Annotated in this window: 47 protein-coding genes (1 of these 47 cut by a window edge); 10 read left to right on the forward strand and 37 right to left on the reverse strand. The window is 72.0% G+C overall.

Translation table 11 applies throughout. The features are described 5' to 3' along the window. Nucleotides 1-575, reverse strand: the beginning of a protein-coding gene (locus ACN6LD_RS04030; RefSeq protein ID WP_319187351.1) for an acyl-CoA carboxylase subunit beta. Its footprint begins 1,030 nt before the window's first position; the window shows 575 of its 1,605 coding nt (coding positions 1-575); its start codon is at nucleotides 573-575; its stop codon lies off the left edge, out of view. A 322-nt stretch (nucleotides 576-897) separates the two neighbouring features. Between ACN6LD_RS04030 and ACN6LD_RS04035 the strand changes: the two genes are divergently transcribed. Beyond that, a complete protein-coding gene (locus ACN6LD_RS04035; protein ID WP_445042528.1) occupies nucleotides 898-1,506 on the forward strand; it encodes a YceI family protein in 609 nt (202 codons plus the stop codon). Nucleotides 1,507-1,599: 93 nt separating this feature from the next. Continuing rightward, nucleotides 1,600-2,238 (forward strand): hypothetical protein, encoded by a 639-nt coding sequence (locus ACN6LD_RS04040; RefSeq protein WP_319187347.1) that lies wholly within the window; start codon nucleotides 1,600-1,602, stop codon nucleotides 2,236-2,238. A 65-nt stretch (nucleotides 2,239-2,303) separates the two neighbouring features. Here the strand turns inward: ACN6LD_RS04040 and ACN6LD_RS04045 are convergent, their stop codons facing one another. The 9 genes from ACN6LD_RS04045 to ACN6LD_RS04085 form a co-directional block, all read right to left on the reverse strand. Continuing rightward, nucleotides 2,304-2,903 (reverse strand): YdeI/OmpD-associated family protein, encoded by a 600-nt coding sequence (locus ACN6LD_RS04045; RefSeq protein ID WP_445042529.1) that lies wholly within the window; start codon nucleotides 2,901-2,903, stop codon nucleotides 2,304-2,306. 314 nt (nucleotides 2,904-3,217) lie between these two features. Beyond that, complete coding sequence (locus ACN6LD_RS04050) at nucleotides 3,218-4,564, reverse strand: hypothetical protein (RefSeq protein WP_445042530.1); 1,347 nt, start codon at nucleotides 4,562-4,564, stop codon at nucleotides 3,218-3,220. 58 nt (nucleotides 4,565-4,622) lie between these two features. Next, complete coding sequence (locus tag ACN6LD_RS04055) at nucleotides 4,623-7,652, reverse strand: glycoside hydrolase family 3 protein (RefSeq protein ID WP_445042531.1); 3,030 nt, start codon at nucleotides 7,650-7,652, stop codon at nucleotides 4,623-4,625. A 172-nt stretch (nucleotides 7,653-7,824) separates the two neighbouring features. Next, entirely contained in the window at nucleotides 7,825-9,429 is a 1,605-nt protein-coding gene (gene cimA, locus ACN6LD_RS04060) for a citramalate synthase (RefSeq protein WP_319187340.1), read from the reverse strand. A gap of 416 nt (nucleotides 9,430-9,845) precedes the next feature. Further along, entirely contained in the window at nucleotides 9,846-10,934 is a 1,089-nt protein-coding gene (locus tag ACN6LD_RS04065) for a branched-chain amino acid aminotransferase (RefSeq protein ID WP_319187338.1), read from the reverse strand. A 250-nt stretch (nucleotides 10,935-11,184) separates the two neighbouring features. Further along, the gene (locus tag ACN6LD_RS04070) at nucleotides 11,185-12,228 is read right to left on the reverse strand and encodes a 3-isopropylmalate dehydrogenase (protein WP_319187336.1); all 1,044 of its coding nucleotides are present in this window, start codon (nucleotides 12,226-12,228) and stop codon (nucleotides 11,185-11,187) included. A gap of 194 nt (nucleotides 12,229-12,422) precedes the next feature. Beyond that, nucleotides 12,423-12,554 carry a hypothetical protein gene (locus tag ACN6LD_RS04075; protein WP_015493350.1) on the reverse strand — a complete coding sequence of 44 codons (132 nt, stop codon included), beginning with the start codon at nucleotides 12,552-12,554 and terminating at the stop codon, nucleotides 12,423-12,425. 483 nt (nucleotides 12,555-13,037) lie between these two features. After that, nucleotides 13,038-14,678, reverse strand: a complete 1,641-nt coding sequence (gene pruA, locus ACN6LD_RS04080; RefSeq protein WP_445042532.1) for an L-glutamate gamma-semialdehyde dehydrogenase — start codon at nucleotides 14,676-14,678, stop codon at nucleotides 13,038-13,040. A gap of 45 nt (nucleotides 14,679-14,723) precedes the next feature. After that, on the reverse strand, nucleotides 14,724-15,650 hold the full coding sequence (locus ACN6LD_RS04085; protein ID WP_445042533.1) for a proline dehydrogenase family protein: 927 nt from the start codon (nucleotides 15,648-15,650) through the stop codon (nucleotides 14,724-14,726). Between the two features lie 107 nt (nucleotides 15,651-15,757). Between ACN6LD_RS04085 and ACN6LD_RS04090 the strand changes: the two genes are divergently transcribed. Next, the gene (locus ACN6LD_RS04090) at nucleotides 15,758-16,972 is read left to right on the forward strand and encodes a PucR family transcriptional regulator (protein ID WP_445042534.1); all 1,215 of its coding nucleotides are present in this window, start codon (nucleotides 15,758-15,760) and stop codon (nucleotides 16,970-16,972) included. 33 nt (nucleotides 16,973-17,005) lie between these two features. On the opposite strand, the gene ACN6LD_RS04095 is transcribed toward ACN6LD_RS04090, so the two are convergent. Beyond that, the gene (locus tag ACN6LD_RS04095) at nucleotides 17,006-17,596 is read right to left on the reverse strand and encodes a TetR/AcrR family transcriptional regulator (protein WP_319187326.1); all 591 of its coding nucleotides are present in this window, start codon (nucleotides 17,594-17,596) and stop codon (nucleotides 17,006-17,008) included. Nucleotides 17,597-17,692: 96 nt separating this feature from the next. Between ACN6LD_RS04095 and ACN6LD_RS04100 the strand changes: the two genes are divergently transcribed. Continuing rightward, a complete protein-coding gene (locus ACN6LD_RS04100) occupies nucleotides 17,693-19,210 on the forward strand; it encodes an MFS transporter (protein ID WP_319187324.1) in 1,518 nt (505 codons plus the stop codon). Between the two features lie 124 nt (nucleotides 19,211-19,334). Here ACN6LD_RS04100 and serA read toward each other — a convergent pair whose 3' ends face one another. From serA to ACN6LD_RS04130, 6 genes are all read right to left on the reverse strand, one after another. Next, nucleotides 19,335-20,924 carry a phosphoglycerate dehydrogenase gene (gene serA / locus ACN6LD_RS04105; RefSeq protein WP_057584952.1) on the reverse strand — a complete coding sequence of 530 codons (1,590 nt, stop codon included), beginning with the start codon at nucleotides 20,922-20,924 and terminating at the stop codon, nucleotides 19,335-19,337. 233 nt (nucleotides 20,925-21,157) lie between these two features. Further along, nucleotides 21,158-22,156 carry a ketol-acid reductoisomerase gene (ilvC, locus tag ACN6LD_RS04110; protein ID WP_319187322.1) on the reverse strand — a complete coding sequence of 333 codons (999 nt, stop codon included), beginning with the start codon at nucleotides 22,154-22,156 and terminating at the stop codon, nucleotides 21,158-21,160. Between the two features lie 117 nt (nucleotides 22,157-22,273). After that, nucleotides 22,274-22,798: an acetolactate synthase small subunit gene (ilvN, locus tag ACN6LD_RS04115; protein WP_057584948.1), complete on the reverse strand. Its 525-nt coding sequence runs from the start codon at nucleotides 22,796-22,798 to the stop codon at nucleotides 22,274-22,276. Nucleotides 22,799-22,819: 21 nt separating this feature from the next. Next, complete coding sequence (locus tag ACN6LD_RS04120; RefSeq protein ID WP_445042535.1) at nucleotides 22,820-24,667, reverse strand: acetolactate synthase large subunit; 1,848 nt, start codon at nucleotides 24,665-24,667, stop codon at nucleotides 22,820-22,822. A gap of 257 nt (nucleotides 24,668-24,924) precedes the next feature. Continuing rightward, nucleotides 24,925-28,080, reverse strand: coding sequence for an EAL domain-containing protein (locus ACN6LD_RS04125; protein ID WP_445042536.1), 3,156 nt, complete (start codon nucleotides 28,078-28,080; stop codon nucleotides 24,925-24,927). A 228-nt stretch (nucleotides 28,081-28,308) separates the two neighbouring features. Beyond that, complete coding sequence (locus ACN6LD_RS04130) at nucleotides 28,309-29,262, reverse strand: 2-hydroxyacid dehydrogenase (RefSeq protein ID WP_445042537.1); 954 nt, start codon at nucleotides 29,260-29,262, stop codon at nucleotides 28,309-28,311. 76 nt (nucleotides 29,263-29,338) lie between these two features. On the opposite strand from ACN6LD_RS04130, the gene ACN6LD_RS04135 reads away from it, so the two are divergent. Together ACN6LD_RS04135 and ACN6LD_RS04140 are read left to right on the forward strand one after the other, a co-directional pair. After that, nucleotides 29,339-30,337 carry an aldo/keto reductase gene (locus ACN6LD_RS04135; protein ID WP_319191357.1) on the forward strand — a complete coding sequence of 333 codons (999 nt, stop codon included), beginning with the start codon at nucleotides 29,339-29,341 and terminating at the stop codon, nucleotides 30,335-30,337. A gap of 136 nt (nucleotides 30,338-30,473) precedes the next feature. Then, a complete protein-coding gene (locus tag ACN6LD_RS04140; RefSeq protein ID WP_319191359.1) occupies nucleotides 30,474-31,634 on the forward strand; it encodes a PQQ-dependent sugar dehydrogenase in 1,161 nt (386 codons plus the stop codon). Nucleotides 31,635-31,643: 9 nt separating this feature from the next. Here the strand turns inward: ACN6LD_RS04140 and ACN6LD_RS04145 are convergent, their stop codons facing one another. The 16 genes from ACN6LD_RS04145 to ACN6LD_RS04220 all read right to left on the reverse strand — a co-directional run bounded on the left by ACN6LD_RS04145 (nucleotide 31,644) and on the right by ACN6LD_RS04220 (nucleotide 50,387). After that, complete coding sequence (locus ACN6LD_RS04145; RefSeq protein ID WP_445042538.1) at nucleotides 31,644-31,934, reverse strand: DUF6191 domain-containing protein; 291 nt, start codon at nucleotides 31,932-31,934, stop codon at nucleotides 31,644-31,646. Nucleotides 31,935-31,970: 36 nt separating this feature from the next. Next, on the reverse strand, nucleotides 31,971-35,072 hold the full coding sequence (locus ACN6LD_RS04150) for a helix-turn-helix transcriptional regulator (RefSeq protein ID WP_445042539.1): 3,102 nt from the start codon (nucleotides 35,070-35,072) through the stop codon (nucleotides 31,971-31,973). A gap of 125 nt (nucleotides 35,073-35,197) precedes the next feature. After that, nucleotides 35,198-35,410, reverse strand: coding sequence for a hypothetical protein (locus ACN6LD_RS04155; protein WP_415924891.1), 213 nt, complete (start codon nucleotides 35,408-35,410; stop codon nucleotides 35,198-35,200). 189 nt (nucleotides 35,411-35,599) lie between these two features. Further along, nucleotides 35,600-36,226 (reverse strand): hypothetical protein, encoded by a 627-nt coding sequence (locus tag ACN6LD_RS04160; protein WP_445042540.1) that lies wholly within the window; start codon nucleotides 36,224-36,226, stop codon nucleotides 35,600-35,602. A gap of 35 nt (nucleotides 36,227-36,261) precedes the next feature. After that, entirely contained in the window at nucleotides 36,262-36,834 is a 573-nt protein-coding gene (locus ACN6LD_RS04165) for a GNAT family N-acetyltransferase (RefSeq protein WP_445042541.1), read from the reverse strand. Beyond that, nucleotides 36,812-39,076 carry an MMPL family transporter gene (locus ACN6LD_RS04170; RefSeq protein ID WP_445042542.1) on the reverse strand — a complete coding sequence of 755 codons (2,265 nt, stop codon included), beginning with the start codon at nucleotides 39,074-39,076 and terminating at the stop codon, nucleotides 36,812-36,814. Before ACN6LD_RS04170 ends, ACN6LD_RS04165 begins: the two co-directional genes overlap by 23 nt. A gap of 238 nt (nucleotides 39,077-39,314) precedes the next feature. Further along, nucleotides 39,315-39,626 (reverse strand): hypothetical protein, encoded by a 312-nt coding sequence (locus ACN6LD_RS04175; protein WP_319191370.1) that lies wholly within the window; start codon nucleotides 39,624-39,626, stop codon nucleotides 39,315-39,317. Between the two features lie 85 nt (nucleotides 39,627-39,711). Beyond that, nucleotides 39,712-41,226 carry an Asp-tRNA(Asn)/Glu-tRNA(Gln) amidotransferase subunit GatB gene (gene gatB / locus ACN6LD_RS04180; RefSeq protein ID WP_319191372.1) on the reverse strand — a complete coding sequence of 505 codons (1,515 nt, stop codon included), beginning with the start codon at nucleotides 41,224-41,226 and terminating at the stop codon, nucleotides 39,712-39,714. 15 nt (nucleotides 41,227-41,241) lie between these two features. After that, a complete protein-coding gene (locus ACN6LD_RS04185; protein WP_020131415.1) occupies nucleotides 41,242-41,481 on the reverse strand; it encodes a hypothetical protein in 240 nt (79 codons plus the stop codon). Further along, nucleotides 41,478-42,980 (reverse strand): Asp-tRNA(Asn)/Glu-tRNA(Gln) amidotransferase subunit GatA, encoded by a 1,503-nt coding sequence (gene gatA, locus ACN6LD_RS04190; protein ID WP_319191375.1) that lies wholly within the window; start codon nucleotides 42,978-42,980, stop codon nucleotides 41,478-41,480. The genes ACN6LD_RS04185 and gatA overlap by 4 nt, the downstream gene beginning before the upstream one ends. A 5-nt stretch (nucleotides 42,981-42,985) precedes the next feature. Beyond that, on the reverse strand, nucleotides 42,986-43,282 hold the full coding sequence (gatC, locus tag ACN6LD_RS04195; protein WP_007384860.1) for an Asp-tRNA(Asn)/Glu-tRNA(Gln) amidotransferase subunit GatC: 297 nt from the start codon (nucleotides 43,280-43,282) through the stop codon (nucleotides 42,986-42,988). A 168-nt stretch (nucleotides 43,283-43,450) separates the two neighbouring features. Further along, complete coding sequence (locus tag ACN6LD_RS04200; RefSeq protein ID WP_445042543.1) at nucleotides 43,451-45,691, reverse strand: putative bifunctional diguanylate cyclase/phosphodiesterase; 2,241 nt, start codon at nucleotides 45,689-45,691, stop codon at nucleotides 43,451-43,453. A gap of 201 nt (nucleotides 45,692-45,892) precedes the next feature. Then, nucleotides 45,893-48,085: an NAD-dependent DNA ligase LigA gene (ligA, locus tag ACN6LD_RS04205; protein ID WP_319191380.1), complete on the reverse strand. Its 2,193-nt coding sequence runs from the start codon at nucleotides 48,083-48,085 to the stop codon at nucleotides 45,893-45,895. Between the two features lie 14 nt (nucleotides 48,086-48,099). Continuing rightward, nucleotides 48,100-49,101 (reverse strand): methionine synthase, encoded by a 1,002-nt coding sequence (locus tag ACN6LD_RS04210; RefSeq protein WP_319191381.1) that lies wholly within the window; start codon nucleotides 49,099-49,101, stop codon nucleotides 48,100-48,102. Nucleotides 49,102-49,130: 29 nt separating this feature from the next. After that, nucleotides 49,131-49,820, reverse strand: a complete 690-nt coding sequence (locus tag ACN6LD_RS04215) for an SDR family oxidoreductase (RefSeq protein ID WP_319191395.1) — start codon at nucleotides 49,818-49,820, stop codon at nucleotides 49,131-49,133. Nucleotides 49,821-49,847: 27 nt separating this feature from the next. Further along, the gene (locus ACN6LD_RS04220; RefSeq protein ID WP_306949159.1) at nucleotides 49,848-50,387 is read right to left on the reverse strand and encodes an LOG family protein; all 540 of its coding nucleotides are present in this window, start codon (nucleotides 50,385-50,387) and stop codon (nucleotides 49,848-49,850) included. A 50-nt stretch (nucleotides 50,388-50,437) separates the two neighbouring features. Between ACN6LD_RS04220 and ACN6LD_RS04225 the strand changes: the two genes are divergently transcribed. Together ACN6LD_RS04225 and ACN6LD_RS04230 are read left to right on the forward strand one after the other, a co-directional pair. Then, nucleotides 50,438-50,761: a DUF427 domain-containing protein gene (locus ACN6LD_RS04225; protein WP_445042544.1), complete on the forward strand. Its 324-nt coding sequence runs from the start codon at nucleotides 50,438-50,440 to the stop codon at nucleotides 50,759-50,761. A 38-nt stretch (nucleotides 50,762-50,799) separates the two neighbouring features. After that, nucleotides 50,800-51,585, forward strand: coding sequence for an alpha/beta fold hydrolase (locus ACN6LD_RS04230; protein ID WP_319191385.1), 786 nt, complete (start codon nucleotides 50,800-50,802; stop codon nucleotides 51,583-51,585). Between the two features lie 23 nt (nucleotides 51,586-51,608). On the opposite strand, the gene mnmA is transcribed toward ACN6LD_RS04230, so the two are convergent. After that, nucleotides 51,609-52,739 carry a tRNA 2-thiouridine(34) synthase MnmA gene (mnmA, locus tag ACN6LD_RS04235; protein WP_445042545.1) on the reverse strand — a complete coding sequence of 377 codons (1,131 nt, stop codon included), beginning with the start codon at nucleotides 52,737-52,739 and terminating at the stop codon, nucleotides 51,609-51,611. Nucleotides 52,740-52,846: 107 nt separating this feature from the next. On the opposite strand from mnmA, the gene ACN6LD_RS04240 reads away from it, so the two are divergent. Further along, a complete protein-coding gene (locus ACN6LD_RS04240; protein ID WP_319191387.1) occupies nucleotides 52,847-53,518 on the forward strand; it encodes an N-acetylmuramoyl-L-alanine amidase in 672 nt (223 codons plus the stop codon). Between the two features lie 203 nt (nucleotides 53,519-53,721). Next, complete coding sequence (locus ACN6LD_RS04245; RefSeq protein WP_445042546.1) at nucleotides 53,722-55,311, forward strand: multicopper oxidase family protein; 1,590 nt, start codon at nucleotides 53,722-53,724, stop codon at nucleotides 55,309-55,311. 59 nt (nucleotides 55,312-55,370) lie between these two features. Here ACN6LD_RS04245 and ACN6LD_RS04250 read toward each other — a convergent pair whose 3' ends face one another. From ACN6LD_RS04250 to ACN6LD_RS04260, 3 genes are all read right to left on the reverse strand, one after another. After that, the gene (locus ACN6LD_RS04250) at nucleotides 55,371-56,534 is read right to left on the reverse strand and encodes a cysteine desulfurase family protein (protein ID WP_445042547.1); all 1,164 of its coding nucleotides are present in this window, start codon (nucleotides 56,532-56,534) and stop codon (nucleotides 55,371-55,373) included. A gap of 60 nt (nucleotides 56,535-56,594) precedes the next feature. After that, a complete protein-coding gene (locus tag ACN6LD_RS04255) occupies nucleotides 56,595-56,861 on the reverse strand; it encodes a DUF4190 domain-containing protein (RefSeq protein ID WP_266725844.1) in 267 nt (88 codons plus the stop codon). 117 nt (nucleotides 56,862-56,978) lie between these two features. Then, nucleotides 56,979-57,143, reverse strand: coding sequence for a hypothetical protein (locus tag ACN6LD_RS04260; RefSeq protein ID WP_445042548.1), 165 nt, complete (start codon nucleotides 57,141-57,143; stop codon nucleotides 56,979-56,981). Between the last annotated feature and the right edge of the window lie 71 nt (nucleotides 57,144-57,214).

The raw sequence follows: 57,214 nt of genomic DNA on the forward strand, positions 1-57,214 counted from the left end.
GCCGCGCCGCCCGCGCACGGGCCGAGCATCACGGAGATCTGCGGGATGACGCCGGAGGCCTTGGTGTTGCGCTGGAAGATGCCGCCGTACCCGGCGAGCGCGGACACGCCCTCCTGGATGCGGGCGCCGGCGCCGTCGTTGAGCGAGACCAGCGGCGCTCCGGCCGCGATGGCCATGTCCATGATCTTGTGGATCTTCGTGGCGTGGGCCTCGCCCAGCGCTCCGCCGAAGATGCGGAAGTCGTGGGCGTAGACGAAGACCGTGCGGCCCTCCACCGTGCCCCAGCCGGTGATCACACCGTCGGTGAACGGCTTCTTCGACTCGAGACCGAATCCGCTCGCCCGGTGCCGGCGCAGCTGCTCGACCTCCTGGAAGGACCCCGGGTCCAGGAGCAGCTCGATCCGCTCCCGGGCGGTCAGCTTGCCCTTGGCGTGCTGCGCCTGGGTCGCCTTCTCGCTCGGACCGGCCAGAGCCTGCGCACGGATCTCGTGCAGCTCGGCCACCCGGCCGCGCGCGTCCGTGGGCTCCGAGGGCTCTGCGGTCTGCTCGCCCGTCGTCTCTTCCAAAACGGTCATGTAGCGACCTTACGAAGCTCGCCAAGGAAAGGGAGACGTCGACTCCGTACAGTCTCCGGAGCGTTTTCCTGGTACCACCGAACAGAACCCGGCGGGTGTGCAGCCGTTCCGACTGCTCAGAGGGCCTGGCGCTTGTAGGGGTCGCACAAAGACCGTGAGTGCGATTCGCCTCACATCCCCGGTCCGCGACGCGCTTCGGCTTCCGCCGGTCGGGTGATGCGGGAAGTCCGGCAGGCTCCGCGGAATAGGTTCGCGACCGCCCGCGTTGGGAGTAATTGAAGGTTAAACAAACAGGATCTTCCCCGTCCCCAAGGAGCATCCCATGAGCATCTTCGGCCGCAAGAACACCGACGACTCCACCGCCACCGCCGTCGCCACGGTGAGCCCGGACCTCGCCGCGCTGACCGGCACGTACACGATCGACCCGGCGCACTCGACGATCGGCTTCGTCGCCCGGCACGCGATGGTCACGAACGTCAAGGGCAAGTTCAACGACTTCAGCGGCTCGCTGCAGCTGGACGGCGCCGAACCGGCCCGGTCCACCGCCTCCATCGACGTCAGCATGGACAGCATCGACACCGGGTCCGCCGACCGCGACGGCCACCTCAAGAGCGCCGACTTCTTCAAGACCGACGAGTTCCCGGCGATGACCTTCCGCTCCACGTCCGTCGAGTCCGCCGGCGGCGACGACTACCGCGTCACCGGCGACCTGAGCATCCTCGGCGTCACCAAGCCGCTCACCATCGACCTGGAGTTCAACGGCGCCGCGAAGGACCCGTTCGGCAACGAGCGCGTCGGCTTCGAGGGCAAGGCCGAGATCCTGCGCTCCGAGTGGGGTCTGACCTGGAACGCGGCGCTGGAGACGGGCGGAGTGCTGGTCTCGGACAAGATCAAGCTGAACTTCGACATCTCGGCGATCAAGAACGCGTAAGCGCTTGACCCGATACGGAGGAAAACGGCAGAAAGGGGCCGGAAGCGAAGAGCTTCCGGCCCCGATTTGTGCCTTGTGTCACAGTCACGAGGTATGAGCACCAGGACCGGACCCCAGCACTACCCCGGCGCGAACCGCGACCACTGGTATCAGGACGACTTCGGCGGCGACCGCATGGAGGTCAACGTCGTCGTCCTGCACACCACCGAGGGCCGCTCGTTGCCCGACTACCAGGGCGGCTCCGTCGCGCCCAACCTGACGGCCGTGCCGGACATCGCCGCCAGGAAGCTGAAGTGGTATCAGCACTTCGAGATCGACATCTCCTCGCGCGCCCTGGCCAACCTGCGCGGCGGGGTGGAGACGAACACCCTGAACGTCTGCCAGGTGGAACTCGTCGGCACCTGCGATCCGAGCCTGCACGCCAAGTGGACGGCCCGCGGTCAGGCGCACGTCTACTGGCCGAAGGCCCCTCAGTGGGCGCTGCGCGCCGTCGCCCAGTACCTGGCGTGGATGAACATCCACCACCATGTGCCGCTGCGCGGCCCGGCACTGTGGCCCGCGTACCCGAAGTCGGCGGGGAACGGCGGTGGCCAGCGGATGAGCGGGGAGCGCTGGAACGCCTTCAACGGGGTGTGCGGACACATGCACGTGCCCGAGAACACGCACGGCGACCCCGGCGCGATCGACTTCGACGGCCTGCTGGACTTCGCGAAGGCCGCGGTCCAGGACTGAGGCCGGCCGTGCGGGACGCAGGCCGGCGGTGCGGGCGGCGAACGGCGGTGCGGGCGGAGAACGGCTCACGGCTTCCCGGCGGCCGCCTCGAGTTTCGCGACGGCGGCCGCCGCCCGTGCCTGTCGGTTCCGCGGGGTGCGGGCCCGCAACAGCGCCAGCATCACGAGATAGCGGTCGGTACGGCCCAGCCCGTCGAACACCGCCGCGGCGCGCGGATGCGTTTCCAGCGCGGCCAGCAGCTCCTGCGGTACGGCCGCCTCCTTCTCCGAGGCGTACGCCGCCGCCCACCGCCCGTCGGCCCGGGCGGCGGCCACCTCGGCGAGACCGGCCGGCCGCATCCGGCCCTGCGCCGTCAGCTCCTCGACGCGCCGCACGTTGACCGCCGACCAGTGGCTGCCCGGCCGCCGCGGCGTGATCCGCTGAAGGTAGTGGACGGCGTCGAGCCCCTTGCGGTGCCCGGTGATCCACCCGTGGCACAGGGCCACGTCGTTGACGTCCCCGGCGCCGGCCGAGACCACGCCGGCGCCCTTCTTGGCGACCTTCACCCACAGGCCCGGGTGCGGAGCCGGGTGCGCGGTGAGCCAGGCGTCGAGGGCGTCGGCCGAGGCGAAGAAGCAGGCTCGGGGGAACGGCGGAGCTGCGGGAGTACCGGCTGCTGCGGGCATGGAGCCACCGTAGGCGCGGAGTAGGTCAGATCCCGACCTCATTCGGCAGGAGAGCGGAGATGCCGGGCGCCCGGCCGTGAGGCGACAGCCGTCGGGGCGCGGACGGCGTAGGCCGTCCGTTGCCGGGCGGACGGCGTAAGGCGACCGTTGCCGGGCGGACGGCGTAAGGCGACCGTTGCCGGGCGGACGGCGTAGGCCGTCCGTTGCCGGGCGGACGGCGTAGGCCGTCCGTTGCCGGGCGGACGGCGTAAGGCGACCGTTCCCGGGCGGACGGCGTAAGGCCGCAAGCGTGGGGCTACAGGGATCAGGAGGGGTCAGAAGCCGCCCCCGAAGTCGCCCCCGCCGCCCCCGCCGAAGTCCCCTCCCCCGCCGTCGCCGAAGCCGCCGAAGTCGCCGGGGTCGAAGTCGGCCCCGGAGACGTCGCCGCCGTCGAAGTCGCCGTAGCCGGCGCCGTAGTCGTAGGCGTAGGACGGGGTGGCCATCATGGAGCCGAGCATGGTGCCGACGAGCAGACCGGGCAGGATGCCGCCGCCGAAGTAGCCGCCCGCCCAGGGGCCGTAGGCAGGGCCCGCCTCCCAGTAGGGGCGGCGGCCGTAGTCGCTGTCGACCTCGCGGATCACCGGGTCGCGTCCGTCGGCCAGCCGCGTCGCGTCCGCCGCGCAGACCGGGACCTCGCGCGTGGCCCCGCCGGGCGGCGTCCAGGTCGCGTCGCCGACCGAGGGACCGTGGCGGGGGTCGAAGAAGCAGGGCGGACGGCGTTCGGGCAGCGGCCGCCCCTCCCGGCGGGCGGCGAGCAGGGCGAGGGAGAAGCGCCCGTCCTCCAGGGCCTCGGTGACACCGCGGACGTCCTCCGGTCGGGCGGCGGACGCCATCGCCGACTTCGCCTGTTCGTAGGCGTCCAGGGAGCGTTCGTAGTCGGCGCGCATGGCGCCGTCGGCGCCCGGCTCGGCCGGGTGGAAGTCCAGGCGGTCGAGTTCCTCGCCGAACGCGGTGATGTCCTCGTCCACGACGACCCGCAGCCGGTCGAGGGCCGCCCGCTGTTCGGCCGCGCGCCGCCGACGGTTGCGGCGCACCAGCGTGTACGCGCCGGCCCCGCCCGCCGCCAGCACCACGCCCGCCGTGATCAGCGCGGTCTGCGAGACCCCGCCGCCGTGGTCCGAGGAGCCCCAGCTCGCGGGGGCCGAACCGCCCATGTTCACCAGGGCGCGGTCGGTGAAGTCGGCCAGCTGGGTCCGGGCGTCGCTCTCCGCGCGGACGCTGGTGACCAGGTTCCGTACGGCCGTGCGGGAGAGCACCGAGGAGTCGGCCCGGGCGTCGAAGCGGTCGCCGAGACGGACCGCGTACGCGCCGGTGACGCCGGTGGCGGTGCGCAGGTCCGTGAAGAGGTCCGCCGTGGGGTAGCCGGCCGGCAGGACGGCGATGAACAGCGGCTTGCCGGCGTGCTCGATCTGCTGCTGGAGGGCGTGCGCGTCGGCCTGGGACAGCTGCCCGCTCGCCTCGGGGTCGACGTAGACCGGGCTCTCGCGGAGGGCCTCGGCGACGGCCGACACACTGGTGGCCGCCTCCGCGCGCGGCGCGGCCGCCGTCGGCAGGGCCAGGACGGCGAGCACGAGCGCGGCCACCAGGAGGAGGAGGCTCCGGGCCGATGACACGACCTTCATATGTCGAAACTACCCGAAGCCCGTCAAACCGGTCGGCAGTGCGCGGCGTCGAGCGGACTCAGGCCGCCCGGTACGCCTCCGTCAGCTTCTCCACCGCCGCCCCGTAGCGGCCGGTCAGCAGCAGATGGTCCGCGTCGGCGAAGGGCTTCGCGACCCGCGCCGTGAGACTGTCGCCGGCCTTCTGCTGGACGATCAGCCGGGCCCTGGTCACCAGGGCCCGGCCGGCCTCGCCTGCGCCCGCGCGCTCGGCGGCGGCGGCCGCGAGACGGAGCGCCTTCAGGGTGGCCGTGCCGCCCTGCGGGACCTTGGTCAGCGTCGTCAGACCCCAGCCGTAGGGGTACTGCGGGTCGTAGGCCGTGTCGCCGACGTTGATCGGCAGCTGGGCCTCGGAGCGCGGCCAGGTGACCGGGAGCTGCCCGGTGAAGGCACGACGGCCGTACAGCACGTCGGCCACTCCGTCGCCCTCGGTGCCCGGCAGCCAGCTCGCGACCAGGGCGTCGATCTCCCCGAGCCGGTCGCCGATCAGCTGCGGACGCCCGGAGACGATGAGCACCGCGCACGTCATCGCGGCGCACACCCTGTCCACAGCCGTCCGGTCGGCGGGGTTCAGCTCCAGGTCGTGGCCGTTGCCGACGTCGCCGACGCCCTCGGCGTACGGCGTCTCGCCCACCACGACCACGCCGACGTCATGGCCGGCCAGGGGAGCGGAGGCGTCCTTGGAGTACGTGATCGCACCGCCCGCCCTGCGCATGCCCTCGAGGATCGTGGTGCCGGAGGTGATGTCGCCGGACGCGCCCTGCCAGGTGATCGTCCAGCCGCCGGTCTGGTTGCCGATGTCGTCGGCGTTGGAGCCGGCCACGTAGACCTTCTGGCCCTTCTTCAGGGGCAGCACGCCGCCGTCGTTCTTCAGCAGCACCTGCGAGGCGGCGGCAGCGGCCCGCGCGACGTCGCGGTGGGCGGCGGACCCGATGCGGGAGGCGCCGCTCGTGTCCGCGTACGGCTGCTCGAAGAGACCGAGGCGGAACTTCTGGGCGAGGATGCGGGAGACGGCGTCGTCGAGCCGCCGTTCACTGACGCGGCCGGCCTTCACCTCGGCGATCAGGGTGGCGCTGTACTCCTTGTAGCCGTAGGGCACCATCATCATGTCGACGCCGGCGTCGACGGCGGTGCGCACGCGTGAGGCGTAGTCGCCCGGCAGCTGGTCGACGGCGTTCCAGTCGCTGATCACGAAGCCGTCGAAGCCCATCCGGCCCTTCAGGACGCCGCCCAGCAGGTCGGCGCGGGCGTGCATCTTCACCGGGCCCCGGCCGTCGCCCGCGATGTCGAGGGAGGAGTACGACGGCATGACCGTGCCGACGCCCCGGTCGACCGCCTCCTGGTAGGGCGCGAGGTGGACGGCCTCCAGCTGCCGCCGGGTGACCTCGGTGACGCCCTGGTCGATGGTGTACGCACCGGTGGTCGAGGAGCCGTACGTGGTGCCGCCGTCGCCGACGAAGTGCTTGGCGGTGGCCAGGACCTTGTCGGCGTTCTTCAGGTCGCGGCCGTCGCGGGCCCCCTGGAGGCCCTGGATCACCGTCTCCATGGACTTCACGAGCGCCGGGTCCTCGCCGAAGGCCTCGTAGGAGCGGCCCCAGCGTTCGTCGCGGGTGACGCAGAGGCAGGGCGCGAAGTCCCAGGGGACTCCGGTGGCCCGGACCTCGGCGGCGGTCACCGCGCCGGTGCGGTAGGCGATGCGGGGGTCCCGGGTCGCGCCGATGCCGATGTTGTGCGGCATGACCGTGGCGCCTGCCAGATTGTTGTGGCCGTGCACCGCGTCGACGCCGTAGACCAGCGGGATCTGGAAGCGGGTCGCCTGCGCCCGGAGCTGGAAGGCGTCGATCATCTTCGCCCAGGCCTGCGCGGTGTTGGGCGTCGGCGTGGAGCCGCCGCCGGAGAGAAGGGAGCCGAGGCCGTAGCCGGCGATGTCGGCGGGGGCGGTCATCGCGCCGCGTTCGGCCTGGGTGGTCTGACCGGCCTTCTCCTCCAGGGACATCCGGGAGAGCAGGTCCTTCACGCGCTGCTGCACCGGCAGCCTGGCGTTCAGGTACGGCAGTCCGTGCGCGTCGACGACGACCTGCGGGGTCTCGGCGGGCGGTTTGGCGCCGGTGACGGCCAGTTCCAGCGGGACGGTCTCGGCGGCCTCGGCGGTGCGGTCCTTGAGGGTCGGGACCTCGATCGTGCGGGAGGCCCCGGAGGCGGTGCCCGCAGGGAAGGTGACCGTGCCGGAGACCGGCGTGTAGTCGGCGCCGGCGGACGCGGTGCCGCCCGCGGTCCGGTAGGCGACGGTCACCGGCTGGTCGACGGGGGCCGCGCCGGTGGTGGCGAGGGTGACGCGGACGGCGGCCGAGGCGCCCTCTTTCACCGGGTAGACGGCGGCGTCGGTGGTCACGGACGCGCGCAGCGCCTGGTCGGCGCGGCCGTACAGCTCCACGCCGTCCATGGCGAACGCGCCGCCCCCGCCGGTGGGCAGGGTGACGGCGTAGCCCCACATCTGCGTGAGGCCGAGGATCTGGTCGATGCCGCCGACGGGCTGGTAGTCGGTGCGGTACACGAAGTCGGAGAAGGGGATCTCGATGCGCTTCCAGCCGGTGAAGTCGTCGGTGAACGAGGTCGTCCACAACTCGGACGCCTCGCCGTGGGCGCCGCCGTCCTTGATCTCGAAGCCGACCTTGGCGCCGGTGCCCCGGCCCTCCCACCAGAACCGGATGCCGCGGTGGGCGGACCAGTCGTGGGCGGGTCCGGTCGCGGCGTAGTCGTGGGTGAAGCCTCCCCAGCCGCTGATCGCGTAGGCGCCGGCGAGGACCTTCTGGCCGTCGGGGGCGTCGGGCCGTTCCGCGAGCCGCAGCGTGGGCGGGTCGTCGGCGTCGCTGCCCCAGGTGAAGATGCCCTCGGCGGGCTGGGCGGCGAACGGCACCTCACCCTCGAAACGGTCGACGGGGGCAGGGGCGGGATCGTCGGCGGCGCGGGAGGCGGCCGGTGTCAGCAGGGCGGCGAACAAGGCGGTGGAGACGAGCAGGGCCGTTCTCGGTACGGACCGATCCCTTGGCATAGGAATTCCCTCGGCTCTCGGGTCTCTGGGGCACGTCGGGCACGCTCAGTTCACTCATGACTTAGATCACGCCGTGAGTTAACTGGGGCCGCGCACCGCCGTCAAGACGTCCCGTCAGGACAGCGGGACGCCCCGGCCTCCCTGCGCCGCCGGGACGTCCCGCCGGCCCCGGTCACTCCGCCGGCGTCACGCTCGCCCTGAGCAGTCCGTAGGTGTACGCGTCCTCCAGTGCCTGCCAGGACGCGGCGATCACGTTCTCCGCGACGCCCACCGTGGACCACTCCCCCGCACCGTCCGTCGTGGAGATCAGGACGCGGGTGGTGGACTGGGTGCCGTGGACGCCCTCGAGGATGCGGACCTTGTAGTCGACCAGCTCCAGCTTGGCCAGCTGCGGGTAGATCTTCTCCAGCGCCACCCGCAGCGCGCGGTCGAGGGCGTTGACCGGGCCGTTGCCCTCCGCCGTGGCGACGATCCGCTCGCCCTTGGCGTAGAGCTTGACGGTGGCCTCGTTGGCGTGGCTGCCGTCGGGGCGGTCCTCGACGATGGCCCGCCAGGACTCCACCTCGAAGTACTTCAGCGGGCGGCCCTCGACCTCCGCGCGCAGCAGCAGCTCGAAGGAGGCGTCCGCCGCCTCGTAGGTGTAGCCCCGGAGCTCGCGCTCCTTGACCCGCTCGACGACCCGGCCGACCAGCTCGCGGTCGCCGCCGAGGTCGACGCCGAGCTCCTTGCCCTTGAGCTCGATCGAGGCGCGGCCGGCCATGTCGGACACCAGCATCCGCATGGTGTTGCCGACCTGCTCGGGGTCGATGTGCTGGTACAGGTCGGGGTCGACCTTGATGGCCGAGGCGTGCAGACCGGCCTTGTGGGCGAAGGCCGAGACGCCGACGTACGGCTGGTGCGTGGACGGGGTGAGGTTGACGACCTCGGCGATCGCGTGCGAGATCCGCGTCATCTCGCGCAGCCTCCCCTCGGGCAGCACCTTCTTGCCGTACTTCAGCTCCAGGGCCGCGACCACCGGGAAGAGGTTCGCGTTGCCGACCCGTTCGCCGTAGCCGTTCGCCGTGCACTGCACATGCGTCGCGCCCGCGTCCACCGCGGCCAGCGTGTTCGCCACCGCGCACCCGGTGTCGTCCTGGGCGTGGATGCCGAGCCGGGCGCCGGTGTCGGCGAGGACGGTGGAGACGACTGCCTGCACCTGGCCCGGGAGCATGCCGCCGTTGGTGTCGCACAGCACGACCACGTCGGCGCCCGCCTCGGCGGCGGCCCGCACGACCGCCTTCGCGTACTCGGGGTTCGCGCGGTAGCCGTCGAAGAAGTGCTCGCAGTCGACGAAGACCCGGCGGCCCTCGCCCTTCAGGAAGGACACGGTGTCGCTCACCATGGCGAGGTTCTCGTCCAGCGTGGTGCGCAGGGCCAGCTCCACGTGCCGGTCGTGGGACTTCGCGACCAGGGTGATCACTCCCGCGCCCGACTCCAGCAGCGCCCTGACCTGCGGGTCCTCCGCCGCCTTCGCGCCGGCCCGGCGGGTCGCGCCGAAGGCGACCAGCTGGGCGTGCCTGAAGTCGATCTCCTCCTGCGCGCGGGCGAAGAACTCGGTGTCGCGCGGGTTGGCGCCGGGCCAGCCGCCCTCGATGAAGCCCACTCCGAAGTCGTCCAGGTGACGGGCGATGGCCAGCTTGTCGGCGACGGTGAGGTTGATGCCCTCACGCTGGGCGCCGTCCCGCAGGGTGGTGTCGAAGACGTGGAACGAATCGTCGAGTTCGCTGGTTGCGGTCATGGTCTGAAGACTCCTGTGTTGGACCTCGGTCGTTACCGGAATGACCGGCTCCACCATCCCCCCATGCTCCCTCGCGCTCTCGCTCCCGGCTGTGGGTGGTGCCAGAAAAGCGAAAAACCCCTCGCGGGTGCGAGAGGTCTGCGCGCGGGTCGAGGACGACGAGGGCCGCCCGTACCTGGTCGTACGTGGCGGTCACTGCGGACCGGCGCGCCTGCTGCCAATAATCGTGGCGAACGAGAGCACGGGGGAAGTCTGGCACAGTCCGTCCGCGTGCTCACCCGGTGTCTCAGGATGCGAGCGGCGTGTGCCCGGACGTCGGCCGGGGGCCGGCGGCCGGGCCCGCGGAAGGCGAGGGGGCCGCGCCGGACGTCATGTCCGGCGCGGCCCCGCCCGGCCCGGTGGGGGCGTGCGGCGGGTCAGCCGAGCCGGTGCATCCAGCCGTGCTTGTCCTCGGCCGTGCCGCGCTGGATGTCCAGCAGGGCCTGCCGCAGCCTGAGGGTGACCTCGCCGGGCTCGCCGCCCGACTGCTGCCACTCGCCGCCGGTGCGCTTGACCGTGCCCACCGGAGTGATCACGGCGGCGGTGCCGCAGGCGAAGACCTCCGTCAGGGTGCCGTCGGCGGAGTCCTGCTGCCACTGGTCGACGGAGATGCGGCCCTCCGCGGCCTCGTAGCCGAGGTCGCGGGCGACGGCGAGGAGGCTGTCACGGGTGACGCCCTCCAGGATGGAACCGGTGAGGGACGGCGTGACGATCTTGTCGCCGTACACGAAGTACAGGTTCATGCCGCCGAGCTCCTCGACCCACGTGCGCTCGACCGCGTCGAGGTAGCAGACCTGGGCGCAGCCCTGCGCGGCGGCCTCGGCCTGGGCGAGCAGCGAGGCGGCGTAGTTGCCGCCCGTCTTGGCGTCGCCCATGCCGCCCGGGACGGCACGCACGTGGTCCTCGGAGACCCAGATGGAGACCGGCTTCACGCCGCCGGGGAAGTAGGCGCCGGCCGGCGAGGCGATGACGAGGAAGAGGTACTCGTTGGCGGGCTTGACTCCCAGGCCGACCTCGGTCGCGATCATGAAGGGCCGCAGGTAGAGGGACTCCTCGCCGCCGTGCGCGGGCACCCAGTCCAGGTCCTGGGCGACGAGCGCGTCGCACGCCTCGATGAACGTCTCGACCGGCAGCTCGGGCATGGCGAGCCGACGGGCGGAGCGCTGGAAGCGCTTGGCGTTCTGGTCCGGCCGGAAGGTGGCGACGGAGCCGTCGGGGCGGCGGTACGCCTTCAGGCCCTCGAAGATCTCCTGCGCGTAGTGCAGGACGTTGGTGGCCGGGTCGAGGGGGATCGGCGCGTACGGAACGAGCTGGCCGTCGTGCCAGCCGCGGCCCTCGGTCCACTTGATCGTCACCATGTGGTCGGTGAAGTGGCGGCCGAAGCCGGGGTTCGCCAGGATCGCCTGCCGCTCGGCGGCGGAGGTGGGGCTGGCGGAGGGCTTGAGCTCGATCGTGGGCGTCGTCATGAGTGGTTGTCCTTCACCGGTTGTGTAGTGACGGGCCGCGCTCACGTCCGTACGGCCGGTGGCCGGTGGTAGGACGTCCGAGCATTCCCTCATACCGCGGCTCCGCGTTCGATTATCGCAAGAGGTGGACGAGGACCGGAAAACGGCGTGAATGCGACCCAGGGTTGATGGTGACACCCGGCGGGGGACATGCGGAAGCCGCCGGGCGCGCTTGCGACCCGGCGGCTTCGAGGCTCTCGAGCGGCGCGGGTCAGCCGGCTACTCGTACGGAGAGCGCGTCGCCGATCTCGGAGGTGCTGCGCGCGGGCAGCGAGCCGCGCTCCCCGAGGTCCGCGGAGACGGCGTCCTCGATACGGACGGCCTCGGCCTCGTAGCCGAGGTGGCGCAGGAGCAGGGCGACGGACAGGACCGTGGCGGTGGGGTCGGCCTTGCCCTGGCCCGCGATGTCCGGGGCCGAGCCGTGCACCGGCTCGAACATGGACGGGAACTCGCCGGACGGGTTGATGTTCCCGCTGGCGGCGACGCCGATGCCGCCGGAGACGGCAGCGGCGAGGTCGGTGATGATGTCGCCGAAGAGGTTGTCGGTGACGACGACGTCGAACCGCGCCGGGTCGGTCACCAGGTAGATGGTGGCCGCGTCGACGTGGATGTAGTCGGTGGTGACCTCGGGGAACTCCTCGGCCACCTGGTTGAAGACGTTCGTCCACAGGTGGCCGGCGAAGGCCAGCACGTTGTTCTTGTGGACGAGCGTGAGCTTCTTGCGGGGTCGGGCCTGCGCGCGGGCGAAGGCGTCGCGGACCACGCGCTCGACGCCGAACGCCGTGTTGACGGAGACCTCGGTGGCGACCTCGTGCGGGGTGCCCTTGCGGATCGTGCCGCCGTTGCCGGTGTACGGGCCCTCGGTGCCCTCGCGGACGACGACGAAGTCGATCTCGGGCTGACCGGCCAGCGGGGTGGCCACGCCGGGCAGGAGCTTCGACGGACGCAGGTTCACGTGGTGGTCGAAGGCGAAGCGCAGCTTGAGCAGGAAGCCCCGCTCCAGGACTCCGGAGGGGACGCTCGGGTCGCCGATCGCGCCGAGCAGGATCGCGTCGTGCTGCTTGAGCGCGTCCACGTCCTCGTCGGTGAGGGTCTCACCGGTGGCGTGGTAGCGCCGGGCGCCGAAGTCGTACTCCTTGGTCTCCAGCTTCACGTCCTGCGGGAGGACGGCGGAGAGGACCTTGAGACCTTCGGCCACGACCTCCTGGCCGATGCCGTCACCGGGGATCACTGCGAGATTGAGGCTGCGAGACATGCGGGAACCCTACTCCTCGTCCCAGGTGATGACACGGACCGTCCGTCATCCGGACAGCGGCGCGGCGGTGCACCCGACGGGACGGGGCGGGAGGCGGTGAGAGGTCGAGGTGCGGCGCGGGGCCCGAAGTCCCGTTCGGACGCCCGCGCCGCACCCCGTGCGGGTGCGGCTCCCGGACTGCGGGGCGGACCGGCTCAGTGGCCGGTCTCGCCTCCGTTGTCGCGGCGGTCGAGGGCGCGCTGCAGGGCGGCGGCGGCGTTCTTGCGGTCGGACTCGCTCGTACGGGAGACGTGACGGACTCGGCGGCGGACGGTCGTCTCGGCCATGGGAAATCGACTCCTTCGAAATCCAGGGAGTGCCTGAGGGGTTGCGAGACGCCGGAAGGGGCGGGGAGCGGACCGCAGGGGTTGCCTGCACGAGGCCCGGCTCACGACCGCCATTCGCTTGATCGAGCGAGACGTTCGGCTCCTACAAAGCTAAGCGAGGAGCGCGCGCCTGTCTCTACAATTACTCGGACTTCCTACTATCTGAGACGGCCGTCGATCGGACGGCCGACGCCAAGACCTCACCGAAGCCCACGGGGTCCTCCGTCCACGGCAGGCGGCCCGCCCCCTCCAGAGTGACCCGGCGCACGTGGGGCAGGGCGCGCCCCGGCGAGTCGACCGCCGAGCGGGGCCGGATGCCGCGGGCCCCGTCGACGATCAGCACGGGCCTCTCGAGCCGTCGGCAGGCCGCGGGCAGTGTGCCGAACGGGCCGGGTCCGGGGAAGACCGGCCCGTTCGGGGTAACGCGTGTGCGCTGTTGCGCCGTCAGCCCATGTGCGGGTAGGCGTAGTCGGTCGGCGGGACCAGCGTCTCCTTGATGGCGCGGGTCAGCGTCCAGCGCATCAGGTTCTGCGGGGCGCCGGCCTTGTCGTCGGTGCCGGAGGCGCGGCCGCCGCCGAAGGGCTGCTGGCCGACGACGGCGCCGGTCGACTTGTCGTTGATGTAGAAGTTGCCCGCCGCGTAGCGCAGCTTCTCCATCGTGTACGCGGCGGCGGCGCGGTCGTTCGCGATGACCGAGCCGGTGAGCGCGTAGTCCGAGACCGACTCCATCTGGGTCAGCATCGCGTCGTACGCCTCCGCCGAACTGTCGTCGTAGACGTGCACGGCGAGGAACGGGCCGAAGTACTCGGTGGTGAAGACCTCGTTCTCCGGGTCGGTGCACTCGACGACGGTCGGGCGCACGAACCAGCCCACCGAGTCGTCGTAGGTACCGCCCGCGACGATCGTGCAGGCCGGGTCCGCCTCGGCGCGGTCGATGGCCGCCTTGTTCTTGGCGAAGGAACGCTCGTCGATGACCGCGCCGATGAAGTGCGACAGGTCGGTGACGTCGCCCATGGTGAGGCTGTCGACCTCGGCCGCGAACTCCTCCTTGAAGCCGGAGTTCCAGATCGACGCCGGGATGTAGGCCCGGGAGGTCGCGCTGCACTTCTGGCCCTGGTACTCGAAGGCGCCCCGGGTGAGGGCCGTCTTCAGCACGGCGCGGTCGGCGCTCGGGTGGGCGACGACGAAGTCCTTGCCGCCGGTCTCGCCGACCAGACGCGGGTAGGTGCGGTACTTCTCGATGTTGGCGCCGACCGTCTTCCACAGGTGCTGGAAGGTCTTCGTGGAGCCGGTGAAGTGGATGCCGGCGAGGTCGCGGTGGTTCAGGGCGACCTCGGAGACCTCCAGGCCGTCGCCGGTGACCAGGTTGATGACGCCCTTCGGCAGCCCGGCCTCCTCCAGCAGGCGCATCAGCAGCACGGCGGCGTGCGTCTGCGTCGGGGACGGCTTCCACACGACCACGTTGCCCATCAGCGCGGGCGCGGTCGGCAGATTGCCCGCGATCGCCGTGAAGTTGAACGGCGTGATCGCGTAGACGAAGCCCTCGAGCGGGCGGTGGTCGAGACGGTTCCAGACGCCCGGGGAGTTGGCCGGGGGCTGCTCGGCCAGGATCTGGCGGGCGTAGGCCACGTTGAAGCGCCAGAAGTCGACGAGTTCGCAGGGGCAGTCGATCTCCGCCTGCTGGGCGGTCTTCGACTGGCCGAGCATGGTGGACGCGGCCAGCGTCTCCCGCCAGGGGCCGGCCAGCAGTTCCGCGGCGCGCAGGATGATCGCGGCACGGTCGTCGAAGGCCATCGCGCGCCAGGCGGGAGCGGCGGCGAGGGCCGCGTCGACGGCGTCCTGGGCGTCCTGGCGCGTGGCGTTGGCGTACGTGCCGAGGCGGGACTTGTGGTGGTGCGGCTGGACGACGTCGAAACGCTCTCCGCCGCCCATCCGCCGCTCGCCGCCGATGGTGCAGGGCAGGTCGATCGGGTTGTCGGCCAGTTCCTTGAGCTTGGCCTCCAGCCGGGCCCGCTCGGGCGAGCCGGGGGCGTAGCCGTGCACCGGCTCGTTGACGGGGGTGGGGACCTGGGTCACAGCGTCCATGAGGTCGGTAACTCCTTACTGAGCGTGTTGCGAGCGGGGGTGGGCTCAGCCCTTGCTGACCATCGAGCGCACGAAGAAGCGCAGGTTCGCCGGCTTCTCCGCGAGCCGGCGCATGAAGTAGCCGTACCAGTCGGTGCCGTAGGCGGTGTAGACGCGCATGCGGTGTCCTTCGGCGGCGAGTCGCAGATGCTCGTCGCTCCTGATCCCGTACAGCATCTGGAACTCGTACTCGTCGGGCTTGCGGCCGGCCTTGCGCGCGAGCTCCTGACCGATGGAGATCAGGCGCGGGTCGTGGGAGCCGATCATCGGGTACCCCTCGCCCTCCATCAGGGTCCGCAGGATCCGCACGTACGCCTTGTCGATCTCGTGCCGGTCCTGGTGGGCGACCTCGGCGGGCTCCTTGTAGGCGCCCTTCACCAGCCGCACCCGGCTGCCGCTCGCGGCGAGCCGGCGGGCGTCGGCCTCGGTGCGGAAGAGGTAGGCCTGGATGACGCAGCCGGTCTGCGGGAAGTCCTTCCGCAGTTCCTCGTGGACGGCGAACATCGAGTCGAGGGTGGTGTGGTCCTCGGCGTCGAGGGTGACGGTGGTGCCGATTGCGGCGGCGGCCTCGACGACCGGACGGACGTTGGCGAGGGCCAGTTCGTGGCCGCCGGGGAGCGCCTGCCCGAACATGGACAGCTTCACGGACGTCTCCACCCGCTCGCCGAGCTCGAGCTCCCCCAGCCGGTCGACCAGCGCCAGGTAGGCGTCCCGGGCGGCGAAGGCCTGCTCGGGGGTGGTGATGTCCTCGCCGACGACGTCCATCGTCAGCTCCAGACCCCGGCCGGTGAGCTCTTCGATGATCGGGACGACGTCGTCGACCGTCTCGCCGGGGATGAAGCGGTCGACGACCTGTTTCGTCACCGGGGCCGCCGAGATCATGCGTCGCATCCGGTCGCTGCGCGACGCGGCGAGAATCACGGGACCCAGCACGGGGCACCTCCACAGACCAGCAGACAGAACCACCGTGAAACCTAAGGATCCCTCCGATCGTGGGCCATCGACAGCTGTCACGCATCCGTGCCGCAGATCTCAGACAGATGTATGAAGCGCGGTCGCGCGTGGGGGAGAATGCCCCGGTGACGTCGGATTACCGGGACCATCGGGGCGACTACCAGGAGCTCGTCGACGAGCTCTCCGAGCTGCTGGGCGCCCCCGCGACCCTGGAGAACCGCGACTTCGAGCTCCTCGCCTTCGGCGCGTACGCGAGCGAGGACGAGCTGGACGAGTCGGCGCTGGACCCGGTCCGCACCCGCTCGATCCTGACCCGGCGTTCCACCTCCGCCGTCCGCGCCTGGTTCGAGGGCTTCGGCATCACGCGCGCGACGGGCCCGGTGCGGATCCCGCCCACGCCGGAGGCCGGCGTGCACCGGGGCCGCGTCTGCCTTCCCGTACGGCATCGGGGGGTCGTCCTCGGTTACGTCTGGCTGCTGGACGACGATCCCGGGCCCTCCGACGCGCAGCTCGCCTCGGCGATGGAGGTGACCGCCCGGATCGGCGCCCTGCTCGCCGACGAGGCCCGGCACGGCGCCGATCTCACCCGGGAGCTGCGGGCGGTCCTCGCGGCGCAGCCGGGCTGGCCGCGCGACATGGCGGTCGCGGAGCTGCGCACGGCGCTCGGGGCCCGCGCGGACGGCCCCCACACGGTGGTGTGCGTGACCCCCTGGCCCTCCGCCGATCCGGACGACGCGCCTTCGCTGCGCACCCTGCCCGGGGCGACGGCGTGGTGCACGGTGCCGTGGGGGACGGCGTCGCGGTCGCTGGCGCTGCTGGTGCGGCTGCGCTCGGCGGACGTCCTCGCCCCCGCGGCGTCGGCGGCGGTCCGGCTGCGGGAGCGGGCGCCGGAGGCGGCCGCGGGCGTGGCCGCGGGGCGGGTCGGTCTGGCGGAGCTCGGGGCCGCGTGGGAGGAGGCGTCGGCGTCGGCGCGGGCCGCCCTCGCCGAGCCCCGCCTCGGGCCGGTCGCGCTCTGGTCGTCCATCGGCCCGTACCGTCTGCTCACCTCGCTCCCCCCGGGAAGCGTCCATGACCCCGCCGTACGGGTACTGGCCTCCCCCGCCCACCACGAACTGGCCCGCACGGCCGAGGTCTATCTCGACTGCGCGGGCCAGGCCGGCCGCACGGCCGCCGCACTGGGCATCCACCGGCAGACGCTGTACTACCGGCTGTCGCGGGTGGAGCAGCTGACGGGCCTGGACCTGGACGACGGCGAGGACCGGCTGCTGCTGCACATGACGCTGAAGGCGGCCCGGCTGTAGCGGCCGGCCGTAGCGCTCGCGACGCCTCTGCGCTCAGTTCTTCGCCGCGCCCGCGATCACCCGCCGCAGCCCCTCCGTGAGCTGCGCCGCGTCCGTCGCCGTGGCCGGGTCGAACAGCCACTGGACCATGAGCCCGTTGAGGAGGGTCTGGTAGAAGCGGCCCTCCGTGTCGACGGTCTCCTTGTCGAGCTCGGCCTCCGGGACGCCGTTGAACATGGGCACGATCCCCGACCGGCCCTCCTCCTGCGCCGCGGCCAGCAGCTTGCGCACCTCGGGGAGCCGGTCGCCCTGGACGACGAGCTCGAAGCTCAGCAGCCAGATCGCGCGCGTCCGCGGCACCGAGCCGATGATGCTCGCCCACACCTCCTGGAAGCGTTCCAGCGATCCCGCGGGCGCAGTCGCCTCGCCGCCCCCGCCCCAGCCCGGGTCGAAGTCGTCGCCGGCGCTCTCGATCAACGAGACGTACGCCTGCACCAGCAGGGCGTCCTTGGAGCCGTAGTGGTAGCCGATCGACGCCAGATTGGTCCCCGACTCCTTGACGACGTCCCGCGCGGTCGTCCGCAGGAACCCCTTCTCCAGCAGGCAGCGTTTGGCGCCTTCGAGCAGATCCTCACGATGTCCCATGCCGTCACCCTATCCCCGATCCATACGAGCGTCCTATACGCATGACTTATACAGTCGTTCTAGACAAGCGTTTAAGACGCCCGTACAGTCCCTGTCATGACGAACCCGACGAGCACTGTCACCGCCCCGGCGCCCCGCGCCGGCCGCCGCGAATGGACCGCCCTCGGCGTGCTGATGCTTCCGCTGCTCCTGGTCTCCATGGACGTCTCCGTCCTCTACTTCGCGATCCCGGCGATCAGCGCGGATCTCGAGCCGAGCGGCACCCAGCAGCTGTGGATCTTCGACATCTACGCGTTCGTCCTCGCGGGCCTGCTGATGACGATGGGCTCCCTGGGCGACCGCATCGGCCGGCGCCGGCTGCTGCTGATCGGCGCCGCCGCCTTCGGCGCCGCCTCGCTGATCGCGGCCTACGCGGGCAGCGCCGAGACCCTGATCGCGGCCCGCGCGGTCCTCGGTATCGGCGGCGCGACCCTGATGCCCTCGACGATGGCCCTGATCCGCACGATGTTCACCGACCCCGGCCAGCGCGCCAAGGCGATCGGCCTGTGGTCCGGGGTGATGACGGGCGGCATCGCGCTCGGCTCCGTGATGAGCGGCGTGCTGGTCGAGTACTTCTGGTGGGGCTCGGTCTTCCTGGTCAACCTGCCCGCGATGGCCCTGCTGCTCGTCCTCGGCCCGGTCCTGCTGCCGGAGTCGCGCGACCCCGCCCCGGGCCGCTTCGACTGGCCGAGCGTCCCGCTGTCGATGGCCGCGGTGCTCCCCGTGATCTACGGCCTGAAGGAGATCACGTCCGAGGGCCGGCACACCGAGTACGTCCTCTCGGTCGCCGTGGGCCTGCTCTTCGCGGCCCTCTTCGTCCACCGTCAGCGCACGGCGGCAGACCCGATGATCTCCCCGGCCCTGTTCCGCGGACACGGGTTCGCGGCGGCGCTCGTCCTCAACCTGGTCTCCGCGTTCGGCATGATGGGCTCGGCGTTCTTCACCACCCAGTACCTGCAGTCCGTGCTCGGCAAGAGCGCGCTGGAGGCGGCCCTGTGGGCGCTGCTCCCGGCCGTGCCGATCGGGATGGCCGGGCCCGTCGCCACCACCCTGGTCCAACGGGGCGTCAACCGCGCGTACGTCGTGACGGCCGGCTTCACGGTCGCGGCGGCCGGCTACGCCCTGCTGGCCCTCGCCGGCGCCGACTCGATGTGGCTCGTGCTGACCGCGTGCGCCGTCCTCGCCTCCGGGATCGTCATGGTCCTCTCCCAGATGACGGACCTGGCGCTGAGCTCGGCCCCGACCGAACGAGCGGGCTCCGCGTCCGCCCTGCTGGAGACCGGCACCGAGTTCGGCGGCGCCCTCGGCATGGCGGTCCTCGGCTCCATCGGCACCGCCCTCTACCGCCACGGCATCCCGGCCTCGGCCCCGGCGGAGGCCCGCGAGACCCTCGGCGGCGCCCTGGCGGTGGCCGCCCGTCTCCCGGGGCGCACGGGAGACGCCCTGGCCACGACGGCCCGCGAGGCCTTCACCCACGGCATGCAGGGCGCGGCGATCGCCGGCGCGCTGATCCTCGCCGGCGCGGCGGCAGCGGCCTCACTGACGCTGCGCAGGATCCGCGTCGACGACAAGTGAGGGCCTCTGTGCACAGAACGCCGGACGGGCTGAGATTCTCAGCCCGTCCGGCGTGTGAGGACGAGGCCCCTTCAGGGCCGAAGCGAGGGCCCGGGGACCGCAGCCCCCGGTGCGTGCGGCACCCTCAGACGAGGTTCACCGCACGAGCGGACGTCGCGCCGATCTCCTCCGCGACCTCCGCCAGCACACCCGCGGGCACCGTGTCGTCCACGGTCAGGACGGCCAGCGCCTCGCCGCCCACCGCGGCCCGGGCGACCTGCATGCCGGCGATGTTGATCCCGGCCTCGCCGAAGACCCGGCCGACGGTTCCGACGACGCCCGGCCGGTCCTCGTACTTGAGGACGACCATGTGGTCGGCGAGCGCGAGGTCGACGTCGTACTCGCCGACCGCGACGATCTTCTGCAGGTGCTTGGGGCCGGCCAGCGTGCCGGAGACCGACACCTCCTCGCCGTCCGAGAGCGTGCCGCGCACGGTGACGACGTTGCGGTGGTCGGCCGACTCCGAGCTGGTCGTCAGCCGCACCTCGACACCACGCTCCTGCGCGAACAGCGGGGCGTTGACGTAGGACACCGTCTCGTCGACGACGTCCTCGAAGACGCCCTTGAGAGCCGACAGCTCCAGGACCTTCACGTCGTGCTGGGTGATCTCGCCGTACACCTCGACGTCGAGACGGACCGCGACCTCGCCCGCCAGCGCGGTGAAGATCCGGCCGAGCCGCTCGGCGAGGGGCAGACCCGGCTTGACGTCCTCGGCGATGACACCGCCCTGCACGTTCACCGCGTCGGGGACGAGCTCACCGGCGAGCGCGAGGCGCACCGACCGCGCGACCGCGATGCCGGCCTTCTCCTGCGCCTCGTCGGTCGACGCGCCGAGGTGCGGAGTGGCCACGACCTGGTCGAACTCGAACAGCGGGGAGTCCGTGCAGGGCTCCTTCGCGTACACGTCGAGGCCGGCGCCGGCGACCCGGCCCTCCTTCAGCGCCGAGTACAGCGCCTCCTCGTCGACGATCCCGCCGCGGGCGGCGTTGACGATGCGCACGCTCGGCTTGACCTTGCGCAGCGCCTCGTCGCCGATCAGACCGACCGTCTCGGGGGTCTTCGGCAGGTGGACGGTGATGAAGTCGGCGACCTCGAGCAGCTCGTCCAGCGACAGGACCTTCACGCCCATCTGCGCGGCGCGCGCGGGCTGCACGTAGGGGTCGTAGGCGACGACCTTCATACCGAAGCCGGACATCCGCTGCGCGACGAGCGCGCCGATGCGGCCGAGGCCGACGACGCCGAGCGTCTTCTCGGCCAGCTCGACGCCGGTGTACTTGCTGCGCTTCCACTCGCCGTTCTTCAGCGCGGCGTTGGCCTGCGGAATGTGGCGGGCGGTGGCGAGCAGCAGACCGCAGGCCAGCTCGGCGGCGGTCACGATGTTCGAGGTGGGGGCGTTGACGACCATCACGCCGGCCTTGGTGGCGGCGGAGACGTCGACGTTGTCCAGGCCGACGCCGGCTCGTGCGACGACCTTCAGCTTGTTCGCGGCGGCGATCGCCTCGGCGTCGACCTTGGTGGCCGAGCGGATCAGGATCGCGTCGACGTCGGCGATGGCCGGGAGCAGTTCAGCTCGGTCCGCTCCGTTGCAGTGCCGGATCTCGAAGTCCGGGCCAAGCGCGTCCACGGTCGCGGGCGACAGCTCTTCAGCGATGAGTACGACAGGTTTCGAGCTCACGTGAGTCCTCACAAGTCCAGAGCGTGCGGACGGCCGTCCCGACGGCCGCAGGCGGAGGAGGGGCTAGCCGCGTGGAAGACGCACGACGCTGTGGGCCTGAACGCGTATATAGGCAGCAGTGTAGTGCTGCGGCGGAGGTCGCCTCGTGCCTCCGCGGAAGGATCACCCGTCCGTGGGTGGACGGGATGGACAACGGGGCCGGAGCAGTGCGCTCCGGCCCCTGTCCTCGAGGCCTAGGCCTCTTCGTCGACCCAGCTCATCAGCTTGCGGAGCTGCTTGCCGGTGGTCTCCAGCAGGTGCTCGGAGTCCTGCTGCTTGTACTCGTTGTACTTCTTCAGACCGCCGTGGTACTCGGCCATCCACTCACGCGCGAAGGTGCCGTCCTGGATCTCGGCGAGGACCTTCTTCATCTCCGCCTTGGTGGCGTCCGTGATGATCCGCGGACCGGTGACGTAGTCGCCCCACTCGGCGGTCTCGGAGACCGACCAGCGCATCTTCTCCAGGCCGCCCTCGTACATCAGGTCGACGATCAGCTTCAGCTCGTGGAGGCACTCGAAGTACGCGATCTCCGGCTGGTAGCCCGCCTCGGTCAGCGTCTCGAAACCGGCCTTGACCAGGGCGGCCGTACCACCGCAGAGGACGGCCTGCTCACCGAACAGGTCGGTCTCGGTCTCCTCGGTGAAGGTCGTCTTGATGACGCCGGCGCGGGTGCCGCCGATGCCCTTGGCGTAGGACAGCGCCAGCGCGAAGGCGTTGCCGGTGGCGTCCTGCTCGACGGCGGCGATGCACGGAACGCCGCGGCCTTCCTCGTACTGACGGCGCACCAGGTGGCCGGGGCCCTTCGGGGCGACCATGCAGACGTCGATGCCGGCCGGGGGCTTGATGAAGTCGAAGCGGATGTTCAGACCGTGGCCGAAGAACAGCGCGTCGCCGTCCTGGAGGTTGTCCTTGATGGACTCCTCGTAGACCTGGGCCTGGATCGGGTCCGGCACCAGGATCATGATGACGTCGGCCTCGGCGGCGGCCTCGGCCGGGGTGACCACGCGCAGGCCCTGCTCCTCGGCCTTGGCCTTGGACTTGGAGCCCTCGTGCAGACCGACGCGGACGTCGACACCGGAGTCACGGAGCGACAGGGCGTGGGCGTGGCCCTGGCTGCCGTAGCCGATGACCGCGACCTTGCGGCCCTGGATGATGGACAGGTCGGCGTCGGCGTCGTAGAACAGCTCGGCCACTTTGGGTTCTCTCCTTGAGTGCAGGTGGTACGTCCCACCGTATGACGGAGGGCGGAAGGTAGGTCTCGGGGTCTCGGCATACGGGCGGCCGATGACGTCGGCCGCCCGTTCCCATACTTATGCCGACCGGTCGAGGGCGCGCAGCGAGCGGTCCGTGATCGAACGGGCGCCCCGGCCGATCGCGATCGTGCCGGACTGGACCAGCTCCTTGATGCCGTACGGCTCCAGCATCTTGAGCATGGCGGTGAGCTTGTCGTTGCTGCCGGTGGCCTCGATGGTCACGGCCTCCGGGGAGACGTCGACGGTCTTGGCGCGGAACAGCTGGACGATCTCGACGATCTGCGAGCGCGTCTCGTTGTCGGCGCGCACCTTCACCAGAACGAGTTCGCGGTGAACGGCCTGTCCCGGCTCCAGTTCGACGATCTTCAGCACCTCGACGAGCTTGTTGAGCTGCTTGGTGACCTGCTCCAGCGGCAGCGCGTCGACGCTCACCACGATCGTGATGCGGGAGATGTCGGCGTGCTCGGTGACGCCGACGGCGAGCGAGTCGATGTTGAAGCCCCGGCGGGAGAACAGGGCGGCGATCCGGGCCAGGATGCCCGGCTTGTTCTCCACCAGGACGGAGAGCGTGTGCTTGGACATGTCTTCTTACGTCTCTCTCGCTCAGTCGTCTTCGTTGTCGCCGAAGTCGGGGCGGACGTCCCGGGCGGCCAGGATCTCGTCGTTGGAGGTGCCGGCGGCGACCATCGGCCACACCATCGCGTCCTCGTGGACGATGAAGTCGACGACGACGGGACGGTCGTTGACGGAGTTCGCCTCCTCGATGACCTTGTCGAGGTCGTCCGGGGACTCACAGCGGATCGCGTAGCAGCCCATGGCCTCCGACAGCTTCACGAAGTCGGGGACGCGGGTGCCCCGGGCCTGCGGGTTGACGTCGTTCGGGCCGGAGTGCAGCACGGTGTTGGAATAGCGCTGGTTGTAGAACAGGGTCTGCCACTGGCGGACCATCCCGAGGGCGCCGTTGTTGATGATGGCGACCTTGATCGGGATGTTGTTCAGGGCGCAGGTGGTGAGTTCCTGGTTGGTCATCTGGAAGCAGCCGTCGCCGTCGATCGCCCAGACCGTCTGGCCGGGCGCGCCCGCCTTGGCGCCCATCGCGGCCGGCACCGCGTAGCCCATCGTGCCCGCACCGCCGGAGTTCAGCCAGGTGGCGGGCTTCTCGAACTGGACGAAGTGCGCGGACCACATCTGGTGCTGGCCGACGCCCGCCGCGAAGATCGTGCCTTCGGGGGCGAGCTGTCCGATGCGCTCGATGACGTGCTGCGGGGAGAGCGAACCGTCGGCGGGCTGGTCGTAGCCGAGCGGGTAGGTGTCGCGCCAGCGGCTCAGGTCCTTCCACCAGGCGGTGTAGTCGCCCTGCTGCCCCTCGCTGTGCTCCTTCTGGACGGCCTGGACCAGGTCCGCGATGACCTCGCGCGCGTCGCCGACGATCGGGACGTCGGCGGCGCGGTTCTTGCCGATCTCCGCCGGGTCGATGTCCGCATGGACGATCTTGGCGTGCGGCGCGAAGCTGTCCAGCTTGCCGGTGACGCGGTCGTCGAAGCGGGCGCCGAGCGCGATGATCAGGTCGGCCTTCTGCAGACCGGTGACGGCGGCCACCGAGCCGTGCATGCCGGGCATCCCCAGGTGCTGCGGGTGGCCGTCGGGGAAGGCGCCCAGCGCCATCAGCGTGGTGGTGACGGGCGCGCCGGTCAGCTCGGCGAGGACCTTCAGCTCCGCCGTGGCGCCGGCCTTCAGGACACCGCCGCCGACGTAGAGGATCGGCCGCTTGGCGGCGGTGATCAGCTTCGCGGCCTCGCGGATCTGCTTGGCGTGCGGCTTGGTCACCGGACGGTAGCCGGGCAGGTCCATGGTGGGCGGCCAGGAGAACGTGGTCTTCGCCTGGAGGGCGTCCTTGGCGATGTCGACCAGGACCGGGCCCGGCCGGCCGGTGGAGGCGATGTGGAAGGCCTGCGCGATGACCTGCGGGATGTCCTCGGCCTTGGTGACCAGGAAGTTGTGCTTGGTGATCGGCATGGTGATGCCGACGATGTCCGCCTCCTGGAAGGCGTCCGTGCCGATCGCCTTGGACGCGACCTGCCCGGTGATCGCCACGAGCGGCACCGAGTCCATGTGAGCGTCGGCGATCGGGGTCACCAGGTTGGTGGCGCCGGGTCCGGAAGTCGCCATGCAGACGCCGACCCGGCCGGTGGCCTGGGCGTAGCCGGTGGCGGCGTGGCCCGCGCCCTGCTCGTGGCGGACCAGGACGTGACGGACCCTCGTCGAGTCCATCAGCGGGTCGTAGGCGGGAAGGATCGCACCGCCGGGAATGCCGAATACCGTGTCGGCGCCGACCTCCTCGAGAGAGCGGATGAGGGACTGCGCACCCGTCACGTGCTCGACGGACGCGGAGTGCTGTCCTCCGGATCGGGGCCGCGGCTGCGGATGGGCCCCGGTGGCCTGCTCGGTCATCGGCATTCTCTTCTCGATGCTGAGGGTTTTACTGAAGGTTCTACGGGTGCTGCTGGGGGTGGTGCGGGGGCGTCGCCCCGGGTTTTGTGCAACAAAAAACCCCTCGTGCCATAAGGCAAGCGAGGGGAGCGCGCCGGGTGTGGGTCGCTGTGAGTTCCGGGTTTCTCCGGACGCCACCAGCTTCAGCCGACGCGCTTGCCAAGTACGAGAATTCGGGTGCGCATGGCATTGACCCTCCCCCTGGCGCGCACCGACTGTCAAGTGGGTGGGACGGGAGTCTCATTATGTGAGCGTAGGGCACTTCCGCTCCCCAGGACGGCGGTCACCCCACTGGTGTACACCCCCGCGCCGCCGCCCGCGAACGCGGGCTCCGCGGGCCCGTCGTGCGGCACCGGATAGCGGCCCGTCGCGAGCGCGCGGCGCAGCCGGTACTCGTCGAGGGGTCCGGAGAACGCCATCCCCTGACCGTGCGTGCAGCCCATCGCGTGCAGTGCGACGACCTGCTCGGGCAGGTCCACGCCCTCGGCGACCGACTGCAGCCCCAGGTCGGAGGCGATCCGCAGCAGCCCGCCGGTGATCTTGTTCAGCCGGGCGGACTCGACGACCCCCTCGACCAGCGTGCGGTCGAGCTTGAGGACGTCCACCGGGAGCCGGCGCAGCGCCGTGAGGGCCCCGTAGCCGCCGCCGAAGCCGTCCAGGGCGATCCGGACGCCCAGGCGGCGCAGGGCCCCCAGACGGCGCTCCAGCTCGTCCAGCGGCACCCTGGGGTCGGTGTCCGAGAGTTCGACCACCAGCGAGCCCGACGGCAGGCCGTGTCGCGTCAGCAGCGCCTCCACCGAGCCCAGCGGCATCGAGCGGTCCAGCAGACGCCGGGCGCCCACCCGGACGACCACCGGCAGCGTCAGCCCGCTCGCGGTCCGGTCGGCGGCCTGCTCGACGGCCTGCTCCAGCACCCAGCGGCCCAGTTCGGACGTCCTGTCGCCGTCCTCGGCGACCCGGAGGAACTCGGCGGGCGTGAAGAGCACGCCCTGCGAGGAACGCCAGCGGGCCTGTGCGGCGACCGACGAGATCCGGCCGTCGCAGAGGCGCACCACGGGCTGGTGCAGGAGGGCGAACTCGCCGTCGTGCAGCGCGGCACGCAGCCGCGTGGCCAGCTCCGCCTTGCGCACGACGTCCTGCTGCATCTGCGGCTTGTACAGCTCGACCCGGCCCTTGCCGCCGGCCTTGGCGCGGTACATGGCGAGGTCGGCGTTGCGCAGCAGCTCCCCCGCGCCCAGACCGGGTTCCGCGAAGGCCACGCCGATCGACGCGGCGACGCGGACCTCGTTGCCGTCGATGAGGTACGGCTGCGAGAGCGTGAGCCGGAGCCGGTCGGCGAGTTCCAGTATGTGACGCTCGCGGGCGGACCGGTCACGGGTGCCGTCGCCGACGATCAGGGCCGCGAACTCGTCGCCGCCCAGCCGGGACGCGGTGTCGCCCTGGCGGACCGCGTCCTGCAGCCGGCGGGCGGCCTGCACCAGCAGGGCGTCGCCGGCGGCGTGGCCGATGGTGTCGTTGACGGCCTTGAAGCCGTCGAGGTCGATGAAGAGGACGGCCGTGTTGCGCAGGGCGGGGCCCCGGTCGGAGCTGCGGCGGCCGGACAGCGCCTGCTGGACGCGCCGGGTGAACAGCGCACGGTTGGGCAGGTCGGTGAGCGGGTCGTGCTCGGCGTTGTGCTGGAGCTGCGCCTGCAGGCGCACCCGCTCCGTCACGTCCCGGCTGTTGAAGATCAGGCCGCCGTGATGCCGGTTGACGGTCGACTCGACGTTGAGCCAGCCTCCTCCGCCGGAACGGAATCGGCACTCGATGCGCGTGGTGGGCTCGTCCTGCGGGCTGGCGGCGAGGAAGCGGCGCACCTCGTGAACGACACAGCCCAGGTCCTCCGGGTGGATGAGGTGGGCCAGTTCGGTGCCCACCAGCTCCTCGGCGGACCGGCCGTACACGCCGGCGGCGGCCGGGGAGACGTAACGCAGCACGCCGCTGGGGGCGGCGATCATGATGACGTCGCTGGAGCCCTGCACCAGGGAGCGGAAGTGGTTCTCCTTCTGCGCCAGTTCCTGGGTGAGGGCGATGTTGTCGAGCAGCATGATCCCCTGGCGGACCACGAGGGCGAGCACGACCGTGCCGCCGGTCAGCAGCACCACGCGGTCGACGCTGCGTCCGTTGAGGACGTTGTAGAGGATGCCCAGGGTGCAGACGGCGGCGGCGAGGTACGGGGTGAGCGCGGCCAGCGAGCCGGTGATGGGCCGGGTGGCCGGATAGCAGCCGTGATCACCGCCTTGCGGGGGCGTCGGGGAGTGCGGGGACGTCGGGGTCTGCGGGGACGTGACGCTCCGGGCTCCGGGGCGCTGTCCGGGCAGGTGCTCGTGCACCACGCGCGTGTGCCCCTCGTCTACCACCCGCCCGTGCCGGCGGTATGCGGCCCAGGGCGCGTACGCCAGGAGAAGCGAGCCGGCGAACCAGCCGGCGTCCAGGAGCTGGCCCGAGCGGTATTCGTTGTGCAGCAGCGGCGAGGTGAACAGGGCGTCGCACACGACGGTCAGCGCGAGGGCGCCGACGGCCGTGTTGACCCCGGTGCGGTTCACCGCGGTGCGCCGGAAGTGCAGCACCAGCACCATGCTCACCAGGGCGATGTCGAGCAGCGGGTACGCCAGCGACAGCGCCGCGTGCGCCACGCTCGGGCCGTCGAGTTTGGCGGCCTGGGCGAGCGCGAGGCTCCAGGAGAGGGTGAGCAGCGAGCCGGCGATCAGCCAGGCGTCCAGCCCCAGGCAGACCCAGCCCGCCTTGGTCACGGGGCGGGCGGCGAGCACCAGCAGCCCCACGATGGCGGGGGGCGCGAAGCACAGGAAGAACAGGTCGGCGAAGCTGGGACTGGGCACGGGCCGCCCCAGGACGACCTCGTACCAGCCCCACACCAGGTTGCCGAGGGCCGCCATCGCCGAGGAGAGCGCGAACAGCATCCAGGCGGGTCGAAAGCGGACCCGGCGGATGCGCGCGTAGCAGAAACAGGACACGGCGGCCGTGGCGGCGGCGGCGGTCAGCCCGAAGTCGCCCATGATCAGCGCGAGTTCTTCCGAGCCCCAGCCGAGCGCGGCGCCGACGGCGTATCCCGCGCACAGGAAGGCCAGCAGAAGCTGGTGGACCACGTTGGGTCCGGGGCCGCCCGAGGGCGGCGCGGTGAAGCGCGGCGTACCCGCCGGAGGCCGCGTGCGCGGCGCTCCGTCGAGGAGGGGGGCGGAGGTCGTCGGCGAGCTCACCGGGCCCTCCCGGTCCGTGCCGCCCCCGGGTCCCGGTGAGTGCTGCGAGCGCGTGCGCGCGCGGCCGAGCGCCAGGGTCGCCGGCGGCGGCTCCGCCGCGTCGGATCGTTCGTCCATTGGCCGTGCATCGCCCGTCGCCCCCCTCACAAGTCTGAGATGTCCGTCCCTGACGCCGATCGTGCGCGGCGCAGCCCCTGTCGGGACGATACACCAGTATCGTCACTCAGGGACATAGTTCCTCTACGCTGCGTGACGATCATCGGCATATGCGCCCGGATGAGGTACGGACCGCGTCCGGGGGACTGCGGAGGGTGCCCGAACCGGACCGCGGGACAGCCGTCGCCGTCACGCTCCGGTCGGGGTACCCGTCGTGAGGATCACGTTGCGCAGCGGTTCGCGGTTCACGAAGCGGCGCAGCTGGTCGGCCAGGAGGCGCTCGGCGCGTGGCCGGAAGGCGGAGGTGGGTCCGCCGACGTGCGGGCTCACGAGCACGCCCGGCGCGGTCCACAGGCGGTGCCCCGGGGGCAGCGGCTCGGGATCGGTGACGTCCAGCGCCGCGGTCAGCCGGCCGCTCTCCAGTTCCGTGAGCAGCGCCTCGGTGTCGACGACCCCGCCGCGGGCCACGTTGACGAGCAGCGCGCCGTCCTTCATCCGGGCCAGGAAACCGGCGTCGGCGAGGCCCAGGGTGGTCTCGTTCAGGGGCGTGCAGAGGATCACGACGTCCGCTTCGGGGAGCAGGGCGGGCAGTTCGGCGATCGGATGCACGGCTCCGCGCGCCGTCGTGCGCCAGGAGCGCGCGACGCGCGCCACCCGCGCCACCTCGAAGGGCACGAGCCGGTCCTCGATGGCGGAGCCGATGGAGCCGTATCCGACGATGAGGACGTTCTTGTCGGCGAGCGCCGGCCGGAACCCGCCGAGCCACTCCCCCCGGTCCTGGGCCCGGACGAAGTCGGGGACCCCGCGCAGCGAGGCGAGGACCAGGGTGAGCGTGAGCTCGGCCGTGCTCGCCTCGTGCACCCCGCGCGCGTTGCAGAGCCGTACGCCGGGAGGCAGCGAGCCGAGGGCCGGCTCCACGTGGTCGATGCCGGCGGACAGGGTCTGCACGACCTCCAGCGAGCTCATCGCGGACAGGGGCCGCTGCCCGACCTCGGGGGCCTTCATGTAGGGGACGACGTAGAAGGCGCAGTGGGCGGGATCCGCCGGGAAGTCCTGCTCGCCGTTCCAGAAGCGGTAGGCCGGGCCTTGCGGGAGGCCCTCGATCTCTTGTGGGGGGATGGGCAGCCATACGTCAGCACTCATGGTCGGGAGGCTATGTCAGGCCCATGCCGCGGCAGAGGTTAGGTTGGGGGACCGGGTGAGGGAGGGTTTCGAGCAGGTGGAGCGCAGGACGATCGGCGCGGGGGCGCTCGAGGTGGGCGCCGTCGGTCTCGGGTGCATGCCGATGAGCTGGGCGTACAGCGGGTCGCGGCAGCGGGGCGACGAGTCGCTCAGGACGGTGCACCGGGCGCTGGACGAGGGCTCGTCCCTGCTGGACACGGCCGACATGTACGGCCCGTTCACCAACGAGCTGTTACTGGGGCGGGCGTTGAAGGAGCGGCGCGAGGACGCGTTCGTGTCGACGAAGGTCGGTCTGCTCGTCGGCGAACAGCACATCGTGGCGAACGGCCGCCCGGGATACGTGAAACGGGCCTGCGACGCCTCCCTGCGGCGACTGCAGACGGATGTCATCGACCTCTACCAGCTGCATCGCGCCGACCCCGAGGTCCCGATCGAGGAGACCTGGGGCGCGATGGCCGAGCTGGTCCAGGCGGGCAAGGTGCGGGCGTTGGGGCTGTGCGCGGTGGGCGCGCGGGGCGGCCGGCGATCGAGCGGGCACCTGTACGACGGAACGATTCGGCAGCTGCGACGCGTCCAGCAGGTCTTCCCGGTGAGCGCCGTCGAGGCGGAGCTGTCGCTGTGGTCGCCGGAGGCGCTGGACGGCCTGCTGCCCTGGTGCGAGGCGCGCGGTGTCGGCTTCCTGGCCGCGATGCCGCTCGGCAACGGCTTCCTCACCGGCAGGCTGACTCCCGGGGAGGGGTTCGAACCGGACGACATGCGGGCCCGGCATCCGCGGTTCACCGCCGAGATGATGGCTTCCAACCAGCCGATCGTCGTCGGCCTGCGCCGGGTCGCCGCCCGGCACGGCGACACCGTGACGGCCGCGCAGGCGGCCCTGGCCTGGGTACTGGCGCAGGGCCGGCACGTGGTGCCGGTCCCGGGCGCCAAACGGGAGCGGTGGGTGTCGGAGAACGCGCGCGCCCCCCGTCTGCGTCTGACGCCGCAGGATCTGGCCGAACTGGCGCATCTGCCGGGGGCCCAGGGATCGTGGGAGTGAGCGTCCCGCCCGGGACGCCGGGGCCGTGGAACGAGCGCCGCTTTCGGGTCGACCTCGCGCCGGACGGGAACCCCACGGGCGTCACCGGCGTAAGACAGGTGAAGCCTGCCGAGGGAACCCGTGTGTCGAAGGGACCATGATCGTGCGACGTCGAGCTGTGTCGGCCGTGTTGGCCACGGGTGCCCTGCTGGTGACGGCCGGCTGCTCCTCCGGCGCCGGAGGGTCGCCCGCTGCCTCCACCGGCACGCCGGCGGGGAGCGCGGCCGCCCCGACCGCCCCGGCCGCCGAGGAGACCCCGCCCGCGAAGGGCACGGTCGAAGTGGTGCGCACGGTCACCGAGGGGCTGAACAGCCCCTGGGGCCTCGCCCCCCTCCCCGAGGGCGGCCTGCTGGTCGGCTCGCGCGACGAGGGCACGATCACGCGGGTGGACGAGAAGACGGGCGGGAAGACCGAGCTCGGCGAGGTGCCGGGCGTCTCCGCGGCCGGCGAGGGCGGCCTGCTGGGCCTCGCCCTCTCCCCCGACTACGCCTCCGACCACATGGTCTACGCATACGTCACCTCCGCCTCCGACAACCGTGTCGTCCGCATGATCTACGACGCGAAGCGACCCGCCGGCGATCAGCTGGGGGCTCCCGACACGGTCTTCAAGGGCATCCCCAAGGGCATGATCCACAACGGCGGCCGGATCGCCTTCGGTCCCGACCGGCAGCTGTACATCGGCACCGGCGAGAACGGCGACCGGGGACTGGCACAGGACAAGAAGTCCCTCGGCGGCAAGATCCTGCGGCTGACCCCGGAGGGCGAGCCGGCCCCCGGCAACCCGTTCCCGGACTCCCCGGTGTACTCGTACGGCCACCGCAACGTGCAGGGACTGGCCTGGGACGCCAAGCAGCGCCTGTTCGCATCGGAGTTCGGCCAGAACACCTGGGACGAGCTGAACGCGATCGAACCCGGCGCCGACTACGGCTGGCCCGTGGCCGAGGGCACGTCCAAGGACGGGAAGTACCGCAACCCGACAGCCCAGTGGCACACCGACGAGGCCTCTCCGAGCGGCATCGCGTACGCCGAGGGCTCGATCTGGATGGCGGGTCTGCGGGGGCAGCGCTTGTGGCGCGTCCCGCTGAAGGGCACGGCCGTCTCGGCGGATCCGCAGGCGTTCCTCAAGGGCGAGTACGGCCGGCTGCGCACGGTGGTGGCGGCGGGCGGCGGCAGACTGTGGGTCACCACCAGCGCAACGGACGGCCGCGGCGACCCGAAGAAGGGGGACGACCGGATCCTGGAGCTGCGGGTGACCTGACCGTCGCCGTCACCTCTCCCCCGTCGCGGACCTCTCCCCCGGCGGTCCGTCCTCCGGCGGCCCCTCCCCTGCCGGTCCGTCCTCCGTCGGCCCGCCCCCCGTCGGCCCGCCCCCCGTCGGCCCGCCCCCCGTCGGGTCCGGTTCGGACGCCCGGACCACGACCTTTCCGGAGGCGAGGTCTATCGGCCCGCGCCCGGGATCGGCGTCGCCGACGTCCTCCCGGGTCAGCTCGAGCCGGTTCTGCTCGTCCCGGGTGTGCTTGCGGCCCGGTGAGAAGAGTTCCTCGAAGGCGTTGAACATCGCTCTCCTCTGCCGGTACACGGTCAGCTTGCCCCATTATCGCGCGATCAGCCCGTCCCCGGCCCTCGGCGGGAACACCCCCAGGCGGTGGGCCACCGCCGCTGCCTCTCCCCGGCCCGAGACCTCGAGCTTCGACAGGATGTTCGAGACGTGCACGCTGGCCGTCTTCGGCGAGATGAACAGCTCCTCGGCGATCTGCCGGTTGGTACGGCCGGCGGACACCAGACGCAGCACGTCGCGTTCCCGGCCGGTGAGACCGAGTGCGGCGAGCGGGTCCGCGGGGCCGGACGGGGTCTCCGGCAGACCCGTGGCGGTGGTCCGGGGAAGCCGGGCACGCCGGCCGAGCAGGGCGACGGCGTCGGCGAGGGGGCGGGCCCCGAGGTGGGCGGCGACCGCGTGCGCGAGGCGCAGGAGTTCGCCGGCCCGGTCGCGTTCGGCGTCCCCGCCGACCGTGAGCAGGGCCTCGGCCATGCGGTGCCGGGCACGCGCGAGGTCGTAGGGGCGTTCCAGGCACTCGAAGGCGGCGACGGCCTCGGACCAGTCGTCCGGGTGGTTGCGGCCCTCGACGCGGGCGAGTTCGGCGTGGAGCCACAGCGCGTACGCCTGCCAGACGGGGGCGATGGCGGCGAGCTTCTTCGCCGCCAGGCGGATCCGGGCCGGCAGCCCGGCCTCGGCCCCGGCTGCCGCGGTGACCGCCGGCACCGCGTCGACCGCCGGCGCCGCCTCGACCGCGGACACCGCGGTGAGCAGCAAGGGCCAGGCGTAGCGCTGGGTGCCGGGCGGGAATCCGACGTCCAGGGCGTGTTCGAGGTGGGACCGGGCGTCGGCGGGACGGTTCTCGGCCACGGCGAGGGCGATGGCGAGGCGGGCGAGCGGGAGATGGTTCTGGGGCACGTGTTCGCGGGAGCCGAAGTAGCGGTGTGCGGCGTCCAGCCGGCGGGCCGCCTCGGGGAGGTCGCCCCGGGCCAGGGCGAGTTCGGCGCGCAGCGTGGCGTGGACGCCCTTGACGCCCACGCCCCGGGCGATCCGTCCCGCCTCGGCGCTCGCACGGTCCGCCTCGTCCCAACGCCCCAGCGACAGCAGGGACTCGGCGAGGTTGCCGTGGACCCACGCCTCGGTGTCGGGCAGCCCCTGCCGTCGGGCGTAGCGCAGTCCCTCCGCCATGATCGCGACGGCTTCCCCGGAACGCCCGACCGCTTCCAGCTCGGAGGGGAGGTTCACATAGGCGTCGAGCGCGACGGTGGGGATGTCCTCGGCGAGCGCCCGGTCCTTGACCTCGGACAGCTCGGCGAGGCCGGTCTCGATGTGCCCGGCGTCGACCATGAGGATGCCCAGGATCTGGCGGGCCTTGAGCTCGGTCTCGCGGGCGCCGACCATCCGGGCGTACTCCACCGCACGCTCGGCGGCGCGGTAGGCGTCCGGTCCCGGCACATGGAGGGCGGACCAGCCGGCGGCGTGGGCGAGCACCTCCGCGTGCACCTCGCTGGGCGGCAGACCCCGCATCAGTTCCTGTGCCCTGGTCAGTTCCTCACGGCCGCTGCCCCGTCCCAGGGAGCGCACCAGACGGGAGCGCTGCACCCAGAACCAGGCGGCGCGCCGGGGATCGCCGCCCTCGTCCTCCAGCAGCCGCAGCGCCCGCTTTGCGATCTTCAGGGCGCGTTCGCGTTCCCCGCAGTAACGGCCCGCGACGGTGGCCTCCGCCAGGAGGTCGAGATAGCACAGCGGGGCGACGGGGTCGCGACCGCCGGGAGCCCCCTCGCGCCGTTCGGACGGCCGGGACGGGTACACCTCGGTGTGGTCGACGGGACGCAGCGCGGCCCGCACCTGCGCCGGGGCGGCTTCCCACAGCTCCATCGCCCGCTCCAGGAGCCGCAGTTGCTCGCTGTAGGCGCGTCGGCAGCGGGCTTCGACGGAGGCGTCGAGGACGGCGGGCAGGGCCTCGGCCGGATCGTGGGCGTGGTACCAGTAGCTGGCCAGCCGCATCACGCGCTCGTCGGCGGGGACGAGCGTCGGGTCGGCCTGCAGGGCCTCGGCGTAGCGACGGTTGAGGCGGGAGCGTTCCCCGGGCAGGAGATCGTCGCTCACGGCCTCGCGGACCAGGGAGTGGCGGAAGCGGTAGCCGTCCCCGTCGGGCACCGCGAGCAGCAGATGGGCGTTGACGGCGGCACGCAGGGCCTCGATCAGATCGTCCTCGGCGAGCCGGGCGACGGCGTCCAGCAGCCGGTACTCGACGGTGGAGCCGCCCTCGGCGACGATCCGGGCGACGTGCTGGGCGCTGTCGGGCAGCGTCTCGACGCGGACGAGGAGCAGGTCGCGCAGGGAGTCGGTGAGGCCGGTGCGGCAGCCCTCGTGGGCGGCGACGGCGAGTTCCTCGACGAAGAAGGCGTTGCCGTCGGAGCGTTCGAAGATGGCGTCGACCTGCTCGGGGTCGGGTTCGCGGGCCAGGATGCCGGCGATCTGGCGACCGACCTCGTCCCGGGTGAAGCGGGCGAGTTCGAGACGCCGTACGGTGCGCAGCCGGTCGAGCTCGGCGAGCAGGGGGCGCAGCGGGTGACGGCGGTGGATGTCGTCCGCGCGGTAGGTGGCGACGACGACGAGGCGGCCGGTGCGCAGGGTGCGCAGGAGGTAGGACAGCAGATGGCGGGTGGAGGCGTCGGCCCAGTGGAGGTCTTCCAGGGCGAGGACGACCGTGCGGTCGGCGGCGACGCGTTCCAGCAGGCGTGCGACGAGCTCGAAGAGCCGGGCCATGCCCTCCTCGTCATGGCGTCCGACCGTGCTCTTCCCGCACTCCGGCACCAGTCGGGCGAGTTCGTCCTCCTGTCCGGCCGCGGCGGCGGCGAACTCGTCCGGCAGGGCCCGGCGCAGGGCGCGCAGGGCGCTGGAGAACGGGGCGAAGGGCAGTCCGTCCGCGCCGATCTCGACGCAGCCGCCGACCGCGACGACCGCGCCGCCACGGCCGGCGGTCGCCGCGAACTCCTCGACGAGCCTGGTCTTGCCGACGCCGGCCTCGCCGCCGACGAGCAACGCCTCGGGCTCTCCCGCGGCGGCACGGGAGAGCGCGTCGTTCAGGATATCCAGCTCGTCGGAGCGGCCGACGAAGACGGGGCTGACCGACCTGGTGTCCACAGGGGCGAGCATGGCACGCGGGGGCGAGGGGGGCCCAGCGGTTATCGCCGGGCCCCCGGCGAGCGCTCCTTCGGTGCGGGCTCCTCCGGTGGGCGGGCGGCCGACTCCCGTTCGGCCGCCCGCCACTGCCGCGGCGGTCACGCCGTCCGGGGGAACCGGAGCCGGCGCAGACGGTGGGTATGGGACTCGGACTCGGCGCCTCCGCCCGCGCGTTCGGCGGCCGCGCTGCGAGCGGCGCGGGCGGTGCGGGCGCCTCGGACGACGTCGCGGGCGAGCCGCTCGTCGGCGGCCCGGCGGCGCAGTTCGGCGGCACGTGCCTGATGCAACTCGTACTCGTACATGGTGGGCATCTCCTGGGAGATCGGTTTCGGCTTCGCTTGTTCGCGATGCCTCAACCTTCGTCTCCCAGGGGGGTCCGCCACATCGGGAGAGTTCCGCATCTTCGGCGGGCGGCGGGGCCTTAGACGCGGCCGAGGGGCCTCAGAGCCGGCCGTAAGGTGCTTACGGCGGCCCTGAGACCCCTCGTGGTCTGCGGGAACTCAGCTCGCGGAAGGCAGGCCGAGCAGCGCGTCTGTGTACTTGAGCACGGCCAGCAGCAGACCGATGACGCCGAGCGCCACGCCCGCCCAGGAGACCGACTTGATCCAGGCCGCCTGCGGCCGGGCCGGGCTGCCGAAGGCCGGGCGGGCCAGCACGACGACGCCGGTGACCAGCGCGGCCAGCGCGAACAGTCCTGCCCACAGGGCGGTGATCTGCCAGGCGTCGCCGTAGACCGACTGGATCTGCTTGGCGACGCTCGCGCCGGACGAGGCCTCGAGCTGGCCGACGAGGGTCTGGCGCGCACCGGCGATGGTGCCGACCCAGCTGCCCGTCAGCGACACGAAGCCGAGGGCCGCGGAGACGACCGCGCCCGCGCCCTGCCCCACGCCGACCGAATCGTCCCCGAGCCCCTCCAGGCCGTCGGCCCCGTCCGTGCCGTCGGCGGCCCGCGCATCATCCACGGCGCTCTCCCCGGAGTCCGCGAGCTCCTCGGAGTCCTTCGGCTGCCCGGTCTCCGTCGTCGCCCGGTCGCCGGCGTCGGTCCTGGTGACGTCCACCTTCTCCTCGTCTGTCGTGGCCCCGGCGCCGGATTCGGCCCCGGCCTGGTCAGCAGTCTTGGTTCCCATACCTCGCACCGTACGGACGCTCTCTGAGAGGTCCCTTAAAGATCGTTGTGAGCGGCGCCCGCGCGTGCGTCGCGCCACTCCTGGGCCAGCACGGACCACACCTCGAGGTCGTGCCGCTCCCCACGATAGGGGTAGGCCCGGCGGCGGACGCCGTCGCGGGTCATCCCGAGCCGCCGGGCGACGTTCAGGCTGGCCGTGTTGCCGGCGGAGGCGATCCACTCGACCCGCTGGATCCCGCGCTCCTCCACCGCGTGGTCGATCAGGACCCGCACGGCCCGGGTGATCAGTCCGCGCCCGGTGGCGGCGGGCTCCAGCCAGCAGCCGACCTCGCAGTTCGCGCTCGCCGCGTCGAAGTTCAGCAGGAGCGCACCGCCCACCAGACGGCCGTCCAGCCACAGTCCGTGCAGCGAGCCGGTGTCGGCGGCGCGCATGTCGGCGTACTTCTGCAGCGCCTCCCGCGCGGTCGCCACGTCGACGGCCTTCGCGCCGAAGGGGGCGTACCGGTTGATGAAGTCCCGGCCGCGCTGCAGGTGCGTCAGGAACTCCTCGGCGTGCCAGGGCTCCAGGGGGCGCAGCTCGGCTCCGTCACCCAGCGCTATCGCGTACATCCGGCCGCGGCTCCCTCTCCAGTTCCTCCATTGCCCCGGCGAGCCTCTCATGGGCGGCCCGGCACTCGGGGGGTTCGATGCTGATCCGCGGCAGGCGCCGGTCGAGTGCGCGGGGCAGCCACCAGTTGGCGCCGCCGAGCAGGTGCATGAGCGCGGGGACGAGGAGGGTGCGCAGGACGAAGGCGTCGAGGGCGACGGCGGCGGCGAGCGCGATGCCGAACATGGCGATCACCCGGTCGCCGCTGAGCACGAAGGCGAGGAAGACCGAGATCATGATGAATGCGGCCGAGTTGATGACCCGGCTGGTCTCGGCGAGGCCGACGCGGACCGCGCGCCGGTTGTCACCGGTCTCCAGCCACTCCTCGTACATCCGGCTGACCAGGAAGACCTGGTAGTCCATGGAGAGGCCGAACAGCACCGACACCATGATCACCGGGAGGAAGGGCTCGATGGGCCCGGCGCGGCCGAGTCCCAGCAGTTCGCTGCCCCAGCCCCACTGGAAGACGGCCACGACGATCCCGAAGGCGGCGGCGACGGCGGCCACGTTCATCACGGCGGCCTTCAGCGGAATGCCCACGGACCGGAACGCGAGCAGGAGCAGCAGGCAGCCCAGGCCGATGACGACGCCCACGAAGAGCGGCAGTTTGTCGACGATGACGTCCGCGAAGTCGTCGTAGCCGGCCGTGACGCCGCCGACCTGCACATCGAGGGAGGTGCCCGCCTCGGCGCGAGGCAGCACCTCGGTGCGCAGCCGGTCGACGAGCTCGCTGGTGTGCTGCGACTGCGGGGCGGACTCCGGGACCACGGTCAGGTACGCGGTGCGGCCGTCGGAGGCGAAGGTCACCGGCGTCACCGACGCCACGCCCTCGGTGGTGCGCAGGGCGGTGTCGAGGTTGTCCAGGGCGAGCCGGTCCTCGGCGCCGCCGACGCGGGTCACCAGGGTCAGCGGGCCGTTGACGCCGGGCCCGAATCCTCCCCCGCTCTCGCCCGCGCCCGCACGGGAGGCGCCCCCGGCGAGGAGGTCGTAGGCCTGGCGGGTGGTGGCCGTTTCGGGTCCGTTGCCCTGGTCGGAGGTCCCGAGGCGGAGCGAGAAGGTGGGCAGGGCGAGGACGCCTATGACGACCAGGGCGAGCGCCCCGAGAAGCTTGGGGTGGCGCTCCACGAACGCCGACCAGCGGGCCGCGAGCCCGGTCGGCAGCTCCGGCTGGGGCCCGTGCTCGGTGAGGCGGCGGCGTTCGCGGCGGCTGAGGGCGCGCATGCCGATGAGGGACAGCAGGGCGGGCAGCAGCGTCACGGAGGCCGCGACCGTGAGGACCACGGTGAGCGAGGCGGCGATCGCCACGCCGTTGAGGAAGCTCAGGCGCAGGATCAGCATGCCGAGCAGGGCGATGCACACGGTGGCGCCCGCGAAGACGACCGCGCGCCCGGTGGTGGTGACGGCGTTCGCGGCGGCCTCGGCGACCGGCAGCCCGCGTTTCAGCCCGCGTCGGTGTCGGGTCACGATGAACAGCGCGTAGTCGATGCCCACGCCCAGCCCGATGAGCATGCCGAGCATGGGCGCGAAGTCGGCGACCGTCATGGCGTGCCCGAGAAGCACGATCCCGGCGTAGGCGGTGCCGACGCCGACCAGGGCGGTGGCGATGGGCAGGGCCGAGGCGGCGAGCGAGCCGAAGGCGAGGAACAGCACGACCGCGGCCACCACCACGCCGACCACCTCGGCGAGATGCCCTCCGGAGGACTCGGTGAGCGCGATGGCGCTGCCGCCCAGCTCCACCTGGAGACCGTCGGTCTCGGCGGCCTTGGCGGCGTGGACGACGGCCTGCGCCTCGCCCTCGTCGACGTCCTCGGCGCGGTCCTCGAAGGTGACGGTCGCGTAGGCGGTGTGCCCGTCCCTGCTGATCTGCGCCGTGCCCTGGTCGCCGTAGGGGCCGGCGACGGAGGCCACGCCGGGCAGGCCGGCGATCTTCTCCAGCGTCCGGGTCATGGTCTGTTCGACGTCGGCGGCGCTCACGGAGCCGGCCGTGGTGTGCCAGACGACGGTGTCGCTGTCGCCGCCGAGCTCTGGGAAGCCCTCGGCGAGCAGCCGGGTGGCACGGCCGGACTCGGTGCCGGGGACCTCGTAGTCGTTGGAGTACGCGGCGCCGGCGACGGCGGCCGCGGTTGCCGTGCCGCCCAGGGCGAGGAGCCAGAGCAGGACCACCAGGAGGCGGTTGCGGACACACCAACGCGCGAGGGCTGCCACAGCTGTGCTCCCGGAGGACGAATTGTGGATCTTTGACCGGGAATCAGCCAGCAAAGAACGTATGAGCGATCTGGGATCACTCTCGCAGGAGAAAAAGATCGAAAGACGCGTTCGTGTGTCTTTTCACAAGAGTGGGAGACACGTCACAGGACAATAACGGCGTCCGTGTCGGGCCACGTCAGCCGGGCCACGCCGGTCACCGCGTCGGGCGCCACGCCGGTCACCGCGTCGGGCCGGGTCAGTCCGACTGGTCCCCGATCGCCATCACCATCACGCCGGCGATGAGCAGCCACAGCGCGCGCCGGGTCCGGCCCCGGGAGCCGAGGTACGCGGCGACCGCGCAGACGGCGGCGCCGAGCGCGTAGGCCGACGGGACGAGGGCCGGGACGGAGCGGCTGAGGCGCATGAGGGACGCGGCGAGGCCGGCGAGGGTGAGCAGGGCTCCGGCGACGGTCGCCGTCCAGCGGGCCCGCCGGGCCTCCTCGGTGCCGTACTCCTCGTCCGGGTCCTCTATGTCGCTGTGGGCGTCGGAGTCGGTTCGTGCACTCATGGCGGGCGAGCGTAGCGCGTCCGGCCGGAGACGCGGGCAGGGGTGCACCGGCGGACCGGTGCACCCCTGAGGTTCGCGAGAGGGATCAGCCCTCGCTGACGCCCAGCTTCTCCAGGATCAGCTCCTTGACGCGGGCCGCGTCGGCCTGACCGCGCGTGGCCTTCATCACGGCGCCGACCAGCGCGCCGGCCGCTGCCACCTTGCCGCCGCGGATCTTGTCGGCGATGCCCGGGTTGCCCGCGATGGCCTCGTCGACGGCCGTGCCCAGCGCCGAGTCGTCGGAGACGACCTTGAGCCCGCGCTTGTCGACGACCTCGTCCGGGCCGCCCTCGCCCGCGAGGACGCCCTCGATGACCTGGCGGGCCAGCTTGTCGTTCAGGTCGCCGTCGAGTACCAGTTCGGCGACCCGGGCGACCTGCTGCGGCGTGACGGCCAGCTCGTCGAGCGGGACGCCCGACTCGTTGGCGCTGCGGGCGAGTTCGCCCATCCACCACTTGCGGGCGGACGCCGCGTCGGCGCCGGCGTCGATCGTGGCGACGATCAGGTCCAGCGCGCCGGCGTTCAGGATCGACTGCATGTCGTTGGCGGAGATGTCCCACTCGGCGACCAGCCGGTTGCGCCGCATCAGCGGCAGCTCCGGCAGGCCGGCGCGGATCTCCTCGACCCACTCGCGGGACGGGGCGACCGGGACGAGGTCGGGCTCCGGGAAGTACCGGTAGTCCTCGGCCTCCTCCTTCACACGGCCCGAGGTCGTGGACCCGGTGTCCTCGTGGAAGTGGCGGGTCTCCTGGATGATCGTGCCGCCGCCGTTCAGCACGGCCGCGTGCCGCATGATCTCGAAACGGGCCGCGCGCTCCACGGACCGCAGCGAGTTCACGTTCTTCGTCTCGGACCGCGTGCCGAACTTCTCCCGGCCGTGCGGGCGCAGCGACAGGTTCACGTCGCAGCGCATCTGCCCCATCTCCATGCGGGCCTCCGAGACGCCCAGCGCCTTGATGACCTCGCGCAGCTCACGCACGTACGCCCGGGCCACCTCGGGGGCGCGCTCGCCCGCGCCCTCGATCGGCTTGGTGACGATCTCGATGAGCGGGATGCCGGCCCGGTTGTAGTCCAGCAGGGAGTGGGACGCGCCGTGGATACGGCCGGTGGCTCCGCCGACGTGGGTCGACTTGCCGGTGTCCTCCTCCATGTGGGCGCGCTCGATCTGCACACGGAAGGTCTCGCCGTCCTCCAGCTGGACGTCGAGGTAGCCGTCGAAGGCGATCGGCTCGTCGTACTGGGAGGTCTGGAAGTTCTTCGGCATGTCCGGATAGAAGTAGTTCTTCCGGGCGAAACGGCACCACTCGGCGATCTCGCAGTTCAGCGCGAGACCGATCTTGATCGCCGACTCGATGCCGATCGCGTTGACGACCGGGAGCGCGCCGGGCAGGCCGAGGCAGGTGGGGCAGGTCTGCGTGTTGGCGTCCCTGCCGAGCTCGGTCGAGCAGCCGCAGAACATCTTGGTCTTGGTGCCGAGTTCGACATGGACCTCGAGGCCCATGACGGGGTCGTACGACGCGAGAGCGTCCTCGTACGACACCAGGTCGGTCGTGGTGGTCACGGTGAAACTTCCCTCTCAGCCCAGCAGGACGTCGTCGTCGCCCAGCCGCTTCAGCTCGCGGTAGAGGATGGCGAGGCCGGTGACGATGGCGACGGCGGACACGGTGGCGTCGATCAGGACCAGGGTGTCCTTCTCGGCGCGGGCCTTCTTCAGCCGCTTGGCGACGCCGAACGCGCCGAACGCGGTCCCGGCGATGGACAGGTACGTACCGGACTTGGACTTCTTGAAGCCCTTGGCCTTGTTCAGTGCGCTCACAGCGACGGAGCCTCCTCGAGAAGCGGGTGACCCCACCTTTCCACGAAGGCGGCCTCGACGGCGGCGCCGACCTTGTACAGGCGGTCGTCCTTCAGCGCCGGGGCGATGATCTGCAGACCGACCGGGAGGTCGTCCTCCGGGGCGAGACCGCAGGGCAGCGACATGGCCGCGTTGCCCGCGAGGTTGGTCGGGATGGTGCACAGGTCGGCCAGGTACATCGCCATCGGGTCGTCGGCGCGCTCGCCGATCGCGAAGGCGGTGGTCGGCGTCGTCGGCGACACGATCACGTCGACCTGCTCGAAGGCCTTCTCGAAGTCCCGGGTGATGAGCGTGCGGACCTTCTGCGCGGAGCCGTAGTAGGCGTCGTAGTAGCCGCTCGACAGGGCGTACGTGCCGAGCATGATGCGCCGCTTGACCTCGGGACCGAAGCCCGCCTCACGGGTGAGGGAGGTGACGTCCTCGGCCGAGCGGGTGCCGTCGTCGCCGGTGCGGCGGCCGTAGCGCAGGCCGTCGAAGCGGGCGAGGTTGGACGAGCACTCGGACGGCGCGATCAGGTAGTACGCCGACAGGGCGAGGTCGAAGGACGGGCAGTCCAGCTCGACGATCTCGGCGCCCAGTTCCTTCAGCAGCGCGACGGACTCGTCGAACCGCTGGATGACGCCGGCCTGGTAGCCCTCGCCGCGGAACTGCTTCACGACACCGACGCGCATGCCGTCGACGCTGCCGTTGCGGGCGGCCTCGACGACCGGCGGGACCGGCGCGTCGATGGACGTGGAGTCCATCGGGTCGTGCCCGGCGATGACCTCGTGGAGCAGCGCCGCGTCCAGGACCGTACGGGCGCAGGGGCCGCCCTGGTCGAGGGAGGACGAGAAGGCGACCATGCCGTACCGCGAGACCGCGCCGTACGTGGGCTTCACGCCGACGGTGCCGGTGACGGCGGCCGGCTGGCGGATGGAGCCGCCGGTGTCGGTGCCGATCGCCAGGGGCGCCTGGAAGGAGGCGAGCGCGGCGGAGGAACCGCCGCCGGAGCCGCCGGGGATCTTGGTCAGGTCCCAGGGGTTGCCGGTCGGGCCGTAGGCGCTGTTCTCGGTGGAGGACCCCATGGCGAACTCGTCCATGTTGGTCTTGCCGAGGATGACGACGTCGGCGGCCTTCAGCCGCCGGGTGACCGTCGCGTCGTACGGCGGGATCCAGCCCTCGAGGATCTTCGAGCCGACGGTCGTCGGGATGCCCTCGGTGGTGAAGATGTCCTTGAGCGCGAGCGGGACGCCGGCCAGCGGACCGAGCTTCTCGCCCCGCTCCCGCTTCTCGTCGACGGCGCGGGCCTGCGCGAGAGCGCCCTCGCGGTCGACGTGCAGGAAGGCGTGGACCTTCTCGTCGACGGCCTCGATACGGGCCAGGTGGGCCTCGGTGACCTGGACGGCCGTGAGTTCGCCGGAGGCGATCCTCGCGGCGGTCTCGGCGGCGGTGAGCCTGATGATGGTGACGTTGTCCGTCATGGCGGTTAGTCCTCCCCCAGGATCTGCGGCACCTTGAAACGCTGCTGCTCCTGGGCCGGGGCGCCGGAGAGCGCCTGCTCGGGGGTGAGCGACGGACGGACCTCGTCCGCCCGCATGACGTTCGTCAGCGGGAGCGGGTGCGAGGTCGGCGGTACGTCTTGGTCGGCGACCTCGCTGACGCGGGCGACCGCGCCGATGATGTCGTCCAGCTGTCCCGCGAAGTGCTCGAGCTCTTCGGGCTTCAGCTCCAGACGCGCCAGCCGGGCGAGGTGGGCGACCTCCTCGCGCGTGATGCCAGGCATGCAGCGTTCCTCTGGGGTGGAGTGAGTGTGTGGTCTGGGCCCAATCCTAGGGTGCTGGGCCCCGTGCCCGTGAAATGCCTACTCACCGGCCCGCTGGTGCTGCCCGCCCGCGGCAGTCGGAGCCACGCGTCCGCGGCGGCCGGAGCCACGCGTCCGCGGCGGCCGGAGCTACTCGTCCGCGGCGGCCGCCGGGAGCGCCGCCCGCGGGCGCTGCCAGCCGCGCGAGCCCCTGGCCCGCAGCCACGCCGTCGTCTCGTCCGCCGGCATGGCGGCCGCCACCAGCCAGCCCTGGACGGCGTCGCAGCCCAGGTCGCGCAGGCGTTCCCAGGTCTCGTCGTCCTCGACGCCCTCGGCGACGACCAGGAGCCCCAGGGAATGCGCGAGGTCGACCGTGCAGCGCACGATCTCCGCGTCCTCGGCGTCGACGGCCAGCCGCGCCACGAAGGAGCGGTCGATCTTCAGCTCGCTCACCGGCAGCCGTCGCAGGTGCACCAGGGAGGAGTAACCGGTGCCGAAGTCGTCGAGGGACATCTTCACGCCGTGGCCGGTCAGCTGGTTGAGGGTGTCGGCGGCGCGCTGCGGGTCCTCCAGGAGGACGTGTTCGGTGATCTCCAGTTGGAGCGCTCCCGCGGGCACTCCGTGCCGGGCGAGACGCGCCGCGACCGATCCGGCGAAACCCGGCGTGTGGACGTCGCGCGGGGAGACGTTGACCGCGACCGGCACGAACAGTCCCTGGGCCCGCCACCGGGCTACCTGGCCGAGCGCCGTGTCCAGCACGTACTCGGTGAGGTGCGGCATCAGCCCGGACGACTCGGCGATCGCTATGAACTCGTCCGGCGGAACCTTGCCGCGCTCCGGGTGCACCCAGCGGACCAGGGCCTCCAGCCCGGCCACCTGTCCGTCGAAGCGGACCTTCGGCTGGTAGTGCAGCTGCACCTCGTGCGCGTCGAGCGCGCGCCGCAGGTCGCCCAGCAGGCCGAGGCGGTCGGGGGTGTTGGAGTCGCGTTTGGACTCGTACACCTCGACGCCCGTGCGGTCGCGCTTGGCCTGGTACATCGCCACGTCGGCCCGGCGCAGCATGCCCTCGGCGTCGAGCGCGTGCTCGGGGAAAACGGCGACGCCCGCGCTGGCCTCCAGGACGAGCGTGAGTCCGTCGAGGTCGAGCGGCGAGCTGAGGTCGGACACCAGTCTGCGGGCGACCCGGGTGGCCGAGGTCGTGGAGTCGGCGACGGGGAGTAAGACGGCGAACTCGTCCCCGCCGAGCCGGGCGACCTCCGCGCCGCGCGGCAGGGCCAGTTTCAGCCGCTCGGCTATCTGCAGCAGCAGCCGGTCCCCGGCGAGGTGTCCGAGGGTGTCGTTGACCGAGCGGAAGCGGTCGAGGTCGATCAGCATCAGGGCGGACCGGGCGCCGATGCGCTCGGCGTCGTCCAGGGCGGTCCAGATCCGTTCCAGGAGCCACTGACGGTTGGGCAGGCCGGTGAGCGGGTCGCGCAGCTGCTCCTCGGCGCGGGCGCGGGCCATCCACAGGGTGGAGTCGAGGGCGATGAGCGGGATGGCGAACAGCGGCAGCAGGATCGGCTTGGCCACGGCCACCACGCAGATCAGCGGTGCGATGCCGAGCAGGGCCACCGCGACCAGACTCTGTCTGACCAGGGCCGTCCGGGCGACGGTGGGCAGCCCGCCGAGGCGGGGGGTGTGCAGGTACCAGAGCAGGACACGGGTGACGGCGAGGTAGGCGACGGCCACCAGCACCACCTGCGGGCCGGTGTAGAGCGTCCAACTGCCGGGCGTCCAGGGGCGTTCCACGGACGGTATCCGTCCGCAGGCGGCCAGCAGCAGGGCGCCCGCACCGATGCCGAGGATGTCCACCGCGCCGTGCAGGACGCCCTGCCGCCAGCGGTGGCGCCGGGCTATGCCGACCAGGAGGACGACGGTGAGGCTGACCATGCCGGCCGGCACCCACCCGTACAGCAGCAGGACGGCGAGGGTGAGCGCGGCGCCGGAGCCGGTGCCGCCCCACCACCGGGCCCGGCCGAGGAGGACCAGGTGGCCGACGACGACGCCGGCGAGGACGGCCAGCGCCCAGCCGGTCGTGCCGGACGGGAAGAGGGCGTGGTGATCGGTGTAGGCGCGGAAGAACCCGGCGCCCAGGACGAGGGCGGCCGCCCCGGCGACCGACGCGGGCAGTGTGGGCCAGGTCGGCTGCCGGTCGGCCTGGGCGCCGGGCGCCCCGGAGTGCGGGGCGGCGAAGCCGGCGTCGAGCACGGACCGCGGCGTGGTGTGCGGCACGTACGTCTCTTCGGCCGGCCGTCGTTCGGAGCGCCCCGCCCACCAGTTCCCCCACCGGACGCCGGCTACCCGGCGCCGGCGCAGCCATGACTCCGGGGCGGCGCTCTCGGTCGGTTCCATTCCCGTCCCTCTCACAGCCGGCGGTGCCCACGCCACGCGGCCCGTTGCCCTGACAACCCTGGGCACGGCAGGCGCACGTCTCAACAGTAGGCCGCAGAAGGCTTCCACGGGCAGCGGTCGTCGACGGTTGCCCGAATGCGCCCCGGCCACCCGTATGCATCTGGTATGCGCCAATCGGGTGGCCTTCAACCGCCGCCGCGCCTACTCCTCGACGGAAAGCGCCACTTCAGCCGCCGCTTCGGGCCCTTGTTCCAGCAGGACGGCGAAGCCGTCCTCGTTCAGAACAGGAACCTTCAGTTGCATTGCCTTGTCGTATTTCGATCCAGGATTGTCACCCACGACAACGAAAGATGTCTTTTTCGAAACCGAACCGGTCACCTTCGCCCCACGGGTCTGCAGGGCGTCCTTGGCACCGTCGCGGGTGAAACGCTCCAGGGTGCCGGTGACGACGACTGTCAGGCCCTCCAGGGGACGCGGCCCCTCGTCCTCCCCGGAGCTCTCCTCCTCCATGCGGACGCCGGCGGCCTTCCACTTGCGGAGGATCTCCCGGTGCCACTCCTCGGCGAACCACTCCTTGAGCGAGGCCGCGATGATGGCGCCGACGCCGTCGGTGTTCGCCAGCTCCTCCTCGGTCGCCTGCTCGATCCGCTCGATCGAGCGGAACTCGCGCGCCAGGGCCTCGGCAGCGACCGGGCCGACATGCCGGATCGAGAGGCCGGTGAGGACACGCGCCAGCGGGCGCTCCTTGGCCGCCGCGATGTTCTCCAGCATGGCGACCGCGTTCTTCCGCGGCTCGCCCTGCTGGTTGGCGAAGACCGTGGCGATCTTCTCCTCGCCCGTCTTCGGGTCCCGCTTGGGCAGCCCGCTGTCCTGGTCGAGGACGTAGGCCCGGATGGGCAGCAGACGCTCGACGGTGAGGTCGAACAGGTCGCCCTCGTCGGCCAGCGGCGGCTGCTGCGGCTCGAGCGGGCGGGTGAGGGCGGCCGCCGCGACGTAACCGAACTGCTCGATGTCCAGCGCCTTGCGGCCCGCCAGGTAGAACAGGCGCTCACGGAGCTGGGCCGGGCAGCTGCGGGCGTTCGGGCAGCGCAGGTCGACGTCGCCCTCCTTCATCGGCCGCAGCGATGTCCCGCACTCCGGGCACTCGGCGGGCATCACGAACTCGCGCTCGCTGCCGTCACGCAGGTCGACGACCGGGCCGAGGATCTCCGGGATCACGTCACCGGCCTTGCGCAGCACCACGGTGTCGCCGATCAGCACGCCCTTGGCCTTGACCACGTCCTGGTTGTGCAGGGTGGCGAACTCGACCTCGGAGCCCGCCACCGTCACCGGCTCCACCTGGGCGTACGGCGTCACGCGACCGGTGCGGCCGACGCCCACGCGGATGTCGACGAGGCGGGTGTTGACCTCCTCCGGCGCGTACTTGTAGGCGATCGCCCACCGCGGCGCACGGGCCGTGGAGCCGAGCCGGCCCTGCAGACGGATCTCGTCGAGCTTGACCACCACCCCGTCGATCTCGTGCGCCACCGAGTGCCGGTTCTCGCCGTAGTACGCGATGAACGCCCGTACCCCGTCGAGGTCGCCGACCACCTTGTTGTGCGGGGAGGTGGGCAGGCCCCAGGTCTTGAGGAGGTCGTAGGCCTCGGAGAGACGGGTCAGGCCCTCGTAGCCCTCCAGGGCGCCGATGCCGTGCACGACCATGTGCAGCGGGCGGGAGGCGGTGACGCGCGGGTCCTTCTGGCGCAGCGAACCGGCCGCCGCGTTGCGCGGGTTGGCGAACGGCTTGTCGCCGGCCTCGACCAAGCGGGCGTTGAGCTCCTCGAACTTCTCCATCGGGAAGAACACCTCGCCGCGGATCTCCACGAGGGTGGGCACCCCGTCGCCCGTGAGACGCTCCGGGATCTCCGCGATGGTGCGCACGTTGGGCGTGATGTCCTCGCCCGTACGGCCGTCACCGCGGGTCGCCGCGCGCGTGAGACGGCCGTTCTCGTAGGTCAGGTTGACGGCCAGGCCGTCCACCTTGAGCTCGCACAGGAAGTGGTACGCGGAGGCCCCGACGTCCCGGTGGACGCGCTCGGCCCACGCGGCCAGCTCCAGGTCGTCGAAGGCGTTGTCGAGCGACAGCATCCGCTCGCGGTGCTGGACGGCCGTGAACTCCGTGGCGTACGCGCCCGCGACCTTCTGGGTCGGGGAGTCGGGCGTGCGCAGCTCGGGGTGCTCCTCCTCCAGCGCCTCGAGGGCGCGCAGCAGCCGGTCGAACTCCGCGTCGCTGACGACGGGAGCGTCCTTCACGTAGTACCGGAAGCGGTGCTCCTCGATCTGCTCGGCGAGTTGCGCGTGCTGCTCCCGCGCCTCGCTGGGCACCGTCGTCTCCGCCTGCCTGTCGCCGGCCACCGTGTGTCCTCCCGTCACTCAGGGTCGTCCGCGAGGGATCTCGCCGCCCGGACGCAGTGGGCGAAAGCCCTGCGGGCGTATCCGGGGGAAGCGCCCGCGAGGCCGCACGACGGCGTGAGCGTGACCGCCTCCGCGAGAAGCCCGGGTCGCAGCCCCAGCCGGCGCCACAGCGTCCTGACACCCATGACGCTACCGGCAGGGTCCGACAATGGGGCGTCCACTGCCGGCACGACACCGGCGAAGAGCCGGGTGCCCGCCTCGACCGCCTCGCCGATCACGTCGTCGTCACGCTCGGTGAGAAGCGAGAAGTCGAAGGAGACCGCCGCCGCGCCGGACCGGCGCAGGAGGGCGAACGGGACGTCCGGCGCACACGAGTGGACCACGACCGGCCCGTCGCCGTGCACCCCGACGACGTCCCGGAGCGTGCCCTCCACGACCTGCCGGTCGACCGCGCGGTGCGTGCGGTAGCCGCTGGCGCTCCGCACATGGCCGCGGAGCACGGCGGTGAGAGACGGCTCGTCGAGCTGGAGCACGACGTCCGCGCCGGGCACCCGCCGGCGCACCTCGGCGAGGTGGAGCCGCAGGCCCTCGGCGAGGGAGCCGGCGAGATCGCGGCAGGCGCCGGGATCGGAGAGCGCCGCCTCACCGTTCCTGAGCTCCAGTGCGGCGGCGAGGGTCCAGGGCCCGACCGCCTGGACCTTCAGCTGCCCCTCGTAGCCCTGGACGTGCTCCTCCAGCGCGTCGAGGTCCTCCCCCAGCCAGGACCGGGCCCGTTTGGTGTCCCGGCCCGGCCGGTCGCCGATCCGCCAGCCGCTGGGCTCCACGCGCGCGTACATCTCGACCAGCAGGCCCGCGGTGCGGCCGATCATGTCCGCGCCGGGTCCACGGGCCGGCAGCTCGGCGAGGAAGGGGAAGTCCTCGAAGGACCCGGTGACGGTTTTGGCGGCCTCGCGGGCGTCGCCGCCCGGCAGGGAGCCGACGCCGGTGGCCGGGGCGAAACTGAAGTCTGCGTTCACGGGTGAAGCGTACGTAGCGCGACGGACCGTCAGCGCCCCGGCCGTACCGTCAGGTCGTTGATCTCGGCGTCCCTCGGGAGGTCGAGCGCCGTCAGGATCGTCGTCGCCACCGACTCGGGGTCGATCCACTCCGCGGGGTCGTACTCCTTGCCCTCCTGCTGGTGCACCTTGGCCTGCATGGGGCTGGCCGTGCGGCCGGGGTAGACGGAGGTGACGCGGACGCCGTTGCCGTGCTCCTCGGCGCGCAGCGAGTCGGCGAGGGCCTTCAGACCGTGCTTGGAGGCCGCGTACGCGGACCAGTCGGGGCTCGCCCTCAGGCCCGCGCCCGAGTTGACGAACAGCACATGGCCGCGCGCGGTGCGCAGTTGCGGCAGGAAGTGCCGGGTCAGCTCCGCGGGGGCGATCAGGTTGACGTTGAGCTGGTGCCGCCAGGACTTCGGGGTGAGGTCGCCGACCGGGCCGAGGTCGACCACTCCGGCGATGTGCAGGAGGGAGTCCACCCGGTCCGGGAGGCTCTGGTGGGAGAAGGCCCAGCTCAGTCTGTCGGGGTCGGCGAGGTCCCCGACGAGCGTCCGCGCGCCGGGGAACTCCGCCGCGAGTTCCCTGCCGCGGCCGGCGTCGCGCGCGTGCAGCACGAGCTCGTCCCCGCGCGCGTGCAGACGGCGGGCGACGGCGGCGCCGATGCCGGAGCCCGCTCCGGTGATCACATGGGTAGCCATGTCCGCCATGCTCGCATCATCGCCGGGTCATCCGATGCCCCGGCTCTCCTCGAGGTAGGCGAGGGCGCCCACCGCCTCCTCCGCGAAGAACACCAGGTCGGTGAGGGGCCGGGGCAGGAAGCCCTCGGCCTCCATCCGCCGGAACTGCTCCTTGAGACCGTCGTAGAAGCCCGCGGTGTTGAGCAGCACGACCGGCTTGTCGGTGTGGCCGTGCTTCTTCAGCTCCAGTATCTCGGTGGCCTCGTCCAGCGTCCCGGTACCGCCGACCATGATCACCACGGCGTCCGACTTCGCCAGGAGCAGCCGCTTCCTCTCGGCCAGGTCCTTCGCGATCACCATCTCGTCGGCTCCCGGCCGCGCCGACGCGGCGAGGAAGTCCACCGACACACCGCACAGCCGGCCGCCGGCCGACTGCACGCCGTCGGCGACCACCTTCATCAGGCCGACGTCCGAGCCGCCCCACACGAGGGTGTGACCGCCCTTGCCGAGCAGTTCGGCGAACTCGCGCGCGGGGCGGGTGTAGCGGTCGTCGAGGTCGGCCGCGGAGAGGAAGACGCAGATACGCATCGCGCCACGGTACGCGGGAAGAACCGCGGGCCCCCGAGCGCTGTCCCTGCATGACCCGAGGACACACGATCACCGTCGAGCAGGGCGACCGGCACGTCAGGGTCGTCCATGACGGCCGGGTGCTGGCCGAGACCGACCGGGCGCTCGTCCTGCGCGAGACCGGCTGTCCGGCGCGGTACTACATCCCCGCCGAGGACGTCCGGCTCGACCTGCTGACCCCGTCCGACACCCACACCTACTGCCCTTTCAAGGGAACCGCGTCCTACTGGTCGCTGCCGGGCGCGGCCGACCTCGTCTGGGCCTATCCGGAGCCGAAGCCGGACGTCGCACCGATCAAGAACCACTTCTGCTTCTACGAAGCCGAGGTGTCGTAGGGCGATGAGGGCCGTGCCGTGCGGCAGTCTGCACAGGCATGGACAAGAAGACGATTTCCCGCGACGGCACCGAACTCGCGTACTCCCGCGCCGGACAGGGCCCCGCGGTCATCCTCGTGAGCGGGGCGATGTCCACGGGCGGCACCGTGGCGCCCCTGGCCGGGCTGCTCGCCGACCGCTTCACGGTCCTCTGGTACGACCGCCGGGGCCGCGGCGAGAGCGGCGACACGGCGCCGTACGCGGTGCGGCGGGAGGTCGAGGATCTGGGCGCCCTGGTGGACGCGGCGGGCGGTGAGGCGGCGCTGTACGGCGTCTCGTCCGGCGGGGCGCTGGTGCTGGAGGCGGCGGCGGCCGGGCTGCCGGTGAGCCGGGTGGCGGTCTACGAGACGCCGTTCGCCGTCGACGAGGCGGCCGGGCGGGACCGCGCCGCGTACACGGCGGCCCTGACCGAGGCGCTCGCGCAGGGGCGGCGGGGGGACGCCGTCGAGCTGTTCCTGCGGCTGACGGGGCTCGCCGAGGAGATGATCCAGGGAGCCCGCCGGTCGCCCATGTGGGCGGGGATGGAGGCCGTCGCGCCGACCCTCGCCTACGACGACGCCGTGATGGGCGGCGGGCCGGCGCCGCGGGAGCGGCTGGCGTCGGTCCGCGTGCCGGTGCTGGCCGTGGCGGGCGGGGCGAGCCCGCCCTGGCTGCGCGAGGCCGTGCGCACGGTCGCGGACGCCGTCCCCCGAGGGACGTTCCGGACGCTGGAAGGCCAGTCCCACATGGTGGATCCGAACGTGCTGGCGCCGGTGCTGGCGGATTTCTTCGCCGGGCAGGACTGACGGCCGGGCCGCCCCGGCGGCGGTCAGGCCACCCCGGCCGACGTCCGCACGGTCGACGCGATCGTGGCCGAGCCGACCACGCGCGTGCCGTCGTACAGCACGATCGCCTGACCGGGCGCCACGCCCCGGACCGGCTCGGTGAACGTGACCTGCAGGCGGCCGTCGACGAGTTCGGCGGCCGCCTCGGTCTCGCCGCCGTGGGCGCGCAGCTGGGCCGTGTAGAGGCCGGGGCCGGTGGGGGCGGCGCCGCACCAGCGGGGCTTGATCGCGGTGAGCGCGCCGACGTCGAGGGAGGCGGCGGGACCGACCGTCACCGTGTTGTTCACCGGGGAGATGTCGAGGACGTAGCGCGGCTTGCCGTCGGCGGCGGGGGTGCCGATGCGCAGGCCCTTGCGCTGGCCGACGGTGAAGCCGTACGCGCCCTCGTGGGTGCCGATCTTCGCGCCGGACTCGTCGACGATGTCGCCCTCCGCCCGGCCCAGCCGCTGGGCGAGGAAGCCCTGGGTGTCGCCGTCGGCGATGAAGCAGATGTCGTGCGAGTCGGGCTTCTTGGCTACGGCGAGGCCGCGCCGCTCCGCCTCCGCGCGGATCTCGTCCTTGGTCGTCACCGTGTCGCCGAGGGGGAAGAGCGCGTGGGCGAGCTGCCGGTCGTCCAGCACCCCGAGGACGTACGACTGGTCCTTCGCCATGTCGGAGGCGCGGTGCAGCTCGCGCGTGCCGTCCTCGCGGACCAGCACCTTCGCGTAGTGGCCGGTGCACACCGCGTCGAAGCCGAGCGCGAGCGCCTTGTCGAGCAGCGCGGCGAACTTGATCTTCTCGTTGCAGCGCAGGCAGGGGTTGGGGGTGCGGCCGGCCTCGTACTCGGCGACGAAGTCGTCGACGACGTCCTCGCGGAAGCGGTCGGCGAGATCCCAGACGTAGAACGGGATGCCGATGACGTCGGCGGCGCGACGGGCGTCGCGCGAATCCTCGATGGTGCAGCAGCCCCGCGCGCCGGTGCGGAACGACTGCGGGTTCGCGGAGAGCGCGAGGTGGACGCCGGTCACGTCGTGGCCGGCTTCCGCGGCACGGGCGGCGGCGACGGCGGAGTCGACCCCGCCGGACATGGCGGCGAGTACGCGAAGGGGGCGGGGGCGCTGCGAGGTCTCAGTCATAACCCTTTCAGGGTACGGGTCGCCGGGAACCCGGACCCGCGAGTATCCGTTGACGATCTAGAGGGGCCGGGCCTGTCCGACGGATCGGGTCCGAGGAAGGACGGGTCATGGGGGCGACACGAGGTGACTCCGACCGGCGTATCGGGCGGCGCGCGCTGCTGATCGGCGGCGCGGCGGCGGCCGTCGGCACCGCCGTGCTGGCGCGCGACGAACTGACACGGCTGTACTGGCGGCTGCCCGGCGTGCGCAGACAGCGGGTGGAGGGCGCGGTCGACTTCCTCGGCGCGCGGTGGGTCGCGGCGTCGGAGGCGAACTTCCGCTGGGCGGACCGGCCGGACGACTACGGGATCGACATGGTCGTCATCCACGTCACACAGGGAGACCTCGGGAGCGCGGTGAAGGCGTTCGAGGACCCGGGGCACCGGGCGGCGGCGCACTACATCGTCGGCAAGGACGGCCGCGTCACGCAGATGGTCCGCGAGCTGGACGTGGCGTACCACGCGGGCAACCGCTCCTACAACGAGCGCAGTGTGGGCATCGAGCACGAAGGGTTCGTCGACCGGCCGCAGGACTTCACGGACGCGATGTACGCCGCGTCCGCCCGGCTGACCGCCGCGGTCTGCCGCCGCTATGACATACCCGTGGACCGGGAGCACATCGTCGGGCACGTGGAGGTGCCGGGGACGGATCACACCGATCCCGGGGAGCACTGGGACTGGAAGCGGTACATGAAGCTCGTCGCCGCGGCGCACGCGGCCGCCGGCCGCCAGTCGACGTGACACAGGTCACACCCGCGCGGAGCCGTGAGCAACCGATGAGCATCGGACGTCCGATGTGTCCCGCCCCCCGGAGATGACCTGCAGCCCGCCAAGCCGACGGCCCCTCAACGGAGTTGGGGCCCTGGGCGATCGCACAGCCTCCTGGGCCCGCTGCCAGGTTCGGCCCAGTCTTCACACAGGCCTTACCCCGAGGCTCCACGCCCATGACCCACGACACAGATCCCGCGTCCGGCGCGGGACGGCAGAGCAACGGCGCCCACGCGCGAAGCGGCCGCGGCGACACGGACGGGCACTCCGAGAAGACGAAGGGCCGCGGCGGCAAGGGCCTGCACCGGCGCACGTTCCTCGGCGGGATGGCCGGGGCGGCCGGACTCGCCGCCTTCGGAGCGGCCGGGGCGACCTTCTCCCTGTTGACCGACGGCAACGACAATGAGGCGTCCGCGGCGGACGCCACCACCGCCACAGCGACGCTCACCGTCCCCGACCTGCTGGAGGGCACCGCCTCCGGCGGCACCACCAGCTACACCCTGACCGCGAAGACCGGCACGGGCGAGGTGCTCAGCGGCGTCACCAGCACCACCGCCGGCTACAACGGCTCGTACCTCGGCCCGACCATGAAGTGGACCACCGGCGACACGGTCCTGCTGAACATCACCAACACCCTGGGCGACGACACCTCGGTCCACTTCCACGGCGCCCACATCCCGCCCAAGATGGACGGCGGCCCGCAGAACGCGTTCGCCGACGGCGAGACCTGGTCGCCCACCTTCGAGATCAAGGACGAGGCCAAAACCCTCTGGTACCACCCGCACGCCCTGGGCACCACGGCCGAACAGGTCGTCCACGGCCTGGCCGGCATGATCATCGTGGCGGACGACTCGGACGCCTCGGCCGCCCTGCCGAGCGAGTACGGCGTCGACGACATCCCGATCATCCTGCAGTGCCTGGCGGTGGACAGCAGCGGCGACGTCAAGTACAACGTCAGCGGCTATCTCGGCGCGGGCCTCAGCTACCCGGTGCTGTGCAACGGCACGAACGTCGACTCGACCACCCTCGGCTTCACCGCCACCCGCAAGCGCACCCGCTTCCGGGTCCTGAACGCCTCGCCCGCCGACATCATGACCGTCCAGCGCGGCGACGGCGGAACGCTCACCCAGATCGCCACCGACCAGGGCTATCTGACGGAGGCCACCGAGGTGACGTCCATCCGGCTGGTGGCCGGCGCCCGCGCCGAGTTCGTCCTCGACCTCGAGGACGCGGTCACGCTGCAGACGGTCGTCACCACCGGCTGGATCCGCGGCGGCAGCGGCACCTACGACTTCCTGACCGTGACCCCGGACGCCTCCGACTCCCCCGCCGACCTGCCGAGCTCGCTCAACACCATCACCCGGTACGACACGAGCGCGTTCACCGCGCGGACGATCACCCTCGGCCAGAGCGGCCAGACCATGACGATCAACGGCTCGGCGGGCACCAGCATGTCCTCGATGGCGATGATCAGCACGACGCTCGACGCCGAGGAGGTCTGGACGATCAAGAACGGCACGCAGCTGGAGCACTCCTTCCACCTGCACGACGTGCCGTTCCAGCTGATCGAGATCAACGGTTCGACGCCGACCGGCGTCGACCTCGGCTGGTACGACACCTTCGAGGTGGTCGGCGGCGGCTCCATCAAGATCGCCATGAAGTTCACCGACTTCACCGACGACACGTACATGTACATGCTCCACTGCCATCTGCTCCAGCACGAGGACGAGGGCATGATGGCGGCGCTCATGGTCACGGACGGCTGACGGCGGTGGGCCGCCCCTGAGCCGACGTTCCGCGGGCAGGGCGGGTCAGCCGCCGGGCGTCACGTCAGCCCCGCCGCGCGGGCCCGCTCGACCGCCGGGCCGATGGCCTTGGCCACCGCTTCGACATCGGCCCCGGTGGAGGTGTGACCGAGGGAGAAGCGCAGGGTGCCGCGGGCCAGGTCGGGATCGACGCCGGTGGCCAGCAGCACATGGCTGGGCTGGGCGACGCCGGCGGTGCAGGCGGAGCCGGTGGAGCACTCGATGCCCTGGGCGTCCAGGAGCAGCAGCAGCGAGTCGCCCTCGCAGCCCGGAAAGGTGAAGTGGGCGTTGGCCGGCAGCCGGTTCACGGGGTCACCGCCGAGGATCGCGTCCGGGACGGCCGTGCGTACGGCGTCGATCAGGGCGTCGCGCAGGGCGCCGACCTCGCGGGCGAACCGTTCGCGCTGCTCGGCGGCGAGGCGTCCGGCGACCGCGAAGGAGGCGATCGCGGGGACGTCGAGGGTGCCGGAACGGACATGGCGTTCCTGCCCGCCGCCGTGCAGCACGGGGACGGGGGTGTGCTCGCGGCCCAGCAGCAGGGCGCCGATCCCGTACGGACCGCCGATCTTGTGGCCGGAGACCGTCATGGCGGCTAGCCCGGAGGCCGCGAAGTCGACCGGGACCTGGCCGAAGGCCTGCACCGCGTCGGCATGCAGCGGGACGTCGAACTCGGCTGCCACGTCGGCCAGTTCACGGACCGGCAGGATCGTGCCGATCTCGTTGTTCGCCCACATCACCGTGGCCAGGGCGACGTCCTCGGGATGGCGTGCGATCGCGTCGCGAAGGGCGTCGGGATGGACCCGCCCCTCGGCGTCGACCGGCAGGTACTCGACCGTGGCGCCCTCGTGCTCGCCGAGCCAGTGCACGGCGTCCAGCACGGCGTGGTGCTCGACGGGGCTGGCCAGGACACGGGTGCGGGCCGGGTCGGCGTCACGGCGGGACCAGTACAGGCCTTTGACCGCGAGGTTGTCGGCCTCGGTGCCGCCGGAGGTGAGGACGACCTCGCTGGGGCGGGCGCCGAGCGCTTCCGCGAGGGTCTCACGGGCTTCCTCGACCGTGCGGCGGGCCTGCCGGCCGGCTGCGTGGAGGGAGGAGGCGTTACCGGTGATGCTCAGGTGCGCGGTGAGCGCCTCGACCGCCTCGGGGAGCATGGGCGTGGTCGCGGCGTGGTCGAGGTATGCCATGGTGGCCCGATTCTACGGGGCCCGGATGACGCGCCTCGCTCGCAGGTGCGGCCGCCGCGGTCAGAAGCTCCAGGAGACCGTCGAGTCCGCCTGCATGAAGGCGACCAGGACGAGCAGGTCGGCGACGCCCAGCGCAAGGCCGAGGTAGGCGCGACCGCGGCGGGCGGTGCCGCGCCAGAGGGCCGCCGCCGCGAGGATCACGGCGATGGGGCCGAGGAAGACGTTGAGGACGAGCAGGCCCAGCAGGCCCAGGATGAAGGACGCGACGGCCATGCCGTCGGCGTCCCGGACGCCGGTGCGACGTGTGGCCGGTGCGGTGAGATGCATGGTCGGTCAGCTCCTGTCGATCAGTGGTGCGGGCGGTTGAGGGGACGGGCGGTTCGTCGGGGGCGGGGGGCGACGGCCGGCGCCGGTGGCGGCGGCTCGGTCGCGTCGTCGCTTCGGTCAGTGGGCCGAAGAGCGCCGGCGGCCGTTGCGCTCGCGGAGCGCGAAGATGCCGAGCCAGGCGGCGATCACCACGCCGGCGACGAGCGTGAAGGCGAACGGCGCATGGGCGACGGTGCCCAGGACGACGCCGAACAGCAGCAGTGCGGCGACGAGGAACAGCATGGGTCGAACCCCCTTCGAGGCGGCGTTGCGCCGCGTTCATGTCTTTTCGGTGAACACTTGTGGTTACACTT

It is taken from the genome of Streptomyces sp. SAS_272 (assembly GCF_052543235.1).

Coding starts and splice junctions, on each gene's coding strand:
- ACN6LD_RS04215 (WP_319191395.1), bottom strand. CDS start 49,820: ATGGCTACCCATGTGATCACCGGAGCGGGCTCCGGCATCGGCGCCGCC.
- ACN6LD_RS04075 (WP_015493350.1), bottom strand. CDS start 12,554: ATGGCCGAGACGACCGTCCGCCGCCGAGTCCGTCACGTCTCCCGTACG.
- mnmA (WP_445042545.1), bottom strand. CDS start 52,739: ATGACTGAGACCTCGCAGCGCCCCCGCCCCCTTCGCGTACTCGCCGCC.
- ACN6LD_RS04260 (WP_445042548.1), bottom strand. CDS start 57,143: ATGCTGTTCCTCGTCGCCGCACTGCTGCTGTTCGGCGTCGTCCTGGGC.
- ACN6LD_RS04250 (WP_445042547.1), bottom strand. CDS start 56,534: ATGGCATACCTCGACCACGCCGCGACCACGCCCATGCTCCCCGAGGCG.
- ilvN (WP_057584948.1), bottom strand. CDS start 22,798: ATGTCCAAGCACACGCTCTCCGTCCTGGTGGAGAACAAGCCGGGCATC.
- ACN6LD_RS04165 (WP_445042541.1), bottom strand. CDS start 36,834: ATGTACGCGATAGCGCTGGGTGACGGAGCCGAGCTGCGCCCCCTGGAG.
- ACN6LD_RS04255 (WP_266725844.1), bottom strand. CDS start 56,861: ATGCATCTCACCGCACCGGCCACACGTCGCACCGGCGTCCGGGACGCC.
- ACN6LD_RS04065 (WP_319187338.1), bottom strand. CDS start 10,934: ATGACGACGCCCACGATCGAGCTCAAGCCCTCCGCCAGCCCCACCTCC.
- ACN6LD_RS04175 (WP_319191370.1), bottom strand. CDS start 39,626: ATGAGTGCACGAACCGACTCCGACGCCCACAGCGACATAGAGGACCCG.
- ACN6LD_RS04100 (WP_319187324.1), top strand. CDS start 17,693: ATGACGAACCCGACGAGCACTGTCACCGCCCCGGCGCCCCGCGCCGGC.
- ACN6LD_RS04220 (WP_306949159.1), bottom strand. CDS start 50,387: ATGCGTATCTGCGTCTTCCTCTCCGCGGCCGACCTCGACGACCGCTAC.
- ACN6LD_RS04070 (WP_319187336.1), bottom strand. CDS start 12,228: ATGTCTCGCAGCCTCAATCTCGCAGTGATCCCCGGTGACGGCATCGGC.
- gatA (WP_319191375.1), bottom strand. CDS start 42,980: ATGACGGACAACGTCACCATCATCAGGCTCACCGCCGCCGAGACCGCC.
- gatC (WP_007384860.1), bottom strand. CDS start 43,282: ATGCCTGGCATCACGCGCGAGGAGGTCGCCCACCTCGCCCGGCTGGCG.
- ACN6LD_RS04055 (WP_445042531.1), bottom strand. CDS start 7,652: ATGCCAAGGGATCGGTCCGTACCGAGAACGGCCCTGCTCGTCTCCACC.
- ACN6LD_RS04050 (WP_445042530.1), bottom strand. CDS start 4,564: ATGAAGGTCGTGTCATCGGCCCGGAGCCTCCTCCTCCTGGTGGCCGCG.
- ACN6LD_RS04040 (WP_319187347.1), top strand. CDS start 1,600: ATGAGCACCAGGACCGGACCCCAGCACTACCCCGGCGCGAACCGCGAC.
- ACN6LD_RS04200 (WP_445042543.1), bottom strand. CDS start 45,691: ATGGAACCGACCGAGAGCGCCGCCCCGGAGTCATGGCTGCGCCGGCGC.
- ACN6LD_RS04120 (WP_445042535.1), bottom strand. CDS start 24,667: ATGACCGAGCAGGCCACCGGGGCCCATCCGCAGCCGCGGCCCCGATCC.
- ACN6LD_RS04145 (WP_445042538.1), bottom strand. CDS start 31,934: ATGTTCAACGCCTTCGAGGAACTCTTCTCACCGGGCCGCAAGCACACC.
- ACN6LD_RS04140 (WP_319191359.1), top strand. CDS start 30,474: ATGATCGTGCGACGTCGAGCTGTGTCGGCCGTGTTGGCCACGGGTGCC.
- ACN6LD_RS04240 (WP_319191387.1), top strand. CDS start 52,847: ATGGGGGCGACACGAGGTGACTCCGACCGGCGTATCGGGCGGCGCGCG.
- ACN6LD_RS04095 (WP_319187326.1), bottom strand. CDS start 17,596: ATGGGACATCGTGAGGATCTGCTCGAAGGCGCCAAACGCTGCCTGCTG.
- ACN6LD_RS04125 (WP_445042536.1), bottom strand. CDS start 28,080: ATGGACGAACGATCCGACGCGGCGGAGCCGCCGCCGGCGACCCTGGCG.
- ACN6LD_RS04225 (WP_445042544.1), top strand. CDS start 50,438: ATGACCCGAGGACACACGATCACCGTCGAGCAGGGCGACCGGCACGTC.
- ACN6LD_RS04035 (WP_445042528.1), top strand. CDS start 898: ATGAGCATCTTCGGCCGCAAGAACACCGACGACTCCACCGCCACCGCC.
- ACN6LD_RS04090 (WP_445042534.1), top strand. CDS start 15,758: ATGTATGAAGCGCGGTCGCGCGTGGGGGAGAATGCCCCGGTGACGTCG.
- ACN6LD_RS04245 (WP_445042546.1), top strand. CDS start 53,722: ATGACCCACGACACAGATCCCGCGTCCGGCGCGGGACGGCAGAGCAAC.
- ACN6LD_RS04160 (WP_445042540.1), bottom strand. CDS start 36,226: ATGGGAACCAAGACTGCTGACCAGGCCGGGGCCGAATCCGGCGCCGGG.
- ACN6LD_RS04045 (WP_445042529.1), bottom strand. CDS start 2,903: ATGCCCGCAGCAGCCGGTACTCCCGCAGCTCCGCCGTTCCCCCGAGCC.
- ACN6LD_RS04130 (WP_445042537.1), bottom strand. CDS start 29,262: ATGAGTGCTGACGTATGGCTGCCCATCCCCCCACAAGAGATCGAGGGC.
- ACN6LD_RS04230 (WP_319191385.1), top strand. CDS start 50,800: ATGGACAAGAAGACGATTTCCCGCGACGGCACCGAACTCGCGTACTCC.
- cimA (WP_319187340.1), bottom strand. CDS start 9,429: ATGACCGCAACCAGCGAACTCGACGATTCGTTCCACGTCTTCGACACC.
- ACN6LD_RS04150 (WP_445042539.1), bottom strand. CDS start 35,072: ATGCTCGCCCCTGTGGACACCAGGTCGGTCAGCCCCGTCTTCGTCGGC.
- ACN6LD_RS04155 (WP_415924891.1), bottom strand. CDS start 35,410: ATGCCCACCATGTACGAGTACGAGTTGCATCAGGCACGTGCCGCCGAA.
- pruA (WP_445042532.1), bottom strand. CDS start 14,678: ATGGACGCTGTGACCCAGGTCCCCACCCCCGTCAACGAGCCGGTGCAC.